This window comes from Catellatospora vulcania, assembly GCF_009720385.1.
GTDB lineage: Bacteria > Actinomycetota > Actinomycetes > Mycobacteriales > Micromonosporaceae > Catellatospora > Catellatospora vulcania.
Window position 1 is genome coordinate 1 of the sequence record NZ_WARX01000037.1, and the last position, 55,951, is coordinate 55,951.

General features: G+C 71.5%; 53 protein-coding genes and 1 pseudogene (1 of these 54 cut by a window edge). 28 read left to right on the top strand and 26 right to left on the bottom strand.

Translation table 11 applies throughout. The features are described from left to right. Positions 1–72: 72 nt before the first annotated feature. The 3 genes from F6W97_RS38755 (at position 73) to F6W97_RS38765 (ending at position 3,278) form a co-directional block, all read left to right on the top strand. Entirely contained in the window at positions 73–894 is an 822-nt protein-coding gene (locus F6W97_RS38755; protein WP_155375586.1) for a carbohydrate ABC transporter permease, read from the top strand. After that, complete coding sequence (locus F6W97_RS38760) at positions 891–2,288, top strand: GH1 family beta-glucosidase (RefSeq protein ID WP_155375587.1); 1,398 nt, start codon at positions 891–893, stop codon at positions 2,286–2,288. Before F6W97_RS38755 ends, F6W97_RS38760 begins: the two co-directional genes overlap by 4 nt. Positions 2,289–2,468: 180 nt before the next feature. After that, positions 2,469–3,278, top strand: a complete 810-nt coding sequence (locus F6W97_RS38765; RefSeq protein WP_155375588.1) for a hypothetical protein — start codon at positions 2,469–2,471, stop codon at positions 3,276–3,278. 143 nt (positions 3,279–3,421) lie between these two features. On the opposite strand, the gene F6W97_RS38770 is transcribed toward F6W97_RS38765, so the two are convergent. The 3 genes from F6W97_RS38770 to F6W97_RS38780 all read right to left on the bottom strand — a co-directional run bounded on the left by F6W97_RS38770 (position 3,422) and on the right by F6W97_RS38780 (position 5,967). Continuing rightward, on the bottom strand, positions 3,422–4,147 hold the full coding sequence (locus F6W97_RS38770) for a PIG-L deacetylase family protein (protein WP_155375589.1): 726 nt from the start codon (positions 4,145–4,147) through the stop codon (positions 3,422–3,424). Between the two features lie 10 nt (positions 4,148–4,157). After that, positions 4,158–5,537 carry a serine hydrolase domain-containing protein gene (locus F6W97_RS38775; protein WP_155375590.1) on the bottom strand — a complete coding sequence of 460 codons (1,380 nt, stop codon included), beginning with the start codon at positions 5,535–5,537 and terminating at the stop codon, positions 4,158–4,160. An 82-nt stretch (positions 5,538–5,619) separates the two neighbouring features. Continuing rightward, entirely contained in the window at positions 5,620–5,967 is a 348-nt protein-coding gene (locus F6W97_RS38780; RefSeq protein ID WP_155375591.1) for a hypothetical protein, read from the bottom strand. 420 nt (positions 5,968–6,387) lie between these two features. On the opposite strand from F6W97_RS38780, the gene F6W97_RS38785 reads away from it, so the two are divergent. From F6W97_RS38785 to F6W97_RS38800, 4 genes are all read left to right on the top strand, one after another. Beyond that, positions 6,388–7,953, top strand: a complete 1,566-nt coding sequence (locus tag F6W97_RS38785) for a Na+/H+ antiporter (RefSeq protein WP_155375592.1) — start codon at positions 6,388–6,390, stop codon at positions 7,951–7,953. A gap of 3 nt (positions 7,954–7,956) precedes the next feature. Beyond that, complete coding sequence (locus F6W97_RS38790) at positions 7,957–8,208, top strand: UBP-type zinc finger domain-containing protein (RefSeq protein ID WP_155375593.1); 252 nt, start codon at positions 7,957–7,959, stop codon at positions 8,206–8,208. 74 nt (positions 8,209–8,282) lie between these two features. Then, positions 8,283–9,920 carry an ABC-F family ATP-binding cassette domain-containing protein gene (locus tag F6W97_RS38795; RefSeq protein ID WP_155375594.1) on the top strand — a complete coding sequence of 546 codons (1,638 nt, stop codon included), beginning with the start codon at positions 8,283–8,285 and terminating at the stop codon, positions 9,918–9,920. A 202-nt stretch (positions 9,921–10,122) separates the two neighbouring features. Next, positions 10,123–11,412: a cellulose-binding domain-containing protein gene (locus F6W97_RS38800; RefSeq protein ID WP_155375595.1), complete on the top strand. Its 1,290-nt coding sequence runs from the start codon at positions 10,123–10,125 to the stop codon at positions 11,410–11,412. A gap of 366 nt (positions 11,413–11,778) precedes the next feature. On the opposite strand, the gene F6W97_RS38805 is transcribed toward F6W97_RS38800, so the two are convergent. Next, positions 11,779–12,414 (bottom strand): MBL fold metallo-hydrolase, encoded by a 636-nt coding sequence (locus F6W97_RS38805; RefSeq protein WP_155375596.1) that lies wholly within the window; start codon positions 12,412–12,414, stop codon positions 11,779–11,781. After that, positions 12,411–13,496, bottom strand: a complete 1,086-nt coding sequence (locus F6W97_RS38810) for an S-(hydroxymethyl)mycothiol dehydrogenase (RefSeq protein ID WP_155375597.1) — start codon at positions 13,494–13,496, stop codon at positions 12,411–12,413. The genes F6W97_RS38805 and F6W97_RS38810 overlap by 4 nt, the downstream gene beginning before the upstream one ends. Positions 13,497–13,638: 142 nt before the next feature. Here F6W97_RS38810 and F6W97_RS41155 point away from each other — a divergent pair, with 142 nt between their 5' ends. Next, entirely contained in the window at positions 13,639–13,905 is a 267-nt protein-coding gene (locus tag F6W97_RS41155) for a hypothetical protein (RefSeq protein WP_230687337.1), read from the top strand. On the opposite strand, the gene F6W97_RS38820 is transcribed toward F6W97_RS41155, so the two are convergent. Further along, positions 13,860–14,180, bottom strand: coding sequence for a hypothetical protein (locus F6W97_RS38820; protein WP_155375598.1), 321 nt, complete (start codon positions 14,178–14,180; stop codon positions 13,860–13,862). The two genes, F6W97_RS41155 and F6W97_RS38820, sit on opposite strands and share 46 nt — an antisense overlap. A 272-nt stretch (positions 14,181–14,452) precedes the next feature. Here F6W97_RS38820 and F6W97_RS38825 point away from each other — a divergent pair, with 272 nt between their 5' ends. Next, positions 14,453–15,892 (top strand): pectate lyase family protein, encoded by a 1,440-nt coding sequence (locus F6W97_RS38825; RefSeq protein WP_155375599.1) that lies wholly within the window; start codon positions 14,453–14,455, stop codon positions 15,890–15,892. Positions 15,893–16,049: 157 nt separating this feature from the next. Here the strand turns inward: F6W97_RS38825 and F6W97_RS38830 are convergent, their stop codons facing one another. Then, complete coding sequence (locus F6W97_RS38830) at positions 16,050–16,433, bottom strand: YunG family protein (protein WP_155375600.1); 384 nt, start codon at positions 16,431–16,433, stop codon at positions 16,050–16,052. A gap of 65 nt (positions 16,434–16,498) precedes the next feature. Between F6W97_RS38830 and F6W97_RS38835 the strand changes: the two genes are divergently transcribed. From F6W97_RS38835 to F6W97_RS38840, 3 genes are all read left to right on the top strand, one after another. Continuing rightward, complete coding sequence (locus F6W97_RS38835; protein WP_155375601.1) at positions 16,499–17,680, top strand: GNAT family N-acetyltransferase; 1,182 nt, start codon at positions 16,499–16,501, stop codon at positions 17,678–17,680. A gap of 217 nt (positions 17,681–17,897) precedes the next feature. Continuing rightward, positions 17,898–18,056, top strand: a complete 159-nt coding sequence (locus tag F6W97_RS40330; protein ID WP_196279525.1) for a hypothetical protein — start codon at positions 17,898–17,900, stop codon at positions 18,054–18,056. After that, positions 18,056–19,021: a golvesin C-terminal-like domain-containing protein gene (locus tag F6W97_RS38840; RefSeq protein ID WP_155375602.1), complete on the top strand. Its 966-nt coding sequence runs from the start codon at positions 18,056–18,058 to the stop codon at positions 19,019–19,021. The genes F6W97_RS40330 and F6W97_RS38840 overlap by 1 nt, the downstream gene beginning before the upstream one ends. A gap of 73 nt (positions 19,022–19,094) precedes the next feature. Here F6W97_RS38840 and F6W97_RS38845 read toward each other — a convergent pair whose 3' ends face one another. Beyond that, entirely contained in the window at positions 19,095–19,481 is a 387-nt protein-coding gene (locus F6W97_RS38845; protein ID WP_155375603.1) for a ribosomal maturation YjgA family protein, read from the bottom strand. Between the two features lie 156 nt (positions 19,482–19,637). Then, positions 19,638–21,062, bottom strand: a complete 1,425-nt coding sequence (locus F6W97_RS38850; RefSeq protein ID WP_155375604.1) for a WGR domain-containing protein — start codon at positions 21,060–21,062, stop codon at positions 19,638–19,640. A 167-nt stretch (positions 21,063–21,229) separates the two neighbouring features. Between F6W97_RS38850 and F6W97_RS38855 the strand changes: the two genes are divergently transcribed. The 3 genes from F6W97_RS38855 (at position 21,230) to F6W97_RS38865 (ending at position 23,527) form a co-directional block, all read left to right on the top strand. Further along, positions 21,230–22,108 carry a septum formation family protein gene (locus F6W97_RS38855; RefSeq protein WP_155375605.1) on the top strand — a complete coding sequence of 293 codons (879 nt, stop codon included), beginning with the start codon at positions 21,230–21,232 and terminating at the stop codon, positions 22,106–22,108. A gap of 84 nt (positions 22,109–22,192) precedes the next feature. Then, positions 22,193–22,828, top strand: coding sequence for an HAD family hydrolase (locus tag F6W97_RS38860; RefSeq protein WP_155375664.1), 636 nt, complete (start codon positions 22,193–22,195; stop codon positions 22,826–22,828). Positions 22,829–22,894: 66 nt separating this feature from the next. Further along, positions 22,895–23,527, top strand: a complete 633-nt coding sequence (locus tag F6W97_RS38865) for a class I SAM-dependent methyltransferase (RefSeq protein ID WP_155375606.1) — start codon at positions 22,895–22,897, stop codon at positions 23,525–23,527. Positions 23,528–23,707: 180 nt separating this feature from the next. Here F6W97_RS38865 and F6W97_RS38870 read toward each other — a convergent pair whose 3' ends face one another. Continuing rightward, the gene (locus F6W97_RS38870; RefSeq protein WP_155375607.1) at positions 23,708–24,712 is read right to left on the bottom strand and encodes a glycine betaine ABC transporter substrate-binding protein; all 1,005 of its coding nucleotides are present in this window, start codon (positions 24,710–24,712) and stop codon (positions 23,708–23,710) included. A 217-nt stretch (positions 24,713–24,929) separates the two neighbouring features. Here F6W97_RS38870 and F6W97_RS38875 point away from each other — a divergent pair, with 217 nt between their 5' ends. Then, entirely contained in the window at positions 24,930–25,334 is a 405-nt protein-coding gene (locus tag F6W97_RS38875) for an HAD family hydrolase (RefSeq protein ID WP_155375608.1), read from the top strand. A gap of 9 nt (positions 25,335–25,343) precedes the next feature. On the opposite strand, the gene F6W97_RS38880 is transcribed toward F6W97_RS38875, so the two are convergent. The 3 genes from F6W97_RS38880 to F6W97_RS38890 are packed head-to-tail and all read right to left on the bottom strand — an operon-like array spanning position 25,344 to position 26,919. Continuing rightward, positions 25,344–26,069, bottom strand: a complete 726-nt coding sequence (locus tag F6W97_RS38880) for an ABC transporter permease (RefSeq protein ID WP_155375609.1) — start codon at positions 26,067–26,069, stop codon at positions 25,344–25,346. After that, on the bottom strand, positions 26,066–26,209 hold the full coding sequence (locus F6W97_RS38885; RefSeq protein WP_155375610.1) for a hypothetical protein: 144 nt from the start codon (positions 26,207–26,209) through the stop codon (positions 26,066–26,068). Before F6W97_RS38885 ends, F6W97_RS38880 begins: the two co-directional genes overlap by 4 nt. Beyond that, positions 26,206–26,919, bottom strand: coding sequence for an ABC transporter permease (locus F6W97_RS38890; RefSeq protein WP_155375611.1), 714 nt, complete (start codon positions 26,917–26,919; stop codon positions 26,206–26,208). The genes F6W97_RS38885 and F6W97_RS38890 overlap by 4 nt, the downstream gene beginning before the upstream one ends. Before the next feature lie 2 nt (positions 26,920–26,921). On the opposite strand from F6W97_RS38890, the gene F6W97_RS38895 reads away from it, so the two are divergent. Beyond that, positions 26,922–27,887: an ABC transporter ATP-binding protein gene (locus F6W97_RS38895; protein ID WP_155375612.1), complete on the top strand. Its 966-nt coding sequence runs from the start codon at positions 26,922–26,924 to the stop codon at positions 27,885–27,887. Positions 27,888–28,080: 193 nt separating this feature from the next. On the opposite strand, the gene F6W97_RS38900 is transcribed toward F6W97_RS38895, so the two are convergent. Continuing rightward, the gene (locus F6W97_RS38900) at positions 28,081–29,673 is read right to left on the bottom strand and encodes an FAD-dependent monooxygenase (protein WP_155375613.1); all 1,593 of its coding nucleotides are present in this window, start codon (positions 29,671–29,673) and stop codon (positions 28,081–28,083) included. Positions 29,674–29,950: 277 nt separating this feature from the next. On the opposite strand from F6W97_RS38900, the gene F6W97_RS38905 reads away from it, so the two are divergent. Beyond that, a complete protein-coding gene (locus F6W97_RS38905) occupies positions 29,951–31,186 on the top strand; it encodes an MFS transporter (protein WP_155375614.1) in 1,236 nt (411 codons plus the stop codon). 61 nt (positions 31,187–31,247) lie between these two features. Here the strand turns inward: F6W97_RS38905 and F6W97_RS38910 are convergent, their stop codons facing one another. From F6W97_RS38910 to F6W97_RS38950, 9 genes and pseudogenes are all read right to left on the bottom strand, one after another. Continuing rightward, entirely contained in the window at positions 31,248–32,567 is a 1,320-nt protein-coding gene (locus F6W97_RS38910; protein ID WP_155375615.1) for an MFS transporter, read from the bottom strand. Continuing rightward, on the bottom strand, positions 32,564–33,133 hold the full coding sequence (locus tag F6W97_RS38915) for a helix-turn-helix domain-containing protein (RefSeq protein WP_155375616.1): 570 nt from the start codon (positions 33,131–33,133) through the stop codon (positions 32,564–32,566). Before F6W97_RS38915 ends, F6W97_RS38910 begins: the two co-directional genes overlap by 4 nt. A gap of 285 nt (positions 33,134–33,418) precedes the next feature. Then, positions 33,419–35,962, bottom strand: coding sequence for an ABC transporter permease (locus tag F6W97_RS38920; protein ID WP_155375617.1), 2,544 nt, complete (start codon positions 35,960–35,962; stop codon positions 33,419–33,421). Then, on the bottom strand, positions 35,962–36,750 hold the full coding sequence (locus tag F6W97_RS38925; protein ID WP_155375618.1) for an ABC transporter ATP-binding protein: 789 nt from the start codon (positions 36,748–36,750) through the stop codon (positions 35,962–35,964). Before F6W97_RS38925 ends, F6W97_RS38920 begins: the two co-directional genes overlap by 1 nt. A 198-nt stretch (positions 36,751–36,948) precedes the next feature. Beyond that, positions 36,949–39,501, bottom strand: coding sequence for an ABC transporter permease (locus tag F6W97_RS38930; RefSeq protein WP_155375619.1), 2,553 nt, complete (start codon positions 39,499–39,501; stop codon positions 36,949–36,951). Positions 39,502–39,593: 92 nt separating this feature from the next. After that, positions 39,594–40,349, bottom strand: a pseudogene (locus F6W97_RS38935) (ABC transporter ATP-binding protein); the annotation flags it as partial. Positions 40,350–40,422: 73 nt separating this feature from the next. Continuing rightward, positions 40,423–41,094, bottom strand: coding sequence for a response regulator (locus F6W97_RS38940; protein WP_269059733.1), 672 nt, complete (start codon positions 41,092–41,094; stop codon positions 40,423–40,425). Between the two features lie 13 nt (positions 41,095–41,107). Continuing rightward, a complete protein-coding gene (locus tag F6W97_RS38945) occupies positions 41,108–42,406 on the bottom strand; it encodes a sensor histidine kinase (protein WP_230687338.1) in 1,299 nt (432 codons plus the stop codon). A gap of 22 nt (positions 42,407–42,428) precedes the next feature. Further along, entirely contained in the window at positions 42,429–43,313 is an 885-nt protein-coding gene (locus tag F6W97_RS38950; RefSeq protein ID WP_155375621.1) for a RecB family exonuclease, read from the bottom strand. Positions 43,314–43,500: 187 nt separating this feature from the next. Between F6W97_RS38950 and F6W97_RS38955 the strand changes: the two genes are divergently transcribed. From F6W97_RS38955 to F6W97_RS38965, 3 genes are read left to right on the top strand one after another with little or no spacing between them, the layout of a single operon-like run. Beyond that, positions 43,501–44,553: a M50 family metallopeptidase gene (locus F6W97_RS38955; RefSeq protein ID WP_155375622.1), complete on the top strand. Its 1,053-nt coding sequence runs from the start codon at positions 43,501–43,503 to the stop codon at positions 44,551–44,553. A gap of 24 nt (positions 44,554–44,577) precedes the next feature. Further along, positions 44,578–45,537: a tRNA (adenine-N1)-methyltransferase gene (locus F6W97_RS38960; protein ID WP_155375623.1), complete on the top strand. Its 960-nt coding sequence runs from the start codon at positions 44,578–44,580 to the stop codon at positions 45,535–45,537. A 16-nt stretch (positions 45,538–45,553) separates the two neighbouring features. Beyond that, positions 45,554–46,108: a hypothetical protein gene (locus F6W97_RS38965; protein ID WP_196279528.1), complete on the top strand. Its 555-nt coding sequence runs from the start codon at positions 45,554–45,556 to the stop codon at positions 46,106–46,108. Positions 46,109–46,280: 172 nt separating this feature from the next. On the opposite strand, the gene F6W97_RS38970 is transcribed toward F6W97_RS38965, so the two are convergent. Next, the gene (locus tag F6W97_RS38970) at positions 46,281–46,565 is read right to left on the bottom strand and encodes a ferredoxin (RefSeq protein ID WP_230687339.1); all 285 of its coding nucleotides are present in this window, start codon (positions 46,563–46,565) and stop codon (positions 46,281–46,283) included. Positions 46,566–46,759: 194 nt separating this feature from the next. Between F6W97_RS38970 and arc the strand changes: the two genes are divergently transcribed. Then, positions 46,760–48,526 carry a proteasome ATPase gene (gene arc / locus F6W97_RS38975; RefSeq protein WP_155375625.1) on the top strand — a complete coding sequence of 589 codons (1,767 nt, stop codon included), beginning with the start codon at positions 46,760–46,762 and terminating at the stop codon, positions 48,524–48,526. Between the two features lie 60 nt (positions 48,527–48,586). On the opposite strand, the gene F6W97_RS38980 is transcribed toward arc, so the two are convergent. After that, positions 48,587–49,549, bottom strand: a complete 963-nt coding sequence (locus F6W97_RS38980; RefSeq protein ID WP_155375626.1) for a glycosyltransferase family 2 protein — start codon at positions 49,547–49,549, stop codon at positions 48,587–48,589. A 181-nt stretch (positions 49,550–49,730) separates the two neighbouring features. On the opposite strand from F6W97_RS38980, the gene dop reads away from it, so the two are divergent. The 5 genes from dop to prcA all read left to right on the top strand — a co-directional run bounded on the left by dop (position 49,731) and on the right by prcA (position 53,855). Continuing rightward, positions 49,731–51,248, top strand: coding sequence for a depupylase/deamidase Dop (dop, locus tag F6W97_RS38985; RefSeq protein ID WP_155375627.1), 1,518 nt, complete (start codon positions 49,731–49,733; stop codon positions 51,246–51,248). A gap of 61 nt (positions 51,249–51,309) precedes the next feature. Further along, a complete protein-coding gene (locus tag F6W97_RS38990; protein WP_155375628.1) occupies positions 51,310–51,522 on the top strand; it encodes a ubiquitin-like protein Pup in 213 nt (70 codons plus the stop codon). Positions 51,523–51,544: 22 nt separating this feature from the next. Next, on the top strand, positions 51,545–52,231 hold the full coding sequence (locus F6W97_RS38995) for an endonuclease VII domain-containing protein (RefSeq protein ID WP_155375629.1): 687 nt from the start codon (positions 51,545–51,547) through the stop codon (positions 52,229–52,231). Next, complete coding sequence (gene prcB, locus F6W97_RS39000; protein WP_155375630.1) at positions 52,150–52,992, top strand: proteasome subunit beta; 843 nt, start codon at positions 52,150–52,152, stop codon at positions 52,990–52,992. Before F6W97_RS38995 ends, prcB begins: the two co-directional genes overlap by 82 nt. Positions 52,993–53,036: 44 nt before the next feature. Then, complete coding sequence (gene prcA, locus F6W97_RS39005; protein ID WP_155375631.1) at positions 53,037–53,855, top strand: proteasome subunit alpha; 819 nt, start codon at positions 53,037–53,039, stop codon at positions 53,853–53,855. A 111-nt stretch (positions 53,856–53,966) separates the two neighbouring features. On the opposite strand, the gene rfbB is transcribed toward prcA, so the two are convergent. Beyond that, the gene (gene rfbB, locus F6W97_RS39010; protein ID WP_155375632.1) at positions 53,967–54,956 is read right to left on the bottom strand and encodes a dTDP-glucose 4,6-dehydratase; all 990 of its coding nucleotides are present in this window, start codon (positions 54,954–54,956) and stop codon (positions 53,967–53,969) included. A gap of 144 nt (positions 54,957–55,100) precedes the next feature. On the opposite strand from rfbB, the gene pafA reads away from it, so the two are divergent. Then, a protein-coding gene (gene pafA / locus F6W97_RS39015; RefSeq protein WP_155375633.1) for a Pup--protein ligase crosses the window boundary here: on the top strand, positions 55,101–55,951 show its 5' portion. The gene runs 508 nt beyond the window's last position; 851 of the gene's 1,359 nt are visible here — the first part of the coding sequence; its start codon is at positions 55,101–55,103; its stop codon lies beyond the right edge, outside the window.

Genomic DNA, 55,951 nt, shown 5'->3' on the forward strand with positions numbered 1-55,951 from the left:
TCTGCGCCTGCTCGCACAGCCGCCGCCGTGGCGGCCGAGCCGCAGGTGCACCGGCGTCGTAGGCGGTCGTTCATGGCTGACCGCCGTCCCGGCAAGCTCACCTACCTCGCGTTGGCCGGGCTCGCGCTGTTCTCCGGGTTCCCGCTGTACTGGTCGCTGGTCGTCGCCTCGCACGACAACGGCATCCTCGGGCAGGTCCCGCCGCCGCTGGGCATCGGCCCGAACCTGTTCGCCAACCTCGAACGCGCCTTCGGGACCGTCGACTTCGCCAAGGCGCTGACCAACTCGTTCGTCGTGTCGATCGCGATCACGATCAGCGTGGTGCTGTTCTCGACCCTGGCCGGGTTCTCGTTCGCGAAGCTGAACTTCAAGGGCCGCAACGCGATGCTGGTCATGCTCATCGCGACCATGATGGTCCCGACGCAGCTGGGCATCATCCCGCTGTACATGCTCATGGCCAAGATCGAGTGGACCGGCACCATGTACGCCGTCGTCGCACCCGGCCTGGTCACCGCGTTCGGCGTGTTCTTCATGACCCAGTTCCTGCGCGAAGCCGTGCCCAGCGAGCTGATCGAGGCGGCCCGGGTCGACGGCTGCCACACCTTCCGCATCTTCTGGCACGTGGTCCTGCCCGCTTCTAAGCCGGCCGCCGCCGTGCTGGGCATGCTGACGTTCATGACGGCCTGGAACGACTTCTTCTGGCCACTGGTCGTGCTGACCCCCGAGGACCCGACGGTGCAGACCGCGCTGTCGACACTGGCCAGCGGCTACATCCAGGACTACTCACTGTCGCTGACCGGCACGGCGATCGCGACCATCCCGCTGCTGATCGTGTTCGCGCTGCTCGGCAAGTACATCATCGGCGGCATCATGCAGGGAGCGGTGAAGTCATGACGCTGGCCACCACAGAGGAGCAGCTGACCGGCAACGCGCCGGTGAGCTTCCCGGCCGGGTTCCGCTGGGGTGCGGCCACCGCCTCCTACCAGATCGAGGGGGCCGCGGCCGAGGACGGGCGTACCCCGTCGATCTGGGACACCTTCGCGCGTACGCCGGGCAAGGTCTTCGAGGGCCACTCCGGTGACGTCGCCTGCGAGCACTACCACCGCTACCGCGACGACGTCGCGCTGATGAAGCGGCTGGGCCTCGGGACCTACCGGTTCTCGGTGGCGTGGCCGCGCATCAAGCCCGACGGCTCCGGCCCCGCCAACACCCGCGGCCTGGACTTCTACGACCGCCTCGTCGACGAACTGCTCGACCAGGGCATCGACCCCATGGTCACCCTCTACCACTGGGACCTGCCCCAGGTCCTCGAAGACCGCGGCGGCTGGACCAACCGCGACACCGCCTACTACCTCGCCGACCTCGCCACCGCCACCATCGCGCGGCTCGGGGACCGGGTGCGCACCTGGACCACCCTCAACGAGCCGTGGTGCTCGGCGTTCCTGGGCTACGGCAGCGGCGTGCACGCGCCCGGCCGGCAGGACCCCCGCGCCACGTTCGAGGCGGTGCACCACCTGATGCTCGGGCACGGGCTCGCGGCACGGGCGCTGCGGGCGGGCGGGGCGCGCGAGGTGTCGCTGACGCTGAACCTCACCGACGTGCGGCCGTTCACCCCGGCCGACCCGCACGACCAGGCCGCGGCCCGGCTCATCGACGGGCTGCAGAACCGGCTGTTCCTGGACCCGGCGCTGCGCGGGCAGTACCCGCAGGACATGCTCGCGCTGTTCGAGCGGTTCGGCGCGGCGGGGGTGATCCAAGCCGGGGACGAGGCGCTCATCGGCGCCCCGATCGACCTGCTGGGCGTGAACTACTACCAGCCCGCGCTGGTGCGGGCCCAGGTCGGTGTGCACAGCGGCGAGGCGCATCCCGGCAGCGAGGGCGTCGAGTTCGTGACGCAGAGCGCGCCGGTGACCGCGATGGACTGGCCCGTGGACCCGACCGGCCTGTCCCAGCTGCTGCTGCGCCTGGCGGCGGACTATCCGGGCGTGCCGCTGATGATCACCGAGAACGGCGCGGCCTACGACGACGTGGTGGAAGGCGGCCGGGTGGCCGACGACGAGCGCATCGCGTACCTGGACGGGCACCTGCGGGCCGCGCATGCCGCCATCGAGGGCGGGGCCGACCTGCGCGGATACCTGGCCTGGTCGCTGCTGGACAACTACGAGTGGGGGTACGGCTACGGCAAGCGCTTCGGGCTGGTGCACGTCGACTACGACACCCAGCGCCGCCTGCCCAAGGACAGCGCTCTCTGGTACGCCGAGGTCATCGGACGCAACGGCCTGAGCTGACGGCCTGATCACGGGCCATCCGGGGCGCGGTCACGGCGGAAGCCGGGCCGCGCCCCGCCGTCGTGGGGGACCCGCGGCATGAATTCTGCAAAGTCAAGAGTCGTTTGGGTGATTTCGACCGTTATATTCGGCAACCACGCCTCCCGGTCGCACCGGGTGGTCCGCCGTCGAATAGGGCCCGTGATGAGAATCAACCTGCCGACTCCCCGCACGCTGGTGCGCTTCCTGCTGTGCTTCGTCGCCGGCCTGCACGTGCTCAGCCTCGGCGGCAACTACCTCTACCACGGGCTGGGCCACCACAACGTGATCCCCGCGTTCGCCTGGTGGACCACGTTCTTCAACGTGGACAAGGAGAAGAACCTCCCCACCTGGTTCTCCGGGGCCCTGCTGCTGCTCGCCGCGTACGTGCTGTGGGAGATCGCGAACAACGTCAGCGCCCGCGGGGAGAAGTACGCCAAGCACTGGCGCATCCTGTCGGTCGTGTTCGCGGCGCTGTCGATGGACGAGATCACGCAGATGCACGAGATGAGCCGCAAGATGGGCCTGGTGAACCTGGGCAAGGCGTCATACCTGTCCTGGATCGTGGTCGCCGCTCCGTTCGTGCTGGTCTTCTGCGTGTCGTATCTGAAGTTCCTGTTCCACCTGCCGGTGCGCACCCGGCTGCTGGTGTCGGGCGGCGGAGTGCTGTTCGTGCTCGGCGCGGTCGGCATGGAGATCGTCGGGGCGTTCGTCGGCCGGGACGTCAGCGGCAACGTCGCGCCCGGGGCCGGGTACATGGAATACCTGCTCGCGGCATCCGTCGAGGAACTGTGCGAGATGCTCGGCGTGATCACCTTCTTCTACGCGATGTCGTCCTACCTGTACGAGCGCCAGCAGCAGGACCTGCTCGGGGCCGCGCCCGGTGCGCCGGTGCAGCTCGCCGCCGCGCGCTCCCGGCGTAAGCCGATGCCCGCGAACGTCGGCCGGCACAGCGACACCGCCGCCCGCTGACCCGTCGGCCCGTCGGCCCGCGCCTGCCGGCACCTGCCTCCTGATAGACGTTGGCCTATCTGAATGAGTTCGATCGTCGAATTCTCATCCAGATAGGCCAACGTCTATAAAAGGTGGGCCGCGTGGTCACCGCGGGTGGGCGGTCACATGCGGTAGAGCTCGAAGGCCGCGGCGCGGCGGCCGCCGAAGCGCGGGGCGGTCAGGTCGGCCATCCATTCCAGGAAGTCGCGGGTGGCGGCCATCGGGTGGTCGCCGAGCGCGGCCAGGTAGGCGTGGTGCGCGTCGAGGGAGGCGACGGCCCGGTCCAGCGTGTCGGTGATGTCGACGGCGTGGGTGGCCTGCGGGGAGCCGCCGACGGCGACGTAACGCACGCCGCCCCACGGAGCCAGGCCCTGCGCCACCAGTTCCGGGAAGATCCAGCGGTTGCCCGCGTCGCCGACGGCGTCCATGACCGCCCGGCCCACGTTGCGGTGGTCGGGGGAGTTCCAGCCGCCGCCGGGCCAGCTGTCGTGGAAGTTCGCGGTGACCACCAGGTCGGGCGTGTGGCGGCGGATCGCCGCGGCCAGATCCCGGCGCAGGGCCAGGCCGTACTCCACGACGCCGTCGGCGTGGCCGAGGAACTCCAGCTCGGACACGCCGACCTCGGCGCACGCCGCGCGCTGCTCGGCCTCGCGCAGTGGACCGCACTCGTCCGGCGGGAGGGTGTCGATGCCGGCCTCGCCGCGCGTGACCAGGGTGTAGCGCACGTCCTTGCCCGCCGCGGTCCACGCGGCCACCGCCCCGGACACGCCGTATTCGAGGTCGTCCGGGTGGGCGGCGATGGCCAGGGCCCGGGTCCAGTCCGACGGCATCGGCTCCAGTTGATCCATGCCCCCGACCCTACGCGGGCCCGCCGCGCCAACCCAGCGGGTCGACGCCGCCCGGGACCGTGTCCGAACCGTACGGCTGCCGGGTGAGCACGAAACTGCCCAGGTCCAGATGGGTCACCGCGCCGGCGGCGTCGCGCACCACGCGCAGCGTCTCGCCCGTGTAGTAGCCCTCCAGGCCGAGCCAGGTGCCGTCGGCCTGCGCCTTCAGTCGGGAGCTGCGGCCGCTGCCGGTCAGCGGCCCGAGGTTCAGCTCGCCCTCGGCGCCCAGCCGGATCGCTATCCCACCCGGCCCCCAGTACCAGGGCCCGGTGAGTTCCAGCAGCGCCGGGTCGTAGGTCTCCAGCGGGGCCCACGCGTCCGGGATGCGCGGCTCGTGTTCGGCGGTGATGCGTACCAGGTCGGCGCCGAGCGCGCCGATGGGGATCCCCGAGGTGGTGTTGGCCAGCACGACGCCGCCGAGGCCCTCGGCGGGGCAGACCCACAGCGTGCACAGGAATCCGGGCATGGAACCGGTGTGCCCGGCCAGCAGCCGACCGTGGTCGTTCTTGAGCTGCATGCCCAGGCCGTAGGTCAGGTCCCAGACGGGTCCGTCCATCGGGGCGGCGGGCGTGCGCATCTGCGCGAGAGTCGCCTCCGGTAGGACCGCCGGGTCGCCCTTGGCCAGGAACGCGGCGAAGCGGCACAGGTCGTCGACGGTGGACCAGAGCTGCCCGGCCGGGGCCATCCGGCCGGTGTCGGTGGCGGGTTCGGGCAGCAGCACGTCGGCCCACGGGTGTACGGCCCAGCCGTCGGCGTGCGGCGCCTGCGGCAGCAGCGAGGTGCGGGTCATGCCCAGCGGCCCGGTGATCTCCTCGGCGAGCACCTGCTCCAGCGGCTTGCCGCGCAACTGCTCCACGAGCGCGCCGAGCAGCGCGAAGCCCGGGTTCGAGTAGTGGAACACGCGCCCGGCGGGGTGCTTGACCCCGTCCGCGTCGAGGACGTCGGCAAGCTCGGGGCGGCAGCCGCCGTCGGTACGCTCCCACCACGGGGCGGGGGTCTCCGAGGCCAGGCCCGCGGTGTGCGCGAGCAGCTGGGCGACGGTCAGCGCGGCGGTGTCCGGGGGAGCCGCGGGCAGGTGCGTGCCGAGCGGGTCGGCCAGGTCGAGCCGGCCCTCGTCGCGCAGGCGCAGCACCAGTACGGCGACGAAGGTCTTGGTCAGCGAGCCGATGCGGTACTGGGTGTCGGTGGTCGGGGGTTGCCCTCCGACGAGGCCGCGGCCGTGGGTCCACACCGGCAAGCCGTCGCGGACGACGGCGCCGACCAGGGACGGCGCGCGGCCCTCGGCCTGGGCGGTGGCGATGCGGTGCAGCAGGGCGCGGCGGGTGGCCGGCAACAGGTCCATCTCAGGCATCCGGCCATCGTGCCATCGGGACGGGCTCCGTGGGGCCCGGGTGGGCCGGCGGTCGGGGCCGCCGGCCCGGGACGGGCGTACCTCAACGGTGGTTGCTGTACCCATGGTGGTTGTTGCCGTGGTTGTCGTACTTCTTGTGGTGGTGGTTCTTCTTGTAGTGCCGCTTGTAGTGGTGGTCGTACTTGCACACCCACTTCTTGTACGTGCGGTGGTGCCAGCGGTAGGTCTGCTTCCAGCAGCGCTTCCCGCCGTCGACTGCGGACGTGGTCGATTCCTGCACGGACACCGAAACCGGTTCGGTGAGCTGCGCGGCCGACGCCCGCTGCGGTTGCGCCATGACGGTGAGCCCGGCGACGAGGAACAGCATCAGGCTGAACATCGTGGTGGTGATCCGCAGCCGGTGGCCGATGGCACGAGCGGTCTCCTGCATCGAACACCCTCCTCCCAAAAGATGGCTGATCAAGCGGAACCAATCGATCAAACATCCGGCCCGGGACCTGGTCAACGTCGTGTACTGGGCAAATGCCTTGCCGGGCGGCAGGTCAGGGGTGCTTTCACGGGGAGTTCATTTAGCCTGCCTACCGACCGGCAGGTAGAACGCCCATCGGGGGCGGTAACCGGGCGGTGGGCGGGGTTGCCTGACCGGTCGGCAGGGAAGGGTGAACATCAGGTGAACCCATGCGCTTCAACGCATGTTTCCCATCACTTGGGAGGGATATCTTACCTACCGGCCGGTCAGTGGCAGCCGTACGCCCGTCAGCAGCGGAGATTCGTGCCCGGCTGCACCGGATGGGCGCGGTGACCGTAGACATGTACACCGAGGGCCGCGCCACACCATAGGCTCTGACACGTGAATGCCCTCGTGGTGGCGGTCGTGCTGACCGTGATCGTCGTCGCGGTGTCCGCGCTGTCGCGCCGGTACAACCTGCTCAACCCGATCGTGCTGGTCGTGGTCGGGCTGGCGCTGGCCCTGGTGCCCGGATTCCCGGTCATCGTGCTGGAGCCGGAGATCGTGCTCATCGGCGTCCTGCCGCCGCTGCTGTACGTCGCCGCGCTGGAGACCTCCGTGCCGGCGTTCCGGCACAACATCCGCTCGATCCTGCTGCTCGCCGTCGGGCTGACCCTGTTCACCGCGGTCGCGGTCGGCCTGCTCGTGCACGCGCTGCTGCCACAGGTGCCGCTCGCCGCCTGCCTCGCGCTCGGCGCGGTGGTCGCGCCGCCCGACGCCGTCGCGGCCACCGCCATCGCCAAACGCATCGGGCTGCCCCGTCGGCTGGTGACCATCCTCGAAGGCGAGAGCCTGCTCAACGACGCCACCGCGCTGGTGACCTTCCGGGTCGCGGTCGTGGTCGCGGTCGGCACGGCGGTCGGGCCGATGGGCGTGGCCCAGCAGGTGGTGCTCGCGGCCGGCGGCGGCATCCTGGTCGGCGCGCTGGGCGCGCTCACCGCGGCGTTCCTGCACCGGCGCACCCGCGACCCGCTGATCGACAACTCGATCTCGCTGCTCACCCCGTTCGCAGTGACCGTGATCGCCGAAGTCATCCACGCGTCGGCCGTGGTCGCGGTGGTGGTGGCCGGTCTGTACCTGGGCCACCGGATGCCGACCCTGATGTCGGCCGCCTCGCGCCTGCAGATGGGCGCGTTCTGGCGCATGGTCACCTTCATGCTGGAAGGCCTGGTGTTCCTGCTGGTCGGCCTGCAACTGCGCGAGGTGCTGACCGACCTGAACACTCCCGTGGCCGAGGTGGCCGGGCTGACCCTCGCCGTGCTCGCCACCGTGATCATCGCTCGGTTCGTCTGGATGTACCCGGTCACCTACCTGGTCCGGCTGGTGCCGGTGGTGCGCCGCCACGGCACCGGCATCGACTTCACCGGGGCCACCGTGATCTCCTGGGCCGGCATGCGCGGCGTGGTCACCCTGGCCACCGCGCTGGCGCTGCCGACCGCGCTCGCCGGCGGCATGCCCTACCCCCGGGCGCTGTTCGTGTGGTTCGCCTTCGCCGTCATCGTCGGCACCCTCGTGCTGCAGGGCATGACCCTGCCGATGGTGGTCCGGATGCTGAAGGTCCAGGCCGACGACCGGACCGGGGACATCCTCGCCGAGGCGCAGGCGCAGCAGCAGGCCAGCAAGGCCGCCCGCGAGCGGTTGGAGAGCCTCGCCCACACCGCCCCGCCCGACGTCGTGGAGAAGCTGCGCGGGCTCACCGAACGGCGCTCCAACGCGGTGTGGGAGCGGCTGGGGGCCGACCGGGAAACGCCAACCGCCGTCTACGTACGGTTGCGCCGAGAGATGCTGGAGGCCGAGCGGGCGGTGTTCCGCTCGGCTCGCGACGCGGGCCGGATCCCGGAGGACGTGCTCGTCCGGGCGCAACGCGACATGGACCTGGAAGAGTCGATGCTGGAACGGATGGACTGACGTATGAGCTGTGAGGACCTGAAGAACGCCGACGACCCGTCGGCCCGCGCCGACGGCTGCGAGGAGTGCCTGCGCGACGGCACCACCTGGGTGCACCTGCGCCGCTGCCTGACCTGCGGCCACATCGGCTGCTGCGACTCCTCCGCGCACAAACACGCCACCGCCCACTTCCACGAGATCGGGCACCCGGTCATCCAGTCGTTCGAACCGGGCGAGGACTGGCGCTGGTGCTACCTGCACGAGGTCGTGGGCTGAGGTCCGCGCCCGGTCGGGGCCGCTGAACGGGGCGGCGGATAGGCTTCGCGGGTGAGCGGCAGCGAGGAGCGGGCATGAGCGCGACGATGGTGGCCCGTGGCCTCGCCGCCGGGCACGGCGAGCGGACGCTGTTCAGCGACCTCGACCTGGTCGTCGCGCCCGGCGAGGTCGTCGGCCTGGTCGGCGTGAACGGGGCCGGCAAGTCCACGCTGCTGCGCCTGCTCGCCGGTCTGGCCACACCCGAGCAGGGCACCGTAACCCTCAACCCGCCCACGGCCAACGTCGGGCTGCTGCCGCAGGAGCCCGAGCGGCGGCCCGCCGAGAACGTGCGCGACTTCCTGGCCCGGCGCACCGGCGTGGCGCGGGCCCAGCAGGAGATGGACGACGCGGCCATGGCGCTGGCCGAAGGCGCGGACGGCGCCGACGACCGCTACGGCGAGGCCCTGGAGCGCTGGCTCGAACTCGGCGGGGCCGACCTGCCCGAGCGGGCCGCCGCGGTCGCCGCGGAGCTGGGCCTCGACGTCGACCTCGACCATCCGATGACCGCCCTGTCCGGCGGCCAGGCCGCCCGCGCGGGCATGGCGTCACTGCTGCTCAGCCGGTACGACATCTTCCTGCTGGACGAGCCGACCAACGACCTCGACCTGGCCGGGCTGGACCGGCTGGAACGCTTCCTCGGCGAGCTGCGCGCGGGCACCGTGCTGGTCAGCCACGACCGCGAGTTCCTGACCCGCACCGTGACCAGGGTCGTCGAACTCGACCTGGTCCAGCAGCAGGTGCGCCAGTACGGCGGCGGCTACCAGGCCTACCTGGCCGAGCGCGAGGTCGCCCGCCAGCACGCCCGCGAGGCCTACGACGAGTACGCCGACAAGAAGGACGACCTGCTGGCACGGGCCCGCATGCAGCGCTCCTGGATGGAGAAGGGCGTCAAGAACGCCCGCCGCAAGTCGCCCGACAACGACAAGATGGGCCGGGCGTTCCGCACCGAGGCCACCGAGAAGCAGGCCGCCAAGGCCCGCCAGACCGAGCGCCTGATCGAGCGCATGGACGAGGTCGAGGAGCCGCGCAAGGAGTGGGAGCTGCGCATGCAGATCGCCGCCGCCCCGCGCGCCGGGGCGGTCGTGGCCACCCTCAACAACGCCGTCGTACGCCAGGGCGACTTCACGCTCGGGCCGGTGGACCTGCGCATCGACTGGGCCGATCGGGTCGCGGTGACCGGCCCCAACGGCTCCGGCAAGTCGACCCTGCTGCGGGCCATGCTCGGCCGGGCCGTGCTCGCCGCGGGCACCGCCTCGCTCGGCCCCGGCGTCGTCGTCGGCGAGATCGACCAGGCCCGCGGCCGCTTCCTCGGCCACCAGCCGCTGGTCGACGCGTTCCAGTCCGCGGCGCCAGCGCTGGCCCCGGGTGACGTGCGCACCCTGCTGGCCAAGTTCGGGCTGCGCGCGGCGCACGTGCTGCGCCCGGCGGCCACCCTGTCGCCGGGCGAGCGCACGCGGGCCGCGCTGGCGCTGCTGCAGGCCTCGGGTGTGAACCTGCTGGTGCTCGACGAGCCCACCAACCACCTCGACCTGGCCGCCATCGAGCAGCTGGAACAGGCCCTGGAGTCGTACACGGGCACGCTGCTGCTGGTCACCCACGACCGGCAGATGCTGCAGGCCGTGCAGACCAACCGGATGCTGTCCGTCGAGGCCGGACGGGTCACCGCGAGCTGACCGGGGCCGGACACGGCGGCCATGCCGTCCTGATCGGTCGGCGCAGCGGGTTGCCGAAAAGGTTTTCGGCCTGCATCGTGGTCTCCTGGAGCCGGACGCGGACTCGATCCGCGTCCATGCGTGGCCTCGACACCGGGCGGTCGTGCCACGTGCCTCGCACTCGCATGGCGCGTCACGCGCGCCCACATCCCCGGAGTCCTCCATGCTCAACACCAGACATCGTCGTGCCCTGACCTCGGCGGTCGCCGTGACCGTGGCGTCCGCCGTGACCGCTTGGTGCTTCGTGGCCACCGCGGCGCAGGCCGCCGTCACCGGCTGCCAGGTCACTTACACCGTCCCGTCGCAATGGTCCGGTGGTTTCACCGGCGACATCGTGATCAAGAACCTCGGCGACCCGCTCACCGCCTGGACCCTGCGGTGGACGTTCCCGGCCGCCGGCCAGGCCGTCACCCAGGGCTGGAGCGCCACCTACACACAGAGCGGCAGCCAGGTCACCGCCGTCAACATGGGCTACAACGGCAGCCTCGGCACGAACGCGAGCACCACGATCGGCTTCAACGGAGCCTGGACCACCGCCAATCCGATCCCGACCGCGTTCACCCTGAACAACGTCGCCTGCACAGGCACGCCGTCCAGCGCGTCGCCCACGCCGCCGTCCTCACCCTCGGCGTCCCCACGGCCATCCGCGTCGCCCTCGGTGTCACCTTCGGCGTCGCCGCGGCCCTCGGCGTCCCCGTCGAGCCCGCCCACCAGCGGCTGGAATCCGCCGAGCAATCTGGTCACGCCGCTCAACGAGGTGTGGTCGCACTACCAGTCCACGTATCCGCAACTACTCACCTTCCGCAACTACGGCTGGGACCAGGTCATGGCCGGCGGCGGGCGGATCAACTACTGCGTGCGCTGGGACTCCAGCGCCCGGGTGAGCGCGACGCTGCGCGACCAGATCCACGCGGCGCTGCAACGCCAGTTCAAGAAGTGGATGGACGTGATGGCCGGGCACAACGGCTGGCCGTACGCCGAGGTGCCGGTGAAGGTCGTCGGCTGGGCCGTGCGCGATCGCGCGACCCTGGAGTGGACCGACAACTCGGTCGACATCTACGTGAACAACATCCGGGAGAACGCGCCGCAGTGCGCGGAGCCGTGCGGCAGGTTCTTCCACATCGACGGCAACTACAGCGGCTGCCCCGGCGGCGCGTCGCATCACTACGATCAGTCGCTGTGGCTGACCTCGGGCTTCAGCGGCGGGGCCGGTGGCGACTGGGGCCAGCGGGTGAGCAGCGAGTACTTCACCGGGGCGCTCAACTCCGAGAACATCCACATCTACCTGCACGAGGTCGGGCACACCTTCGGCCTCGACGACTTCTACGACTGGACGCCCACCGGCCAGTGCTGCTTCATCATGAAGGCGGGCAGCGCCACCAGCATCACCGAGTTCGACCGGTGGATGCTGCGCGACTTCTGGCGACACTTGAAGAACCGCTGGGGTTACTGATCGGACACGGGGCCCGGCAGGTGTGCTGCCGGGCCCTGCGAACCTCCTTGCGCGAGACTGCCGGCGACTTCCAGCGCAGCGGACCACGGGAAGGCGCCCTGGCGCGCGTGTCCCGTCCCGGGTTCGTGCGGCTCCCAGGCGTCGCGTTTTCCGAGCAGTACGTACACGCCCTCCTCACGTAGGGCGTCGATCGACCGCCGAAAGGGTGTCCGTGCTGCGAGCGCAGCATTGACGAAGGGCACGACCACAGGTGAGAGCCGGCCGGTAAGAAGCCATCTCCCGCTCGTCTTGCCGGCCGTCGTTGATGGGGCGGCGTTCTGTAGACCGCCGCCCCATCCCACAACTTCACTGCAGAGCGGGCCGTGCTCAGTGGCCGCGGGCCAGCCATTCGTCCAGGTGCGGGGCCTCCGCGCCGATGGTGGTGGTGTCGCCGTGCCCGGTGTAGACCACGGTGTCCGGCGGCAGGGTGAGCAGCCGGTCGCGGATCGAGCCGATGATCGTGTCGAAGTCGCTGTAGGACCGGCCGGTCGCGCCCGGCCCGCCCTGGAACAGCGTGTCCCCGGAGAACAGGGCCGCCAGCGACGGCGCGTACAGGCACACCGCGCCCGGCGAGTGCCCCGGCGTGTGGTGCACCCACAGCTCGACCCCGGCCACGGACAGGCAGTCGCCGTCGGTCAGGTCCCGGTCGGGCGCCACGTCCGGGTGGGTCATGTCCCACAGCATCCGGTCGTCGGGGTGCAGCATGATCGGGGCGCCGGTCAGCCGTGCCAGCTCCGGCGCGGCGTCGACGTGGTCGTTGTGCGCGTGTGTGCAGACGATCGCCACGACGCGCCGCTGCCCGGCCGCCACCATGATCGCGGCCGCGTCGTGTGCCGCGTCGACGACGAGCACGTCGCTGTCGTTGCCGACGAGCCAGACGTTGTTGTCGACCTCCCAGGTGCCGCCGTCCAGGCTGAACGTGCCGGAGGTGACCACCCGCTCGATGCGCGCCGAGCCCGTCACAGCATCACCACCGAGCGCAGCACCTCGCCGCGGCCCATCCTGGCGAACGCCTCCTCGACGTCGTCGAGCCCGATCCGCTCGGACACGAACGCGTCCAGGTCGAGCCGTCCCTGCAGGTACAGCGCGAGCAGGGTGGGGAAGTCGCGGGAGGGCAGGCAGTCGCCGTACCAGGAGGACTTGAGCGCGCCGCCGCGGCCGAACACGTCCAGCAGTGGCAGTTCGAGCTTCATCTCCGGGGTGGGCACGCCCACCAGCACCACCGTGCCCGCCAGGTCCCGGGCGTAGAAGGCCTGCCGGTAGGTCTCCGGGCGGCCGACCGCGTCGACCACCACATCCGCGCCGAAGCCCCCGGTCAGTTCCCGGATGGCCTCGACCACGTCGGCCTGGCCGCCGTTGACGGTGTGCGTCGCGCCGAGCTGCTTGGCCCAGGCGAGCTTTCGCTCGTCGAGGTCGACGCCGATGATCGTGGTCGCGCCGGCCAGCCTGGCCCCGGCGATGGCCGCGTTGCCCACGCCGCCGCAGCCGATCACCGCGACGGTGTCGCCGCGGGTCACCGCGCCGGTGTTCAGCACCGCGCCCAGCCCGGCCATCACACCGCAGCCGAGCAGGCCCGCGACCTCCGGCGGCGCGGCCGGGTCCACCTTGGTGCACTGCCCGGCGGCGACCAGCGTCTTCTCGATGAACGCGCCGATGCCCAGCGCGGGCGACAGCGGGGTGCCGTCGGCCAGCGTCATCTTCTGCTTGGCGTTGTGCGTGGCGAAGCAGTACCACGGCTTGCCCTTGGCACAGGCGCGGCACTGGCCGCACACGGCCCGCCAGTTCAGCACCACGTAGTCGCCCGGGGCGACGTCGGTGACGCCCGCGCCGACCGCTTCCACCACTCCGGCGGCCTCGTGGCCGAGCAGGAACGGGAAGTCGTCGTTGATGCCGCCCTCCCGGTAGTGCAGGTCGGTGTGGCAGACCCCGCAGGCCTGCACTTTCACCAGCGCTTCACCGGGCCCAGGGTCGGGCACCAGCACCGTTTCGATGCTCACCGGGGCGTTCTTGGAGCGGGCGACGACTCCGCGGACCTCGTGCACCACCGTGGCCTCCTTGCGCACGTTGGACGGACGCAAGGATGTTACCCGTGCGCCACCCGCACGCCAGGCACATCGTGCCCGGCCTGGGCGTTCGGAAACCCGTTGCGGTCCGGTGCGCCCGGTCCCAGATTCGCGATCATGGACTGTGCGATCCGGGCCGGGACCGTCGCCGACCACGCCGTGGTGGGCCGTGCACAGCCTGGCCGTCGGCGACGCCGAGCGGGTCCCGGCTCTGGCCGACGTGTGGCACGGTTTCGGCCGGGCGGGTGGCCTGGGCCCGCGCTCGCCGTCGCTGCGCATCCCCGACCCGGCGTTCCAGGTGTATCCGCTGGCGGCCTACGAGCCGTGGATGACCGGCACCTTCGCCTACTCGGAGCCCCGCTGGGCCAGGGACTGCGTGGGTTTGCGCTGAACGAGGGCGTCCCACCCGCTCGGCCGCTGGTGCCCGCCTGCGAGCGGCGCGCCGTGCACGTCCTCGACCCAGGCGCCGACGCCGTCGAAGTGCACGACGATCCGCCCCGGCGCGCAGTACACGTCGAACGCCTCGGCGGCTGACGCCGTCACCACGACGGCCTGCTCGCCGGGGCGCAGCCAGTAGTCCTGCTCGTCCCCCTCCAGGACCAGTTCGAGCAGGCCGTCGCCGTCGTTGCCGACCCGCGTCCGGTCCCGTGCGGGCGGCGTGGTCATGGCGCGTCCCGGGTCAGGCCGCGGTCGATCCCCGTGTCATTCATGCGGCGCAGCCTACGCCGCCTACGCCACCGGTCAATAGTGAACGGCGTCGATGCGTAGGCATCGGAGAAGTCCGATGTGATCCACCAGCCTGGCATGCCATATCGATTGACATAGTTTGACGTCACGACTAATGTTCGAGAGTGGAAAGCGCTTTCCACATCCGCTCACCGAAGCCGCGGACCGGCGCGCCCACGCTGACCGCGGTCCAACACTCGGAGGTTCATCCGATGTCTCAACCCACTCCACGGACGTCGCCCCGCCGCTTATGGCGCCTGCGCACCGCCGTCGTCGCGGCGCTGACCCTCGCACTCGGCGCGGTCGGCGCGGTCGTCGCGGCGCCCGCCCAGGCCGTCACCATCGACACCGGCGCCTGGTACGTCATCGTGTCCCGGCACAGCGGCAAGGCCGTCGACCTGTACAACTTCAGCACCGCCGACGGCGCCCCGATCGTCCAGTGGGCCCGCAACGACGGCTACCAGCAGCAGTGGCAGTTCGTCGACGCCGGCAGCGGCTACTACAAGCTGCGTTCGCGGCAGAGCGGCAAGTTCCTGGAGCTGCCGAACGCCAACGACGGCACCGGCCTGGTGCAGAACCCGGACAACGGCACCACCCGCCAGCACTTCGCGGTGCGCGACACCGACAGCGGCTACGTGAAGTTCCTCAACCGGCACAGCGGCAAGGCCCTCGACCTGTGGGAGTGGTCCACGGTCGACGGCGGCATCATCAGCCAGTTCGCCGACCTCGGCGGCTGGAACCAGCAGTGGCAGCTCGTCGCGGTCGGCTCCGGCGGCGGCGGGGGCGGCGGCGGTTCGCAGACCGGGCTCGTCGGCTGGGCGACCCAGGGCGGCGGCACCACCGGCGGCGGCAGCGCCTCGGCCACCACGGTGACCAGCTCCTCGGCCCTGGCCAGCGCCGTGTCCGGCAGCACCGCGCGGGTCGTCCGGATCTCCGGCACCATCTCGTGCTCCGGCATGATCACCGTCGGGTCGAACAAGTCCATCCTCGGCAACTCCGGCGCGGCGATCGCAGGCTGCGGCCTGAACGTCTCCAACGCCAGCAACGTCATCATCCGCAACATCTCGTTCCGCGACTGGGACGACGACGCGATCAACGTGCAGTACTCCACCCGGGTCTGGGTCGACCACAACAGCTTCACCAACGGGTACGACGGCGCGGTCGACGTCAAGCGGGCCTCGGACTACGTGACGATCTCGTGGAACCGCACCTACGGCCACGACAAGACCATGCTGCTCGGCCACAGCGACGACAACGCCAGTGAGGACCGCGGCCACCTGCGGGTGACCTACCACCACAACTGGTTCGACGGCTCCGGCACCCGCCACCCGCGGGTCCGCTTCGGCAACCCGGTGCACGTGTACAACAACTACTACCGGGCCAACGACTACGGCGTCGCGTCCACCATGGGCGCGGGCGTGCTCGTCGAGGGCAACTACTTCGAGAGCGTCGACGAGCCGACCCTGGTCGGTTACGCCGACTCCGCCGACGGCGCGATCGTGCAGCGCAACAACTACTTCACCGGCTCCGGGACCCCGGAGAGCGGTGGAGGCAGCGTGTCGAGCATCCCGTACTCGTACACCCTGGACAGCGCCAGCGGCGTCAAGGCCAGCGTGAGCGCGGGCGCGGGCGCGGGCCGGATCACGGTCTGACACCCGTCCGGGCGGGCCGGCCCTACACCGGCCCGCCCGGTCCCGACGCCGCGGCGCGCCGCGCCGCGCCGCGGGCGAGGATCGCCGTTTCTGGTCGAGAACTGTGGTGTGACCGCGGTTTCTGACCCGAAACGGCGATCTTCGTTACGGCCCCGCGTCAGGGGTGGCGCAGGGCGTTGAGGACGCGGGTACGGAGGAGTTCGTACTCGTCGTGGAGGCGGGTGATCGACGGTGGTCGCACGACGACCGTGCCGGGGGTGACGATCTCCTCGGGGCTGAACTGCTCGCGGGTGAGGTCGAGCTCCAGGCCGCCGGACAGGCGGTTCCACCAGTGGTGGTCGGTGCGCACGCCGCCGACGTGCACCTCGCCGCACATCAGGTCGCCGCCGAGCAGGTCGTGCACCACCAGGGCGGTGACGCCGCACTGACCGCGTGCGGGATTGCCGGGATGCCAGTCGGGCACGTCCTCGGGTGCGCACGTGTCGACGCCCCAGCCGGCACGGATCGCCTGTTCCAGCCGCGTCAGGGTGAGTACCGCCATGGGGCACAGCCTCGCACACCGACGGCGGCCCGGAACGGCCGTGGACGCGTACCTAGGATGGCCGGATGGGTCATGAGGTACGGCAGCTCACGGAGCAGGACGGGCCCGCCGCCTGGCGGCTGGGCAGCATCGCGTTCGGATTCCACGCGTCCCCGGCGCCGGAGGACTTCAGCCTCGTGCCGGGGCGGGTGGCCTGGGGCGTGCTCGACGGCGACCGGCTGATCGCCAAGGCGGTGGACCGGGAGCAGGGGCAGTGGTTCGGCGGCCGGATCGTGCCCACGGCCGGGATCGCGGGCGTCGCGGTCGCCCCCGAGGTGCGCCGCGGCGGGCTGGGCCGCGAGGTGCTCACCCGGCTGCTGGCCGGGGCCCGCGAGCGCGGAGCGGCGATCAGCACGCTGTTCCCGTCGACGCCGCACCCGTACCGCAGGCTGGGCTGGGAGGAGGTCGGCGCGCTGACCTACCTCGCCATCCCGACGTCGGCGCTGGCGGCGATCCGGCCCGGGTCCGGGGTCGCACTGCGCCCGGCGACCGTCGACGACGTGCGCGCCGTGCAGGGGCTGTACCGGGACTGGGCCCGGGCCGGCAACGGCATGATGGAGCGCTCCGGCCTGCTGTACGACACCACGCCCGAGAAGCTGCTGGCCGCTTTCGACGGCGTCACCGTCGCGGTCGGGGCGGACGGCGTCATCGAGGGCTACGCGAGCTGGGTACGCGGTCCGCACACCGATCCGGTCGCCCGGGTGACCGCGCACGACCTGGTCGCCACGACGCCGGAGGCGCTGACCGCGCTGCTGGCCATGTTCGGCGGCTGGGCGAGCGTCGCGCCGACGACCGTGCTGCGGCTCGGCGCGGGCGACCCGGCCCTGCTGGAGATCCCGACCACGCTGGTCACCGTGGACAGCCGCCAGCCGTGGATGCTGCGCCTGGTCGACGCGCCCGCCGCGGTCGCGGCCCGGGGCTGGCCGGGACACCTGACCGGCGCGGTGGACCTGGCGCTGACCGACCCCGAGTGCCCGTGGAACGCGGGGGCCTGGCGGCTGGTGCTCGACGGCGGCATCGGGCGGCTGGAGCGCGGCGGCTCCGGCGGCGTGCGGTTCACGCCGCGCGGGCTGGCCGCCTGGTACGCGGGCGCGGCCACCCCCGCGGTGCTGCGCCGGGCGGGCCTGCTGGCAGGTGACGCGGTCAGCGATGCGCTGCTGGCCGCCGCGACCGCCGGCCCGACCCCCGTCCTGCACGACTTCTTCTGATTCGGTGCGGCTTCCGTCAGTCCTTTGTGGGCCGGTGGCTGCCGCACGGCTTGACTGTGAAGGAAAATTTCGCAAGCAATTGGCACGTCGCAAGGTATCGACATAGACAGTGGTGCCGATATATGGTGCCGTCACGCCGCCTGGGCAGGCATGACGCAGGTCTGATCAGGCGCGCGCGAGCTTGGGCTCGTGTCCCTCCATACCCCCGAGGAGTGCCGTGACCACAATCCGATCCCTGCGTGCCCGACGCCGACGGCTGCTCGGCGTGCCCGCGCTCGTCGCCGCCGCCGTCGCGCTGGTGTCCCGTCCCGCCCACGCCGCGCAGGCGCCCGCCCCGGAGCCCGAGTGCGCCGCCGACCTCGTTGCGGGGGCGTGATGGCTACCGTTCCCTGGCTGGCCGACGTGCTGCGCGCGGCGGGTGTGCAGGTCGTCGAGGAGGGCGACTGGCGCAACCGGATGCGCCCGGGTTCCTTCGACCCGATCGGCGTGCTGTGGCACCACACCGCCTCCACGTCGAGCCCGAGCAACCCGCACCCGGCGCTGAACATCTGCATCAACGGCCGCCCCGACCTGGCCGGGCCGCTGTGCCAGGCGCTGGTGGACTACAACGGCGTTTTCCACATCATCTCGGCAGGGCGCTGCAACCACGCGGGGGCTTCGCGGGGCAGCGGCCCCATCCCGGCCGGTGACGGCAACACCCTGATGATCGGCTGGGAGATCGACTACAACGGCGTCAACCAGCAGATGACCACCGCGCAGTACAACGCCTCGATCGCGGCGACCGCGGCGGTGCTCAAGCGGCTGGGCCGCGACTCCAGCTACGCCCGCGGGCACCGGGAGACCAGCACCACCGGCAAGATCGACCCGTATGCCATCGACCTCAACGTGATGCGTGCCGACGTGGCGCGGGCGATGAACCCGCCGACCGGCGGCTGGACGTCCACCGTGGACAACACCACCGCGGGCCGCTTCACCGCCAGCACCAACTGGGGCACCTCGGCGTTCTCCGGGCAGCGGTTCGGGGAGAACTACCGGTTCGCCAACCCGGTCGCCGCCAGCGACGCCGCCTGGTACAAGTTCGCCATCCCGGAGACGGGCAACTACCGCGTCGAGGCGTGGTGGCCGGCCGACCCGGGCTACAACAACGCCGCGCCGTACATCGTCGTCACCAGCGGCGGCAACCAGACCGTCAACGTCGACCAGCGGGTGACCGGTGGCCAGTGGCGCGTCCTGGGCACCTTCAACCTCACCGCGGGCGACGCCAACAAGGTCGGTGTCAGCCGCTGGACCAGCGGCACCGGCTACGTCATCGCCGACGCGATCCGGGTGACGCGAGTCTGACCGCCGGTGCTTGATCACTGTTTCAGGTCGAGATCTGCGGTTGGACCGCACAGGTTCCGACCTGAAACAGTGATCAAGCCCGGCCGCGCCGCAGCGCCAGGTGGAGTGCCACCAGGGGCAGCACGCCGACCGGATACCAGAGCATGTCCAGCGGGTCGTACGCGACGCCGAGCGCCAGTCGGGCCAGCAGGCTCCGCTCCGACAGGTATGCGGGCACCCCGGTCAGCTGCGACAGCTCGACCAGCCAGCAGAACGCGATCGCCGCCGCCCCCGCGACCAGGGGAGCCGTGCGCGGCCGCAGCACGAACACCCCGGCGTAGATCAGTGAGGCGTACAGGGCCGTGCCCGAGTGCTGCTCCAGCGGCCCGTCCGCGACGGCCCGGATGAGCAGGGCGATCGCCAGGACGGCGACGGCCGCGGCGAGCGCGGCCAGGCGGCGGGACCAGTCGGTGCGGAGCATCCGCCGATGGTACGGAGCCGGCCCGGCCCGGCCGGTGGTGAACCTGTGAAGATCCGGGGCCCAACCGCCGGGGCCCGCCTGTCCCTGGAACGACGCCGGAGACGGGCCCGCCGCCGCGGACCGGTGGCACCCGGACGCGGCGGCGGGAGAATCGGCTCACGCCAGGCGGCGGATCTCGCCGAAGGCGCGGTAGAAGCCGCCCCGGCTGGCCTGGCGCACCTCGGATACGACATAACGCGCACCGGCCTCGCGGATGCCCTTCGGGAACTGCACCTGCCACGACTGCTGGAAGCCCTCGGAGACCACGCGCACCCGCAGCCGGCCGCCCTCCTCGTAGCACTCCAGCACGATGCCATCGCCGCCCGCCTCGGCGGAGACGACCTCGACCGTGCTGGACGCGGCGACCGCCTCGATGTGCGAGGCCTTGACGTCGACGACCACGGGCACGGTGCCGTTCTCGGCCGCGCGGATCGCCGACTCGGTGGCGTCGATGCAGGCCAGCGAGCCGTCCGTGGTCACGATGTAGAGCCGCTCGTCGTGGTACTGCATCGAGTACGCCGAGCCGCAGCCGGTGCCGAGCTTCCACAGCCGGGTGCCGGCGCTGTCGAAGCAGTACACCGACGAGCTGTTGTCGCCGGCGAAGACGAAGCCGCCGTCGGGGCTGGTCGCGCAGGAGAACACGGGCGCGTCGCACTGGTACTCCCGCCGCGGTGAGCCGTCCTTGCCCAGCTCGACGACCTTGCGGGTGGAGGTGCCCGCGTACAGCGCGTGCTGCTCCTGCCAGCCGAACAGCACCGCCCCGGTGCTCCGGGTCCACAGCTGCTCGCCGGTGCGCCAGTCGTAGCTGGTCACGCCGCCCGAGTGGCCGTGGTGCACGGCGTCGGCGTCGCAGCGAACCATCCAGCCCGAGGAGCCCTGGCTCTTGCGCCGCCACAGAAACTCGTCCTCGTGGTCGATCGCGGCCACGCCGCCGCCCGCGTCGGACACGCCCAGCACGCCGTCGTGGATGTCGAGCCAGTAGATGTCGATGTCAGGCGCGATCCGGTACGCCAGCCGGGGCACCTTGCCGGACAGGTCGTACACGTTGCCGTCGTCGCAGCCCGCGTAGAGCCACGCGTCGTCGGCGACGATGCACTTGACCCCGTCGGGCAGCTTGAACTGCTGCACCACCTCGGCCTCGTGGGTCAGCGTGGTGATCACGCCGTCCTCGTTGCCGACCATGCAGACCTTGCTGTCGACGAAGACGCCGAACGCGGACGTGCCCGAGCGGTAGCGCCACAGCACCGGCGCGGTCTTCGCGGTCGAGCGGGTGCTGACGATGGTGCGCCGCGACACCGCGCGCTTGCCCCGCGCGCCCGGCACCGCCGGGGCGTACCCCTTGCGTACCTTCTCGCCGATCTTCTTCGCCGCGGCGGCGCGCGCCTTGGCGTTGTCGGCGAACGTGCTCTTCGTCGCGGCTCCGGCGTCGCCGATCCGGCCATAGCGGATGGTCAGCTCGGTGTCGTCGACGACGACCTCGTAGAACTTGTGCGAGCCGCCGTCGGCTTCGGACAGTTCGAGGTAGGTGGTCTCAGCGGCCATGGGGAAGGGGCCTTCTCTCGCGGGAGGGGAACGCTTCGGCGACACCGTATCCACCGCCCCCGACACCGCGACACGCGGCAAACCAAGATCGGCTGTTAGGCCGATCCGCCGCCGGGCTCGCTTGTCTACGCTGCGACCTTGTCGATCCACGGGGGAAGGAACGGGCGATGCGGGCACGCCTGAGGGCCGGCCTGGTGCTGGCCGCGCTGCTGACGAACGTCGGGCTCACGGGCTGCGGCCCCGGGCTGCCGGCCGGAGCCGACGGGCGGCTCACCGACGATTGGGGGCCGGTCGCGCAGGTGGCGGGATACGTGCCGACGGTGGGCACGTGCCTCAGTGGCCTCCCGAACAGGACCGACGGCCACACGGCCCCCGTCATCGCGTGCACCGACATCCACTACACCGAGGTGGTGCACGTCGGCGCGTTCCCGGGCGACGCGCCGCCCGGACCCGTGCAGCTGTCGATCGCGTACGCCGAATGCGACGCCAAGGCGGCCGCGTACCTGGGCCGCCCGTGGTGGCAGGGCCGCCTCCAACTGCACCTGACCCTGCCCAGGGACCGGGCCTGGGACGGCGGCGCCCGCTGGTTCCGCTGCGACCTCGTCGCGGTCTCCCGCGCGGACACCGACTCGTCCTTCGTCACCCGCGCCGGCAGCTTCAAGGGCAGCGGCTTCACGGACGCGCTCACGGTGGGCTGCGCCACGGCGGTGGCCGACGACTGGCGCATCAAGTCCATGACCGAGGTGCCCTGCGCCGCCGCGCACAACGCCGAGTACGCCGGATTCCTGCGGGCCGCGGCCGGGGTGCCCTACCCGGAGTCGGACCGGCAGTGGAGCACGCTGTTCCGGCAGTGCCGGGACGCGATCGCCCCGTACCTCGGCATGAGCCGGGCGGCGGCCGCCGACCTGGGTGTCATCGCGTGGCCGGCCTCGAAGAAGTCCTGGGACGCCGGAGACCACCGGGTGCGCTGCGCGTACTGGAGCGGCGCCAAGACGCTGAAGAAGTCCGTCAAGGGCAGCAAGGGCAAGGGCCTGCCGAGCTGGTGAGCGCACCTGCGGGCGTGATGTCAGCCACGGTCGGCGGCGGTCCCGGCCGTGGCCGGGGATGATCGTGGCATGACTCCGGCGGCAGTGCTCTTCGACATGGACGGGACCCTGTTCGACAGCGAGCCGCTGTGGGACATCGCCATCGAGGAGCTGGCGGCCGAGTACGGCGCGCAGATCTCGGCCGAGGTCCGGCTGAACATGGTCGGCCGGTCCGTCGACGAGTCGATGCTGCTGTTCCACGACGGCATCGGCCAGCCCTGGCGCGACGCCGCCGTCAGCGCGGCCTGGATCTACGACCGGGTCGCCGGGCTGTTCGCCACCGACCTGGTGTGGCGGCCGGGCGCGCAGGAACTGCTGCACGAGGTACGTGCCGCGGGCCTGCCCACGGCCCTGGTGACCTCCACCAACCGGCGGTGCGTGGAGGTGGCCCTCGACACGCTCGGCAGGCACAACTTCGACGCCGTGGTCTGCGGGGACGAGGTCGCGTTCACCAAGCCGCACCCGGACCCGTACCTGCGCGCGGCGAAGCTGCTCAACGTCGAGCCCGCCGACTGCCTGGTGATCGAGGACTCGCCCACCGGCGTGGCCAGCGCCCTGGCCGCCGGGACCCGGGTGGTCGGCGTGCCCAACGCGGTCGCCCTGAAGCCGATGACCGGACTGACCCTGTTCACCACCCTGGTCGGCGTCACGCTCGCCGCGCTGGCCGCCGCGACGGTCTGACCCCGGGGGGCCGGTGGCGGCCGCCGCGGGGTCCCGTACGGCTGCCGGTCATGGCAGATTGGTCCCGTGCGCGACGCGAAGGACTGGTATGACTGGCACGGGCCGTACGCCGACCCTGATTCGCCGCTGTCGCGCCGGTTGCGGCTGGTCCAGGAGCATGTGGACGGGTGGCTGGACGAGCGCCCGGAGCCGGTGCTGAGGGTGGTCAGCGCCTGCGCGGGACAGGGACGCGACCTGCTCGGGGTGCTGGCGCGGCGGCCCGACGCGGCCCGGGTGCGCGCGACGCTGATCGAGTACGACCCCCGCAATGTCGAGGCGGCGCGGGCGGAAGCCGACTGCCTCGGCTCGACCGTCACGGTGCGCTGCGCGGACGCCGGACTCGTCGAGTCCTATGCCGACGCGGTCCCGGCCGACCTGGTGCTGTTCGCCGGGGTCTTCGGCAACATCGGCGACGACGAAGTCCGGGGGACCGTCGCCGCGCTGCCGCGGCTGTGCGCCCCTGCCGCGACGGTGATCTGGACCCGGACCCGGCGCGCTCCCGACCTGACCCCGTCGATCCGGACCTGGTTCGCCGCGGCCGGCTTCACCGAGACCGCCTTCCACGCCCCGGCCGACGTGCTGTTCTCGGTCGGCGTGCACCGCCTCACCGCCGCACCGCATCCGCTCGGCCCGCGCGGCCGCCTGTTCCGGTTCACCTGACCCGATCCGCCCACCCGCCCACCCACCGCCCGCCCGCCCGCCCACCGGGCACGTGTTGATCATGAAGTTGTGGCCAGGACACGCCGTCGAGCCGTGCCATAAGTTCATGATCAACGGGGAAAGAGGGCGGCGGCCCGGTCTGGTGGACCGGGCCGCCGTTGCGTGGTGTGGTGGGGTGGGTCAGTTGGTGGCGAGGCTGCCGTCGGACGAGAAGACCATGCCGAGGGTGGCCTTGCCGGTGCTCAGCGCGGTCTTGGTCTGCGGTCCGCCGGCGTCGGCCTGCTGGAACGAGCCGAACGTGATGGCGTAGGTCTTCTCCAGGCCCGGCTGGCAGAACGCGCGCTGCGGGCACTCCGGCGGACCGGCCAGCACGGACGCCTGGCCGGAGCACTTGGCCGCGAAGTCCGACAGGGTCTTCAGCTGGTGCTGGTCGGCGAACGCCTTGGTAACCGCGAACGCGTTCTGGTCCGCGGCGGCCGACGGCGCGCCCACGGTCAGCCCGGCCTTGGTGGCCAGCTCCTTCAGCGCTGCCACGGTGGCGGTGACGTCACCGCTGGCCTTGGCCGCGGCGTCCTTGCCGTTCTGCTTCTGGTTCAGGAACTCGGTGAGCGTCGCGGCGTACTCCGGGAAGACCGTCAGCTCGCCCTTCTCCAGGGCCGCCTCGTAGAGCTCCCGGTTGCCCGCGACCTGCACGGTGGCCTGGAAGCCCGCCGCGTTGAGCGCGAGCTTGTAGAGCTCGGCGAGGGTCTTGCTCTCCGGGAAGTTCGCCGCGCCGACCACGACCGGGCCGGAACCGCCGGACAGGCCGGTGGTCAGACCCGCCTGCGCCGCGAATTCGCTCGCCGCGACCTCGGACGTCTTGCGGTCGACCTCGACCGCCTTGTTCAGCGCGACCAGCTTCGTGGTGTCCAGCGCGGCCCCGACCTTGTCCACGGCGGCCAGCAGCGCGGGGGTGGCCCGCTTGGCGTTGGCGACCGCGATCACGTTGTCGGCGTTCTGCAGGTGCTTGTCGTCGTCGAGGACCACGAGCTGGTCGCCGGCGACCGGCGCGCAGCCGGCGCCCGAGGCGGTCGCCGGGGCGTCGGTGCCCGAGGATCCCGCCTGCCCGCAGCCGGTCAGCGCGAACGCCGCCGCGGTGACACCGGCCAGCAGGAGGACGGACGCCCTCCGGGTGTGCGTTGCCATGTAAAAGCCTTCCGTCGTCCCACTACCGAATGATGTGCAAAGGTCTTTCTTACCGCGTACCTGAGACATCCTTGCGATGAATTCGTGAACCGCGCTCGATCTACCCGGGTCAGACAATTCGCAAACTGTTCACCTTCGCAGCTCAGCGCCCTGTGCCGGGAACGCAGAGTGACCGACGTCATGCGGAGCGGGGTGGGTGCGGGCCTAGGCTGGTGCGGTGCTGACGACGCTGCTGCTCGACGTGGACGGCGTGCTGCTCGTGCCCGCGGGCAGCCTGCGGCCCAACGAGGAGCTGCTGGCCGCGCTGCCGCGGCTCGCGGTCGACGGGGTGTACCTGGTCACCAACCAGAACCCGCAGCGCGCGGCCGTGATCCGCGAGCTGCTCGGCGACCGGCCGGGGATCAGCGGGGTGCTGGTGTCGTACGAGCTGGGTTTCCTGAAGCCGCAGCCGGAGTTCTTCGCGCGGGCCCTGGCACAGATCGGGCGTACGCCCGGTGAGTGCCTGTTCGTCGACGACAAGCCCGGCTACGTCGCGGGCGGCACGGCCGCCGGGATCGACAGCGTGCTGTTCCGCGACAACGCCCAGCTGTTCGACCTGCTGCGGGAGCGCGGCCTGCGCTGACGCCCGCGCTCAGGACCCGGCGGGCAGTGCGTCGGCGGCGGAGGCGGGCGGCCGGTGCTTGACGCGGCGTAGTGACTTGGGCAGCAGCGCCTTCTCGACGAGGGCGAGGATGCCCTCCACGGCCAGGCAGAGCAGCGCCACCAGCGCGCCGCCGGCCAGCACCTGCCCGCCGCCGGCGGTCAGCCCCAGCCCGAAGCCCCGGCTGATGATCATGCCGAGGCCGCCGCCGTTGACGTACGCGGCCAGCGTCGCGGTCGCCACCACCTGCACCGCGGCGACCCGGAACCCGTTGGCCAGGTACGGCACCGCCAGCGGCAGTTCGACCTTGCGCAGCAGCTGCCAGCCGGACAGCCCCATGCCCCGGCCCGCGTCGCGCACCTCCGGATCGACCTCGCGCAGGCCCAGGTAGGCGTTGGCCAGCAGGGGCGGGATCGCGAACAGGGACAGCGCCAGGATGATCGCCGGCGGGCCGAAGCCGACCACGGTGAGCGGGAAGATGGTGAGCAGGGCCACCGTGGGCACGGCGCGGCTGAGGTTGGTCACCGTCACCACCGCGGGCCCGCCCCGCCCGACGTGGCCCATCCAGATGCCCAGCGGCCACGCCACCGCGCAGCCCAGCGCCACCGCCGCCGCGGAGATCCACAGGTGCTCGGTGGTACGCGCGATGATGCCGTCAGGGTTGGTCCAGTTCAGCGGGTCGTTCAGCCAGAGGATCGCATCCTCGATCACGCTCATGCCTTCTCCTCGCTGCGCTCGTCGGCGGCATGGGCGGCAGGCCCCTGATTCGCTCGCTGACGCTCGCTTGCCTTCTCCTCGCTGCGCTCGTCGGCGGCAAGGGCGGCAGCCCCCTGATTCGCTCGCTGACGCTCGCTCATGCGGCCCTCCGGCGGGTCCACGGCATGATGACCCGGCCGACGGCGAGCAGCACCAGGTCGAGCGCCAGCGCGAGCGCCACGCAGAGCAGCGTCGCGGTCATGATCTGCGGGCGGTAGAAGTTGCTGTTGAAGCCGCCGATGATCAGCTCGCCCAGGCCGCCCCAGCCGGCGATCTCGCCCACTGTGACCAGCGCCACCGTGGAGACCGTGGCGATGCGCAGGCCGGTCATGATGCCGGGCAGGGCCAGCGGCAGCTCGATGCGCCACAGCATGGCGCGCTTGCCGTAGCCCATGCCGCGGGCGCTGTCGAGCACGTCGGCGGGCACCTGCCGCAGTGCGGTCAGCGTGTTGCGCACGATGGTGAGCAGCGCGTACATCGTCAGTCCGATCAGCACGGTGGTCGGCGCGACGATGCCGGTGAACGGCGCGAGGAACGCGAACAGCGCCAGCGACGGGATGGTGTAGAGCACACCGGTGAAGCCGAGGATCGGCCCGGACAGCGAGCCGACGCGGTACGCCAGGATCGCCAGCGGGATCGCGATCGCCGTCGCCAGCGCCACAGCGACTAAGGTCAGGAAGAGATGTTCGCGCAGCGCGGCGAGCAGGGTGTCGGTGTTCTGGCTGACGTAGCTCCAGGAGAACCAGGGGTTGCGCGGATCGTCGCCCGGTGCGCCCCAGGCGAGCACGGCGTCGTGGACCTTGGAGGGCATAGGTGAACCGTACCGCTGCGGTGTCGATCAGGTTGGACGGCGTACGGAAGCAGTACGACGACGGCACGGTCGCGGTCCGCGAACTGAGCCTCGAACTGCCCGCCGGCGAGCTGACCGTGCTGGTCGGGCCGTCGGGCTGCGGCAAGTCCACCATCCTGCGGATGGTCAACCGGCTGATCGAGCCGACGGGCGGGCGGATGTGGCTCGGCGACCAGGAGATCACCGCGGTGGACCCGATCGCGCTGCGGCGGCGCATCGGCTACGTCATCCAGAACGTGGGCCTGTTCCCGCACCAGACCGTACGCGACAACGTCGGCACGGTGCCCAAGCTGCTCGGCTGGCCCCGGGCGCAGGTCGCCGACCGTACCGCCGAGCTGCTCGACCTGGTCGGCCTCGACCCGGCCCGCTACGCCGACCGCTACCCGAACGAGCTGTCCGGCGGGCAGCGACAGCGCGTCGGGGTGGCCCGGGCGCTGGCCGCCGACCCGGTGGTGCTGCTGATGGACGAGCCGTTCTCGGCCGTCGACCCGATCGTGCGAGGGCGGCTGCAGGACGAGTTCCTGCGCCTGCAGCAGACGGTCCGCAAGACCATCGTCTTCGTCACACACGACGTGGACGAGGCGGTGCGACTGGGCGACCGGATCGCGGTGCTGTCCGAGGGCGGCAAGCTGGAGCAGTTCGCGCCCCCGGCGGAACTGCTGGCCAAACCCGCGAACACGTTCGTCGCCGAGTTCGTCGGCGCGGACCGCGGCATCAAGCTGCTGGCGGTGACGCCGATCCCGCGCGAGGGCCTGCGCCCGATGCCGGACGGCAAGCATGAGGCACCGTCGGTGCCGGCGGACGGCTCGCTGCGCGACGCGCTCGCCGCGCTGCTGGAGGGCGACACCGGCTGGGTCGTCGTCCGCGACGGCGACGATGTCCTCGGCATCCTGACCCCCGCGGACGTCTACGCCGTCCTGCGCCGCTGACCGCACCTCACCCGCGGTCCGTGCTGCGGCGAGCGCGGCCCGACGCCGTCAGCCGTCCCCGTCGAGAGCGGGGCTGCCTGACGCGGCCGAGCCCGTGCGCGGCCGGCCGTCCGCCGTCAAGGTCGTCGGACTTGCCTGGCACCTGTGGGAAAGCGGGCTCAAGATACGCACAGGTGCCGGGCAAGCCGAGCGGTCATGGTGTGGCCGGCGGGCCGAACCAGGTGGTGAGGGCGGCCGGGAGGCCGGTGGGGTCGTCGGGGGCGAGCGAGACCCAGGCGACGTAGCCGTCGGGGCGGATCAGCAGGGCCGGGGGAGTGCCAGGGTCGCGGGGCGTCGCCCGGACCAGATCGACGCGGTCGCGCCAGGGGGCGGCCACCGCGGCCAGGTCCGGGCCGCCGGTGAGGTCGAGCAGGAGCGGCCGTGCGCCGCATTGCAGCGAGGCGAGCCGGATACGCCGGCCGTCGTGGGTCAGCCGCAGGTCGGGTGACATCCGGCCGAGCAGGGGACCGCCATCAGCCATCGGGTACGGCAGATCGAGACCCGCCACGGCACCGGCGACCTCGTGCAGGAAGCCGGGTTCGCGCAGGCGGGCCGCGTAGCGCTCGCGCCGGGCGGTGACCTCGTCGCCGGGTGCCATCAGCTCGGCCTGCTCGCGGGTGCGGTCCAGGGCGCGACGGGCCTGCGGCATCCGCTCCGACTGGTAGGTGTCCAGCAGCGCGTCCGGCGCCTGGCCGCGCGCCACCAGCGCCAGCTTCCAGGCCAGGTTGACCACGTCCTGCAGGCCGAGGTTGAGATTGGACCCGCCGAAGCCCGCGAAGACGTGGGCCGCGTCGCCCGCCACGAACACCCGGCCCGCGCGGTACGGGTCGGCCAGCCGGTTGTTGCGGTCGGTGAGCCGCCGCAGGATCCACCGCCGGCCGTCGGCGGGCGGCTGCGCGACCGGCACGTCCGCCCCGACCACCCGGGACAGGCTGGCCAGCGCCTCGGCGACGGACATCGGCACGTGCTCGCCCGGTGCCTCGGTGTCCCATTCGTGGGTGCTGAGCACGTGCACGCCGGGGATGAACGAGGCGAACGAGAACGCCCCGTGCGCGGTGCGGTGCAGCTGGTAGGGCCGGTACGCGCCGCCGTCGGCGGCGCGAAGCGCTCCGGCGGCGGTCAGGGCGGCCCGGGGCAGCACCACGTGCGCCATGCGGATGACGACCTCCCGGCTGGTCTCGCCGGGGAACCCGATCCCGGCGGCTTTGCGTACGGCGCTGTGCGACCCGTCGCAGCCCACCAGGTACGCCGCCCGCAGCCGGTACGGGCCGTCCGGGCCGTCGACCTCGACGGTGACGCCGTCGGCGTCCTGGGCCAGGCCGGTGAACACGTGTCCACGCCGGATCTCCGCGCCCAGCGCGAGGGCATGCCGCTCGAACGTCCGCTCCATCCGGAGCTGCGGCACCGCGAGCACGTGCAGCGGGTTGGCGTCGCGCAGGCGGCGCAGGTCGAGGCGGAACCCGGCGTGCGAGAAGGCCCGTACGGGGCGGGGGCGGTCCCCGTACGCCCCGGTGAACCAGCGCTGGACCAGGGCCTTGGGCCCGCGGCTGTGCCGGGCCAGGGTGCGGTACAGACCGCGCCGGTACAGCACGGTGACCACCTGGCCGACCAGCCCGTTGGCGCGTGGCACCGGGTCGGGCTCGGTCCGGCGTTCCAGCACCACCGCGCGTACCCCGGCCAGGCGCAGCTCGGCGGCGAGCAGCAGCCCGGTCGGGCCGCCTCCGGAGATCACCACGTCGGCGTCCATCGCTGCCTCCCCTCGAACGTTGTTGTCAACCGTAGTTGACACCAGGGGCGAGCGTCAACCTGGGTTGACAGGCGGAGTCGGCCCATCGCCGTGCGCCGATGCCTTCTGCTACCGTGCGACGGGTGACCACACTGGACGCGCTCGCGGCCGCGTACACCCAGTGGGTCATGCCTGATCTTCCGCTCTACGGCGACGACCACGAACGTGGTGACCTCGCTCCCTGACGGTTCGTGCCCTTCTGCGAACCCGTCCGCCTCGTCTCAGGGGAGCCCTCACCATGTCCGTCGAACCGACCACCGTCACCGTGCCCGAAAACCCGTCCGCCGTCCGCGAGCCCGGCACGGCCTCATCCGCGTTCCTGTCCGTCCTGCGCTCCGCCCAGGTGCCCCGCATCCTCGTCGCGAGCCTCGTCGGGCGGCTGCCGCTCGGGGCCGCGCCGCTGGCCCTGCTGCTGGCCGCCCGCGAATCGATGTCCCTGGGCTGGGCCGGGGTGCTCGTCGGCGCGTACACCGCCGGCAGCGCCGTGGGCCAGCCCGTCGTCGGCCGCCTCGCCGACCGCGGCCGGCAGGGGCCGCCGCTGTGGGGTGCGGTAGCCGTGTCCACCGTCGCGTTCGCCGTGCTCGCCCTGCGTCCCGATCCGCCCGTCGCGGTCGTGGCGGCCGCCCTCGCCGGGCTCGGCACGCCGCCGTTCGAGGCGTGCCTGCGCGCGCTGTGGCGTGACGTCGTCGACGAGCGGCTGGTGCCGACGGCGTACACCCTCGACGTCACCGCGCAGGAACTCATCTTCGTGGTCGGGCCGCTGCTGGCGACGGCTGCCGTGGCCCTCGGCGGGCCGTCGGCCGGACTGCTGGCCATCGCGGCCGTGCAGTTGGCGGGTACCGCGCTGTACACCACCGCGCCCGCGGTGCGCCGCCTGCGGTCGGTGCCGGTGGCCCGGCACTGGAGCGGGCCGCTGCGCTCCGGTCGCCTGCTCCGGATCCTGGCCGCCACCGTGCTCATCGGGTTCGGCATCGGCGCGACGACCGTCGCCGTCACCGATCATGCGGCCGCGGCGGGTCGCCCGTCCTGGGGCGGCTGGCTGCTGGCCGCCCAGGCGGCCGGGGCGCTGGCGGGCGGCCTGGCCTTCGCGCGGCTGGTCTCCGCGAACCCCGCACGGCGGCTGGCAGGTGTCGCGGTCCTGCTGGGCGCGAGCTACCTGCCGTTGGCGCTCACCCTGTCGCTGCCGCTGACCGGGCTGGCCCTGGTCGTCACCGGGCTGTGGCTGCCACCCGTGCTCACCGGCGTCTTCCTCGTAGTCGACCGGATCGCGCCGGAGGGGACCGCGGTGGAGGCGTTCGCCTGGGTCGCGACGGCGTTCGCGGTGGGCAGCGCCGCGGGTGCGGCCGTGGCCGGTACGGTCACCGAGGGCTCGGGCGCGGCGGCCGGGTTCCTGCTCGCGCCGCCGGCCATCCTGTGCGGGGCCGGGTTGCTCGCGCGGCTCATCCCCGCGCGCGGCGGACGAGCCCTGAGCTGACCTGGGGGAAGCCGGGGTGGGGGTGCATCGAGGCGCGGCGCGCGCCCACCCCGGTCTGCCCTCATGCCCGGCCGCTGCTGCTGAGCGTGTGCCGTGCGGAGGCCGCAGCCGCTGTATTCGCGTCGGGGCCGCCGTCATGGGTCGGCGTCGCGTCAGGCGTGCCCGGCGCGCCGGTAGGCGTCGGACGGCGGTCCATCTCCCGCCAGATGCCGGGCGAGAGCACAGGCAGCAGTGTCGCGCCGAGGTAGCACGCGCCGAAGATCAGCAGCGCCGGGGTGAGGCCGAGGTGCTGCACCGCCCAGCCGCCGAGCAGGCTGCCCAGCGGGATGCCCGCGAACCCGATCGCGTTGGACAGGCTGAGCACCCGGGCCTGCAGGTGCGCGGGCACCCGCTCGAACATGGTCGCCGCCAGGATCGGGTTGACCGCGGCCATCGCCAGCCCGGAGGCGAAGCCCGCGACCAGCACCAGCGTCAGGTCGTCGGCCAGCGCCATCACGGCCAGCCGGGGCGAGCCGCCGATCAGGAAGCCGATGGTGAACACGGCGTAGCGCGGCGCACGTGGCGCGAGCGCGGTGAAGACCACGTTGCCCAGCACCGCGCCCAGCCCGAAGGCTGCGCTCACCCAGCCCAGCGCCTCCGGCGAGCCGAGCACCCGGTCGACCCAGACCGGCACGAACACGGCGGCGTTGGCCTGGTCGGCCAGGTTGGTGACGAACAGCATGGCCAGGATGCCCGTCATCAGCCGGCTGCCGCGCAGGAAGTCCACGCCGCCGCGCAGCGCCGTCAGGTAGGGCTCCGGCGGCGGCGCGTCGTCGTCGGTGTCCCGAGTGCCGGCCGGGACCAGTGCGGCCACCAGCATCGCGCAGGCCACGAATGAGACGCCGTCGAGCAGCAGCGCGCCCGGTGCTTCGAGCCACGCGATCAACACCCCGCCCGCCGCTGCGCCGAGCAGCCCGGCCAGCCGGTTAACGCCGTCGTACACGGTGGTGGCACGGGTCATGTCCACCCCGGACGCGGCGATGGTCGAGGGCAGCAGCACCCGCTTGGCGCAGTCGCCGAGCCCGCGCAGCGCCCCGGCGAGCACGAGCAGCACCAGCAGCAGGCCGAACCCGCCGCGCTGCCCCAACGCCACCGCCGCCATCACGACGGCACTGCCCAGGTCGGCGACGATGGACACGCGACGCGGCCCGATCCGGTCGACCAGGGGCGCGCCGAGCGGTCCGATCAGGACGTACGGCAGCAGCTCGGCCGCCGCGGCCAGGCCCATCAGGGACGGGCTGCCCGTGGTGACCAGCACCAGCCACGGGACGGCCAGGAACGTCAGCACGCTGCCGACCTTCGACACGGTGCCCGCGATCAGCAGGCCCACCAGGCCTTTCATGCCGGCTCCTCGGGAAACGGCAGCACCTGGAACTGCACGTGGACCCGGGCGGTGCCCTCGGGCGCGGCGGCGTCGAGGTCGAAGCGCCGGTAGCGCTCGAACACGGCGAACAGCTCGGCCTGCAGTTCGTGTGTCTCCTCGGGTGTGAGCTGCCCGGTCCAGTCGCTGATCGTGCCGACGCCCTGCCACTGCGGGGGACGGGTGGCGTACTCGTCGAGGGCTCGGTCGACGCGGGCGGCGTACTGGGCGGCCACGGCGCGCAGGTAGGCCTCGAAGTCGCCGAAGGACTCGGGATCGACATTCTCGACGGTGGTGCCGCGGTGGGCGGCGCGCCACCAGCGTTCGCGGTTGTTGCCGCGGGCCGGTTCGTCGGTCACGAAGCCGTACAGGGCGAGCTGGCGCAGGTGGTAGCTGGTGGCGGCGCTGGACTGGCCCAGCTGGGCGGCGAGCAGGGTGGCGGTGGAGGGGCCCCGCTCGCGCAGCAGGCCGAGCAGGCGTACGCGCAGGGGGTGGGCGAGGCCCCGCAGGGTCCGCGGGTCGAGGGTGATCCGGTCGGCGGCGCTCATAACCGCCAAGATATCTTTGCAAAGACATCTTGGCAATCGGCCCCTCCCTCGCCGGCGACGCCCGCCAGGCTTGCCTCTCACCGCGAACCGGCGGGCGGAGATCGCTGTTTGTGTTCAGAATCCGAGCTCTGGGCACACTCCTGACCGCAACAGCGATCCCCACCTCCAGCGCGGAGCCACCGCCCGGCTCGGCCCAGCGAGGATCGCTGGGGACGTTAAGAAGGGCACCTTCTACATCGCATAGCGATGTGAAGGTGCCCTTCCTTTCATCCCCCCGGGGGTTGGCTACTCGTGGGCGATGGCGGTGAGGACGTTGATGCGGGCGGCGCGGATGGCGGGCAGGACGGCGGCCAGGACGCCGAGGGCGGCACCGGCGGCCAGGTAGAGGCCGATGGCGGGCCAGGGGACGGCGAGGGTGTTCAGGCCCTCGTCGGCCAGGCCCTGGACCACGGCCGCGCCGAGTCCGATGCCGACGGCCACGCCCAGCAGCACGCCGAACACCGTGATCACCACAGCCTCGACGGTGATCATGCGCATGGTCGCCGCCCGGCTGAGCCCGATGGCGCGCAGCAGGCCCAGCTCGCGGGTGCGCTCCAGCACCGACAGCGCCAGGGTGTTGATGACGCCCAGCACCGCGATGACGATGGCCAGGCCCAGCAGGATCTGGATCATGAGGAGCAGCTGGGCGCCCTCGCCCAGTTCCCGGTCCAGGTACTGCTGCTTGTCCTCGACCAGCATCTCCGGGCTGTCGACCAGCAGCGCCTCCAGGCCCGTACGGGCCGCCGCGGCGTCCGCGCCGTCGGCGAGCCGGACGTACGCGAACGACGGCTGCGGGAAGCGCATCCCCGGCACCACGTCCGTGCCGAAGATGAAGCCGCCGTAGAACGGCGCCCGCTCGTAGACGCCGCTGATCCGGTACGTCGTCGGCTCGCCCTTGGGCAGCTTCACGGTGACCGTGCTGCCGACGGCCAGCCCGGCCTCGGTGGCGTTCTCGTTGTCGACGACGACCTCGCCCGGCCCCGGCTGGGCCAGCGAACCCGCGACCTTCACCAGCGACAGGTCCCGGACGACGGCCGGCAGGTCGGTGACCGCGGCCGCCCAGCTCGGCTCCTCGTTGATGAGGGCCTGGTCGTTGTACTCGGCGGTGACCGTGCCGATACCGGGCACCGCCCGCATCCGCGGCAGCAGCGCCTCGTCGAACGTCGGCAGCACGCCCGGCGACTCCTGGCCCGAGATGATCAGGTCGGCCTGGAAGCCGGTCTCGGCGTCGCCGCGCAGGCTCTTGTCGGCCGAGGAGATCGTGGTGTTCACGCCGGTGATCAGGGCGACCCCGACCATCAGCGCGGCCGCGGTGATCGCGGTACGGCGCGGGTTGCGGCCGGAGTTGAGCCGCCCCAGCCGTCCCGGCACCGACCAGGAGAACAGCCGGCCGAGCACGGACACCACCGGGCGGGCCAGCACCGGGCTCAGCAGCGACACCCCGATGAAGGTGGCGAGCACCCCGCCCAGCAGCAGCCACATCACCGCGTCGCCGCTGCTGGCGAGCCCGAACGCGATAGCGCCGGCGCCCAGCGCGCCGATCACGGCGCCGCTGATCGTCAGCCTGGTGAGCGGGCGGTCCGGGGTGGCGACCTCCTGCAGCGCGGCGACCGGGGGCACCCGGGAGGCGCGCACCGCGGGCAGCAGCGCCGCGATCACGGTGACGCCGATGCCGACGGCGAACGCGCTGATCACGGCGGCGAGCGGTACGCCGATGGAGGCCAGCACGATGCTGGTGAAGTCGGCGGCGAGTTTCGCCAGCAGCGCGCCGACGCCGACGCCCGCGGCCAGGCCGAGCACCGAGGCGAGCAGGCCGATGGCCAGCGCCTCGACCATGACCGAGCCGATGACCTGGCGGCGGCTCGCGCCCAGCGCCCGGCTGAGCGCGAGTTCCCTGGTCCGCTGCGCCACGATGATCGAGAACGTGTTGAGGATGAGGAAGGTGCCGACGAACAGCGCCACCCCGGCGAAGCCGAGCAGGATGTTGTTGAACAGCGACAGGAACGACTTGAAGCCGCCGGCGATGGCCGCGGCTGCCTCCTGCCCGGTCTGCACGACGTACTTGTCGCCGAGCCGCGACTTGATCGCGTCGCGCAGGGCGGCGGGATCGGTGCCGGGCGCGGCGGTCACGCTCAGGCTGGTGTACGCGCCGGGCGCGCCCAGCATCAGCTCCTGGGCCACCGGCTCGGTGAACCGGACCTCGTGCACCGGTCCCTGGCCGGGCAGCCCGCCCTCGTAGCCGAAGACGCCGACGAGCGTGAACATCTGCTTGGGTTTGGTGGTCAGCACGCCGACTCGGTCGCCGACCTTGAGCTTGCTCAGCTCGGCCAGGGTCACGTTGACCGCGATCTCGTCGGCCGCGGTCGGCCCGCGGCCCTCACGCAGTTCCAGGCCGCCGGTCTCGCCGGTCCAGTTCGCGCCGAAGCGCGGCGGGCCGAACGAGGCGACGACCTTGCCGTCCGTGCCGATCACGCGGGCGCCGTCGGCCTGCACCACGCCGACGGCCTCGGCGACGCCGGGCACGGCGGCCACCGCGTCGCGGTCGGCGGCGGCGAGCATGCCGGGCACCGACTCGCCCTCCAGCTCGGACACGTCGATGGCCGGGCGGGCGGTGACCAGCACATCGGTCTCGGCCATGGCCGAGGAGAACATGTTGTCGAACGAGCGGCCCAGCGCGTCGGTCAGCACGAACGAGCCGGACACGAACATCACGCCCAGCAGCACGGCCAGGCCCGACAGGACCAGGCGCAGCTTGCGGGCGAGCAGGCTCTTCAGGGTGGCGCGCAGCATCAGAGGTCGGTCCCCAGCGGCGCGGGGCGGTCCAGGCTCTTCAGGGTGTCCAGCACCCGCTCCGGGGTGGGCGCGGTCAGCTCGGCGACGATCTGGCCGTCGGCGAGGAAGATGACCCGGTCGGCGTACGAGGCGGCGACGGCGTCGTGGGTGACCATGACGATCGTCTGGCCGTACTCGGTGACGCTGCGGCGCAGGAAGCCCAGCACCTCGGCGCCGGAGCGGCTGTCCAGGTTGCCCGTCGGCTCGTCGGCGAAGACGACCTCCGGCCGGGACACGAGCGCGCGGGCGCAGGCGACGCGCTGCTGCTGGCCGCCGGAGAGCTGGCTCGGGCGGTGGCCGAGCCGGTCGCCCAGGCCCACCGTCTCGATGACCGTCTTGAACCACTGCGGGTCCGCCTTGCGCCCGGCGATCGCGAGCGGGAGCAGGATGTTCTCCTCGGCGGTCAGCGTCGGCAGCAGGTTGAACTGCTGGAAGATGAAACCGATCTTCTCGCGGCGCAGCCGGGTCAGCCCGGCGTCGGACAGGCCGGTGACCTCGGTGTCGCCGACGAAGACCTGGCCGCGGCTGACCGAGTCCAGGCCCGCGAGGCAGTGCATGAGGGTGGACTTGCCGGAGCCGGACGGGCCCATGATGGCGGTGAAGCGGCCGCGCTCGAGCTCGACGTCGACCCCGCGCAGGGCGACCACCTGTGCCTCGCCGGTGCCGTACACCTTCCACACCTGGGACGCGCGGGCGGCGGAGGTCTCCGCGCGCTGGCGGGTCAGGGGCGGGGCTGCTGTTGTCATGAGTTCTTCCCTCGGCGGGTCGGCGACATGGACCGGCCGGCCGCGTAGCCAAGGCGGGGGCACGCGACCGGCCGGTGTACTCATCGTCGGCGGGGAAAGCGCCGCGGACCTCGGCCCGCGGGGTGAGCGTCCCCGGGCTTCCGCACGCGGGGAAGGCCCCACGCCCGGGTCAGGGGCGACCCTGACCCGGGCGGGCGGCTACTCGTAGGAGATGGCGTCCAGCACGTTGAGCCGGGCCGCCATGCGCGCCGGGATGACCGCCGCGAGCACGCCGGCCACGACCGCGGCCAGGAGGTACTGCCCCAGCTCCAGCCACGGGATCGCGATGACCGTCGCGAACTCCAGCGTCATCAGCGCCTTGGTGAACGCGGCCCCGAGACCGACCCCGAGAGCCAACCCGAGGAAGACCCCGAACACCGTGATCAGCACCGACTCGACGGTGACCATCCAGACCAGGCCCGACCGGCTCAGCCCGACCGCGCGGACCAGGCCCAGCTCGCGGGTGCGCTCGACGATGCTGAGCACCAGCGTGTTCAGGATGCCCAGCAGCGCGATGACCAGGGCCACCAGCAGCAGGATCTGCACCGCGATCAGCAGGAAGTCGTAGCTGGCGGTGGCCTGGTCGACGTAGGACTGCCGATCGCCGACCTGCACGCCCGGGTAGTCCTTCATGATCGTCTCGATCTTCTCGACCACGGGGGCCGCGTCGACGCCGTCGTTCAGCGAGACGAAGCCCTGGAACGCCAGCGGCCCGGGGAAGTCCGCGACCGCGGCCTCGCCGACCAGGATGCCCTGGATGATCGGCGTCGCCTGGTACACGCCGACCACGGTGTAGTCGCGGGTCACCCCGCCGATCACCACCGGGGTCCGGTCGCCCGCCTTGAGCTTGAGCGTCTCGGCGATGTTGTCGTCGAGCACCAGCTCCTGCGCGGCCAGGGTGCGGATCTGGCCGTCGGTCGCGTCGAACGGGAACATGCGCGAGGCCTGGCCGACGTCGGTGGCGAAGATGCCGAACGCCTGCGGCTGCCCGGCGACGCTCACCCCGAGCGCGTCGAAGTGCCAGGCCGCGGCCTCCTTCACGCCCGGTATGGCGCGTACCTGGTCCAGCGCCTTCGGGTTGAAGCCCTGCCGGCCGTCGGGGGCGGCGGTGACGTTCGCCTGGATCATCACCTCGACGCCGATGTTGTCGCCCATGATGTCCTCAAGACTGGTCTTGAAGGACTGGACCACGGTCGCGGTCATGCCGATCACGGTGACGCCGATGATGATCGCGGCGGCGGTGACGGCGGTGCGGCGCGGGTTGCGCGCCGCGTTGCGCACCCCGAGGTTGCCGGCCGAGCCCCGGCCGATCAGCGCCCCCAGCCCGCGCACGATGGGGCGGGCCAGCAGCGGCGACAGCAGCAGCGCCCCGATGAACACCAGCACCGCGCCGCCGAGCAGCACCAGGAACGCGGTGCCGCCCAGGTCGGCGAACGCGCCGAGCAGCACCAGGCCGATGCCGGGCAGCGCGAACACCGCCCCGACGATCGACAGCGCGGTCAGCGACTTGTCCGGGCGCACCACGTCGCGCATCGCGGCCACCGGCGGCACCGACGAAGCCCGCACCGCGGGCACGAACGCGGCGATCAGCGTCACCACGACACCCAGCAGGTAGGCCAGGATCACCGTGAGCGGCGCGATCACCAGCCCGGCCGCGGGCAGCTCCACCTGGCTGGTGATCGCCGCCTCGCCCGCCGCGGCGACGCCGATGCCGGCCGCGAGTCCGACGGTCGCGCCGACCAGGCTGACGATCAGCGCCTCCAGCAGCACCGATCCAGCGACCTGACCCCACCCGGCGCCCAGCGCCCGCAGCAGCGCCAGCTCACGGGTGCGCTGCGCGACGATGATGTTGAAGGTGTTGAAGATCAGGAAGATGCCGACCACGCCCGCGACCACCGCGAACCCGATCAGGATGTACTTGAACACGTCGAACAGCACGCCGACCTGCGCCGACTGCTCCTCGCTGCTCTCCTGCCCGGTCAGCGCCTTGAACCCGGCCGGCAGCTTCTCGACGATCCGCTGCTTGAGCGTGTCGTCGCTGACACCGTCCTCGGCGGCGAACGACGCGCCACCGTACAGGCCGGTGCCGCCGTAGAAGGTCTGCTGCGCGAACGCCTGCTGGAACATGACCACGACCTCGCCGGCGAGGCTGTCCCGGCCGCCGGAGTAGCCGGCCACGCCGACGACGGTGAACGAGCGCGGCTCGTTGAGCACCGGCAGGTACACCTTCAGCTGCTCGCCGCGCTTGACCTTGGCCAGCTCGGCGGTGTGCGCGGTGATCGTCACCTCGCCCTCGGCGGTGGGCCAGCGACCCTCGCGCAGCTCGACCAGGCCCAGCGGGTCGTCGTTGCCGTCCACGCCGAAGCCGAGCGCCGCGTCGGCGCTGACCGGCTCGCCGTCGGTGGCCCGGAACGGGATCACGCCCTGGGCGCTGACGTCCGGCGAGACGGCCTTGACGCCGTCGACCTCGGACAGGGCGCGCAGCTGCGCGTCGGTCAGCCGGGCGGGCTCGACCGCCTGCGGGTCCTTGGCAGCCACCACCACCGACACGTTCTGGTTGATGGTGCTGAACAGGGCGGTGAACCGCGCGTTCAGGGTGTCCGACAGCACCAGGCTGCCGGCCAGGAACGCCACCGACAGCACGATGGCGAAGACGGCCAGCGACAGGCGCAGTTTGCGCTGCAGCAGGCCGCGGAGGCTGGCCTTGATCATTCGGAGGCTCCCGTGGCGGTCGCCGCCGGGGAGTCCTCGGCGGTGCGCTGTCCGGGCGGGCCGTCGGGGCCGCCCGTCGGCGAGGACACGACGTCCAGACGCTTGATCCGGTCGAGCACCGCGTCCGCGGTCGGCTCGCGCAGCTCGTCGACGATCTGCCCGTCGGCGAGGAAGATGACCCGGTCGGCGTAGCTGGCCGCGTTCGCGTCGTGGGTGACCATGACGATGGTCTGGCCGTGCTCGGTGACGCTGCGGCGCAGGAAGCTCAGGATCTCCGCGCCGGAGCGGCTGTCCAGGTTGCCGGTCGGCTCGTCGGCGAAGATGACCTCGGGCTGCGACACCAGCGCCCGCGCGCACGCGACGCGCTGCTGCTGGCCGCCGGAGAGCTGGTTCGGGCGGTGGTGCAGCCGGTCGCCCAGGCCCACCGTCTCGATGACCGTCTTGAACCACTGCGGGTCGGGCTTGCGCCCGGCGATGGCCAGCGGGAGCAGGATGTTCTCCTCCGCGGTCAGCGTCGGCAGCAGGTTGAACTGCTGGAAGATGAAGCCGACCTTCTCGCGGCGCAGCCGGGTCAGACCCGCGTCGCCCAGGCCGTTCAGGGCCGTGTCGCCGATGGCGAGCTGACCGCGGGTGGCCGAGTCCAGGCCCGCCATGCAGTGCATCAGGGTGGACTTGCCGCTGCCGGACGGGCCCATGATGGCCGTGAACCGGCCGCGTTCGAGCTCGACGCTCACCCCGCGCAGGGCGATCACCTGCGCCTCGCCCGAGCCGTACACCTTCCAAAGATCAGCCGCGCGGGCCGCGGCGCCGGCGCCGGCGGCGGGTGTGTCGATTACCGGAGAAGTCATGCCCACAGGCTGTCAGCGCCTGTCCACCCCTCCCTCAGACCTCGGGACGGTCTTGCGGGCGGCCGGCTCCTCCTTAAGTAGTAGAGCCGGGTCGTACCAGGCCCGTCTCGTAGGCCAGCACCACGGCCTGCACCCGGTCGCGCAGCCCCAGCTTGGTCAGCATGTGCCCGACGTGCGTCTTCACTGTGGTCTCGCTCACCGTCAGCGCCCGCGCGATCTCCGCATTGGACAGTCCCCGGGCCACCTGGACCAGCACCTCGCGTTCCCGCTCGGTCAGCGTGCTCAGCGAGTGCGGCACGGTCACGTCCGGGTCGGGCAGCAGGCTCGCGAAGCGGTCCAGCAGCCGGCGCAGGATGCGCGGCGCGACCACCGCCTCGCCCGCGGCGACGGTGCGGATCGCGGCCACCAGCTCGTCGGCCGGCACGTCCTTGGCCAGGAAGCCGCTGGCCCCGGCGCGCAGCGCGCCGACCACGTAGTCGTCGAGGTCGAACGTGGTCAGGATGAGCACCCGCACCGGCAGCTTCGCCGCGGTGATGTCGCGGGTCGCGGCCACCCCGTCGCGGCGCGGCATGCGCACGTCCATCAGCACCACGTCCGGCAGCAGCCGCCGGGCCAGGTCCACGGCCTCCACGCCGTCGGCGGCCTCGCCGACGATGTCCAGATCGGGCTCCGCGCCCAGCACCATGCGGAAGCCGCTGCGCAGCAGCGGCTGGTCGTCGGCGAGCAGCACCCGGATCGGTTTCACCGCGAAACCACCGTCACCCTGCGACCTCCGCTTCCGCCTCGGGGGCCGCCGCAGCCGCCCCTGCCTGTTCGATGGGTATCCGCGCGTGCACCCGGAACCCGCCGCCCGGACGGGGACCGGTGCGCAGGGCGCCGCCGTACACCGCGACGCGCTCGCGCATGCCGAGCAGGCCGTGGCCGGTGACCGAGCCGATCGAGATCCCGTCTGCGGAGAGGGTACGCGCGTACGGTCCCCGGCCGGTGTCGAACACCTCGATCGTCAGCAGCCGCCCGTCGACGGCCAGCCGCACCTCGGCCCGCGCCGGCCCGGCGTGTTTGAGCGCGTTGGTCAGCGCCTCCTGCACGATCCGGTACGCCGTCAGGGCCACCCCCGGGTCGACCTCGCCCAGCTCGCCGTCCACCCGCAGCGACGTGGACAGTCCCGCCTCGCACACCTGCTCCACCAGCGACCGCAGCGCGGACAGGCCCGGCTGCGGGCTGCGGTCCGCGTCGTCGTCGCGGGCGCTCTCCGAACGCAGCACGAACAGCAGCCGGCGCAGCTCGCGCAGGGTGGTGCGGCTGGTCTGCTCGATGGTCGCCAGGGCCTCGTCGGCGGCGGCCGGGTCGCGGTGCAGCATGCGCCGCGCGCCGGTGGACATCACGCCGATCACGCTGACGTGGTGGGCGACCACGTCGTGCAGCTCCCGGGCGATGCGGCGGCGCTCCTCGGCGACCGCCTGCTCGGTCAGCGCCTGCTGATTGGCCTCGGCCGCCTGGGCCCGCTCGGCCAGCGCCACGGACGCCTCGCGCCGGGCCCGCACGGTGCGTCCGATCAAGAAGGTGATCACCATCACCACGAGGTTGACGACCATCCCCGCCGACATGGTGATCAGCTCCGTGCCGGCGGCGGCGGCCATCACGTCGTTGTGGTAAGCCCAGACCCACATCAGGTCGTTGACCAGCCACAGCGCCAGGGTGGCCAGCACGGCCCGCCACCACCGCTCGTACGCGGCCGCCGTGTACGCCAGCACCCACAGCGCGACGCCCTGCCCGCCCATCAGCGACTCCGGCCACAGCAGGCCGATCGCGGTGAACGCCGCCGTCGCCGCGACGCCCAGCCACAGGTGGGTGCGGCGGAGCATCACGGGCAGCAGCGTCACCGCGCACCACAGCACGGTGGCCGCGCTGGTCCGCAGGCCCCAGCCCGGCTCGGCGTACGCCAGGCTGATCTGCACCACGAACAGCCCGGCGGCCAGCGCCGCGTCCGCGCGCAGCGGCGTCCACCAGGCAGGCTTCCACCAGGTCAGGCGCTGCGTCAGCGGGGTCAGGGGCACGCGGGCAGGCTACCTGGTCGGGTCACCCCTCGGGCTGGGCCGCAGTCAGCCGGGCCTGCCTGCTGTCCACCGTGCGCGCCGTCACCTGCTGCGGGAACGGCGGCAGGGTGCCCCCGAACTCCGGGCAGCGCTGCTGGTGGCTGCACCACGCGCACAGCTTGCTCGGCTTGGGCCGGAAGTCCTGGGCCGCGGTCGCGGACTCGATCGCCTTCCACAGCGCGAACAGGGTCTTCTCGAACCGGGTCAGCTCCTCGGCGTCCGGGGTGTAGTCGCACACCTCGGCGTCCTTGAGGTAGAGCAGCCGCAGCACCCGCGGCACCACGCCCCGGGTGCGCCACAGCACCAGCGCGTAGAACTTGAGCTGGAACAGCGCCCGCGACTCGAACGCCTCCCGGGGCGCGCCGCCGGTCTTGTAGTCGACCACCCGGATCGCGCCGTCGGGGGACACGTCGAGCCGGTCGATGTAGCCGCGGATCAGCAGCTGCTGCTCGCCCTGCGCCCCCAGGACGGCCTCGATGAGCTGCTCGCGCTCGGCCGGTTCCAGCCGCCGCGGATCCTCCACCGCGAAGTAGCCGCCGAGCAGCTCGGTGGCCGAGGACAGGAACTCCTCGCGGCTCATCGACTCCTCGGCGTCGAACAGGGTCGCCAGCTCGGGCTGCTCCTCGACCAGGCGCTCCCACTGCGGCGTCACCATCTCGTCCGCGACCGGGCGGGTGCGCTCGGCGGCGGGGGAGTCGAACAGCTTCTCCAGCACCGCGTGCACGAGCGTGCCGCGCACCTGCTCGGGGGTGGGCTGCTCGGGGATGCGGTCGATGCTGCGGAACCGGTAGAGCAGGGGACAGGTCTTGAAGTCGGCCGCCCGGGACGGCGACAGCGAGGGGAGGGGGACGGACGCCTGCTCGGTCATGACCCACAGGTTAGGCGAGCGGTACGACGGGGTCCCGCACGCCGCCACGACATAGCATGGTCACGATGGAGACGACGCTGTGACCGAATCGACACCAAAGTCCGCTCCGCGTGGCGAGCGGAGATCCGGCTTCCAAGTCGGCCGCATTCTCGGGTTTCCGCTGCGTCTGAGCGTCTCCTGGGTGATCATGTCGCTGCTGATCACCGTCCTTTACGCCGACCGCCTCGGCAACACCCTGCACCTCGACGGCGCGGCGCGCTACCTGGCCGGGCTCGGCTTCGTCGCCTGCCTGCTGCTGTCGGTGTTGCTACACGAACTCGGCCACGCCGTCACGGCCCGCCATTACGGCATCGGCGTCAAGGGCATCACGCTGGACCTGCTCGGCGGCTACACCGAGTTCGAGCACGACTCGCCGCGCCCCGGCGTCGAGCTGGCCACCGCACTGGCCGGACCCGCGGTGTCCGCACTGCTCGGCATCGGCTCGGTGATCGCCACGGTGCTGCTGCCCGACGGCACCCTCGTCGACCAGATCGCCTTCCAGCTCGCGCTGTGCAACATCATCGTCGCGATCTACAACGCGCTGCCCGGCTGGCCACTGGACGGCGGGCGCGCGCTGCGCGCCGTGGTCTGGGGCATCAAGGACGACAAGGACGCGGGCCTGCTGTTCGCGGGCTGGTCCGGCCGGGTCGTCGCGGTGGCCACCGCGCTGGTCTCGGTGTGGCTCTACTTCACCGGCCTGTACGAGCTGGTCGGGGTCGTGTTCGGCATGTTCGTCGCGTTCAGCATCTGGCAGGGTGCGGCGGGCGCGGTGATGACCGCCCGGGTGCGCTCGCGCTACCCGCTGGTCGACCCGGTGCGCCTGGCCCGGCCGCTGTTCACGGTGCCGTCCGGCACCTCGCTGGCCGAGGCGACCCGGCGCGCCGCGCAGGCCGGGCACACCGCCGCGGTGCTGGGCGTGGCCGACCCGGACGGCCGGCTGATCGCGCTGGTCGTGCCGGAGGCGGCGGCGGCCGTGCCGGAGCAGCGCCGGCCCTGGGTGACCGTGGAGACGCTGGCCCGCGCCATCGACGCGGTGGCCGTCATCCCGTCCGGGACCCGCGGCGCCGACGTGATCAAGCTCCTCCGGGGGGACCCGGCCACTCCTTACCTCGTGGTCGACGGGGACAATGTGGTGGGCGTGCTCACCGTCATGGACGTGGTGCAGGTGCTCGACCCCGCGGCGCTCAAAGCCGCAAACTGACGTGAGACAGGAACCTGACGGATCATGACCGAACCGACGCCGCCCGCGCGACGTGGCAACTTCGTCGCCGGCGACCGGGTGCAGCTGACCGACCCGAAGAACCGGATGCACACCATCGTGCTGGAGCCCGGGAAGGCCTTCCACACCCACCGCGGCATCCTCGCCCACGACGACCTCATCGGCCTGCCCGACGGCAGCGTGGTGACCTCCTCGGGCAACACCGCCTACCTGGCGCTGCGCCCGCTGCTGGCCGACTACGTGCTGTCCATGCCGCGCGGCGCCCAGGTGATCTACCCCAAGGACGCGGCGCAGATCGTGGCCATGGGCGACGTCTTCCCCGGCGCGAAGGTGCTGGAGGCGGGCGTCGGCTCGGGCGCGCTGTCCTGCTCGCTGCTGCGCGCCGTGGGGTCGCAGGGGCAGCTGTGGTCGTACGAGCTGCGCGACGACTTCGCGGCGGTGGCCCGCAAGAACGTGCAGAACTGGTTCGGCAGCACCTGGGCCGACGACGGCAAGCCCGCCGACCCGCTGCAGCCGTCGTGGCACCTGAACGTCGGCGACGTCGCCGACAACACCGAGACCGGGTTCGACCGGATCATCCTGGACATGCTGACCCCATGGGCGGCCCTCGACATGGTCGAGCGGTGCCTGCTGCCCGGTGGCGTGTTCATCGGCTACGTGGCCACCACCCCGCAGCTGTCCGAGCTGGTCGAGGCCCTGCGCGAGCGCGGCTTCACCGAGCCGCTGGCCTGGGAGTCGCTGGTGCGCGACTGGCACGCCGACGGCCTGGCCGTCCGGCCGGACCACCGCATGATCGCGCACACCGCGTTCCTGGTGCGCGCCCGCAAGCTGGCCCCCGGGGTCACCGCGCCGCCGCGCCGCCGCAAGCCGAGCAAGGGCCGTGAGGCGTACGAGCTGCGCAAGAAGGCCGCCGCCCCCACCGAGGCCCCCGACGCCGGAGCCGTCGCCGACGAGGTCTGGGAGTAGGAGTACACCCGTGAACGTGCCCCCGGCCGTGTTCCCCGACTGGTCGCCCTACCCGGACCTGGACAGCGCCGCCCGCGCCTACCTGCGTGATCCGGAGGTCGCGCTGGACGCCCTGGAGGGCGTCCTGCGCGGCACCCAGGTGCTCGGATTCACGCTGGAGCGTTTCGTCAACGAGTTCAACGGCGTGTGGCAGGAGGTCGTCGTCTGCGACGGCTCCCGGCTGCTGCTGTGGCACGGCGAGGACACCGCCCCGGGGGACGGCCCGGCGGGCTCGATGGTCTCGTCGCTGCGGGTGGTGCCGCTGTCGGTCATCACCGAGGTGGGCTGCCGCCGCCGGCTGAGCCGCACCGCCGGCAACCACCTGCGGGTCGACAGCGTCGACGTGTACCTGCTGCTCAGCTCGTTGGACGAGTCCAGCAACGGCCACCCGCTCGACGACCCGCACCACGTGGTCCGCCAGGACGCGCTCCGCTTCGGCAAGACCCTGGAGGACGGCGGCTCCGGCCAGATCGCCCGCCTGGAGGAGTTCGCCCAGCTCGTGGCGTCTCTTGCCGGCCGCCCGATGCTCTGACGCCGCCTCGCCGCTCCCGCGCTGCGGGTGAAGATCGCTGTTTCGTGTCAGAAGGTGTGGTCAGACCGCACTTTGTGACACGAAACGCCGATCACGGCCGGCGACGGCCGATCATGGCCGGGCGGCGGCGACGGCGGGGGGCCGGGTGTCCGGATGGTGGGACCCGGGAAGGTCAGCGGAGGGTGGCGCGTTCTTCCTCGGACAGGGGTTCCCCGTCATGGGTGCGCTGGATGTGGATGCACTCGCCGGGGCACTCCTGGGCGGCATCGATGACCTCCAGGCGCAGATGCGCCGGGATCTCGACGGTCGCACCCGGGTTGAGCAGCAGTTCCCCGTCGTCACCCTTGACGTACGCGAGGCCGTCGACGTCGAACTCGAACACCTCGGGGGCGTACTGCACGCACAGGCCGTCGCCCGTGCAGAGGTCCTGATCCACTCGCACCCGTAGCTCACTCACGCCTCCGACCCTAGCGTCCCGCTCCGCGCGGGCCCGGGGGAGGTCGGCCGACAGGGCAGATTCTCGATCCAGTTCTGGGTACGGGGGTGTCGGGAGGGTTCAACTGAGGCGATCAGCCGCTAGTGTTAGGAGCACCCTAAACGTCGGCCGAACGAGGTAGGACCGGCGGGAGGACACCCCCGGGGAGGTGGGACGTGGCAAAGAGCGACGACGCGGATGCGCGCGCCGCGCGGTGGGAGAAGGAAGCCAACGATCTCTCCACTCAGGTCGCGTTCCTGCAAGAGGAGCTCGCCCTGTTGCGGCGCAAGTTGAGTGAGAGCCCGCGGCACGTGAGGCAACTGGAGGAGCGGCTCGCCGCGACCCAGGCCCAGCTGTCGCGGCTCACGGAGAACAACGAGCGATTGGTGGCCACGCTCAAGGAGGCGCGCGCCCAGATCGTGACGCTCAAGGAGGAGATCGACCGGCTGGCGCAACCGCCCAGCGGGTACGGCGTCTTCCTCACGCGGCACGAGGACGGCACGGTGGACGTCTTCACGGGCGGTCGCAAGCTGAGAGTGGCAGTGTCGCCGTCGTTGGACGTCGACGCGCTGCAACGGGGACAGGAGGTGCTTCTCAACGACGCCCTCAACATCGTCGACGCGCTCGGTTTCGAGCGGGCCGGCGAGGTGGTGACCCTCAAGGAGATCCTCGACGGCGGCGACCGCGCACTGGTGGTCTCGCACGCCGACGAGGAGCGGATCGTGTTCCTCGCGGAGGGGCTGATCGGCGGGCTGCTCAGGTCCGGCGACTCCCTCATGATCGAACCCCGGTCCGCGTACGCCTACGAGCGCATCCCCAAGAGCGAGGTCGAGGACCTGGTTCTGGAGGAGGTGCCCGACGTCGACTACCACGACATCGGTGGCCTGGTGTCCCAGATCGAGCAGATCCGCGACGCCGTGGAGCTGCCCTTCCTGCACGCGGACCTGTTCCGCGAGCACCAGCTGCGCCCGCCGAAGGGCGTGCTGCTCTACGGTCCTCCCGGCTGCGGCAAGACGCTGATCGCCAAGGCGGTCGCGAACTCCCTGGCCAAGAAGATCGCCGAGCGGCGCGGCGAGGAGAAGAAGACCAGCTACTTCCTCAACATCAAGGGTCCGGAGCTGCTCAACAAGTACGTCGGTGAGACGGAGCGGCACATCCGGCTGATCTTCCAGCGGGCCCGTGAGAAGGCCTCGGAAGGCACGCCGGTGATCGTGTTCTTCGACGAGATGGACTCGATCTTCCGTACCCGCGGCTCCGGTGTGTCTTCCGACGTGGAGAACACCATCGTTCCCCAGCTGCTCAGCGAGATCGACGGTGTCGAGGGCCTGGAGAACGTCATCATCATCGGCGCCTCGAACCGCGAGGACATGATCGACCCGGCGATCCTGCGTCCGGGCCGGCTCGACGTCAAAATCAAGATCGAGCGTCCGGACGCCGAAGCGGCCAAGGACATCTTCAGCAAGTACATCCTGACCGGTCTGCCGTTGTCCCCGGACGACCTGGCCGAGCACGGTGGCTCCGCCGAGGCGTGCGTGCACGCGATGATCAATTCGGTGGTGCTGCGGATGTACTCGGAGACCGAGGAGAACCGCTTCCTGGAGGTCACCTACGCCAACGGTGACAAGGAGGTCCTGTACTTCAAGGACTTCAACTCCGGCGCCATGATCCAGAACATCGTGGACCGCGGCAAGAAGATGGCGATCAAGGAGTTCCTGTCCTCGGGCAAGAAGGGGCTGCGCCTGCAGCACCTGCTCGACGCCTGCCTCGACGAGTTCCGCGAGAACGAGGACCTGCCCAACACCACCAACCCCGACGACTGGGCCCGCATCTCCGGCAAGAAGGGCGAGCGGATCGTGTACATCCGCACCCTGGTCTCCGGCGGCAAGGGCACCGAGTCGGGCCGGTCGATCGAGACGGCCAGCAACACCGGCCAGTACCTCTGACCGCAGGCACGAAAACGGCGCCCGTCCCCTGCTTCCAGGGGGCGGGCGCCGTCCCTCGTCTCAGCGCACCGAGGCGAACGCCTGCTCGCCGGCCTCGGCCGAGTCGTACCCGACGATGTACGTCGGGCGGCCCTTGACCTCCGCGTACAACCGGCCCAGGTACTCGCCCAGCAGGCCCAGGCACAGCAGCTGCACCCCGCCCAGGAACAGGATCGCGGTGAACAGCGACGTCCAGCCGCTGACCGTCTCGCCCATCACGAACCGCACCACGCTGTAGCAGCCCAGCACGAAGCACACCACGAAGCTCAGCAGCCCCGACCAGGTCGCCAGGCGCAGCGGCGCGGCCGAGAAGTCCGTGACGCTGTCGACCGCCAGCTTGACCATCCTGCTCAGCGGGTACTTCGTGCTGCCCGCCGCGCGCACCTCCCGGCGGTAGCGCACCTCGCCGCTCGGGAAGCCCAGCCACGGCACCAGTAGCCGGTACACCGGCCGGCGCTCCGGCATCGCCCGCAGCGCCTCCACCGCGTCCCGGCTCAGCAGCCGGAAGTCGCCCGCGTTGTGCGGCACCTTCTTGCCGACCAGCCGCCGCATCACCCGGTAGTACGCCTGCGCGGTATGCCGCTTGAAGAACGTGTCCGCGGTCCGGTCGTCGCGCACGCCGTACACGATGTCCAGCGACTCTGCCCGCGCCAGCGCCAGCATCTCCAGGATCTTCTCCGGCGGGTCCTGCAGGTCCGCGTCGATGCTCGCCACGAACTCGCCCCGGGCCCGGTGCAGGCCCGCGGTCAGCGCCGCCTGGTGGCCGCTGTTGCGCCGCAGCCGGACCACCCGCAACCGCGCCCACTGGCGGCAGGCCAGCAGCAGCATCGGCGCGGTCGCGTCCACGCTGCCGTCGTCGACCGCGACCACCTCGTAATCCAGCCCGGCACCGTCCAGCAGCGGCCGCAGCCGCGCGATCAGCAGCGGCAGCACCTCCTGCTCGTTGTACATGGGGATGACGACAGACAGCGCCGGAGCAGTCATCTCGCAGGATCCTTCATCGGAGGAGCGCAGGTCCAGAACGGGGATGGTATCCCGGCCGGCGTCCCGCGCGGGGTGGAGCATCCGCGCAGGCACGTGTACCAACTGCGTTGAACCTCCCAGACTGGCCCGAACACGGATGCTCTCCTCGTCTCTACGCTCCGTGTGTGAGAGGCTTCGTTGCATGAGCGTGCGGCGGATCATGGGTACCGAAGTCGAGTACGGGATCTCCGTGCCGGGACAGCCCGGGGCCAACCCGATGGTTACCTCGTCCCAGGTCGTGAACGCCTACGGCGCCCGCCCCGAGCTGGCCCGCGGCGGTCGCGCCCGCTGGGACTACGAGGAGGAGTCGCCGCTGCGCGACGCGCGGGGCTTCAGCTACACCGGCGCGGCCTACGACCCGGCGGAGGCGCTCGCCGACGAGGACCTGGGGCTGGCCAACGTCATCCTGACCAACGGCGCCCGGCTCTACGTCGACCACGCCCACCCGGAGTACTCCACCCCCGAGGTGACCAACCCGCTGGACGTGGTCCGCTGGGACAAGGCCGGCGAGCAGGTGATGGCCGAGGGCGCGCGCCGCGCGGCGACCATCCCGGGCAGCCACCAGATCCACCTCTACAAGAACAACACCGACAACAAGGGCGCTTCGTACGGCGCGCACGAGAACTACCTGATGCGCCGACAGACCCCGTTCGCGGACATCGTCACCTATCTGACCCCGTTCTTCGTGACGCGGCAGATCTTCTGCGGCGCCGGACGGGTCGGCATCGGCCAGGACGGCAGCCAGGCCGGCTTCCAGATCACCCAGCGCGCCGACTTCTTCGAGGTCGAGGTCGGCCTGGAGACCACGCTCAAGCGGCCGATCATCAACACCCGTGACGAGCCGCACGCCGACGCGGACAAGTACCGCCGCCTGCACGTGATCATCGGTGACGCGAACCTGTCCGAGATCTCGACCTACCTCAAGGTCGGCACCAGCGCGCTCATCCTCACCATGATCGAGGAGAAGGCGCTCACCGCCGACCTCGGCATCGCCGACCCCGTCGCCGAGCTGCGGGCCGTCAGCCACGACCCGACCCTCAAGCACACCATGCGGCTGCGCGACGGCCGCCGGCTCACCGCGCTCGACCTGCAGTGGGCGTTCTTCGAACGTGCGCATGCCTTCGTCGAGTCGCGCACCGGCGCCGACACCGACGCGCAGACCCGCGACGTGCTCGACCGCTGGGAGAGCGTGCTGAGCCGGCTCGGCGACGACCCGATGCAGCTCGCCGACGAGCTGGACTGGGTGGCCAAGCTGCGCCTGCTGGAGGGCTACCGCGAGCGGGAGAACCTGGGCTGGGCGTCGTCCAAGCTCCAGCTGGTCGACCTGCAGTACAGCGACGTGCGCCCGGAGAAGGGCCTCTACCACCGCCTGGTCGCCCGCGGCGCGATGAAGACGCTGCTGGACCCCGAGTCGACCCGCGCCGCGATGACCGAGCCGCCGGACGACACGCGGGCGTACTTCCGCGGCCGGTGCCTGGGCAAGTACGCGTCCGAAGTGGTCGCCGCGAGCTGGGACTCGGTCATCTTCGACGTGGGCCGCGAAGCCCTGGTCAGGGTGCCCATGATGGAGCCCGAGCGCGGCACGAAGAAACACGTCGGCGCGCTCTTCGACCGTTGCCCCAGCGCAAAGGATCTTCTTGAAGTGATCACCGCCGGGTGATCGCTTTAGTCGGTCCCGCGCGCTACGTTTAAGGCCCACAGGCGACGTCAGGGAGGCGCAGATGGCCACGCAGGACGGTGGACAGTCACAGTCGGGCCGCTCTCGGAACGAGGAAGAAGCCGAGTCGGTCGCGCCCGAGGTGAACCCCGAGGTTGCCGAGCGCGTCGAGAAGATCGGCGAGGACGTCGACGACATCCTCGACGAGATCGACGCCGTCCTCGAGGAGAACGCCGAGGAATTTATCCGGGGTTACGTGCAAAAAGGGGGCCAATAGGGCATATCGGGGGAAATCGGACATGGCAATCGGGTCGCGAGATCGCGACGGGCAGCGCCAGTGCCGTGACTGCGGCGAGTGGAAGGCGCTAGCGGAATTCCACGCCAATCCCCGACGGCCCGGCGGTCGCGGAAGCTATTGCAAGCCCTGCTTCAACGAGCGCGCGAAGGCCAGCTACGCACGCCGAATCGCGGCGAAGGAAGGCCGAGCGGTTCGGCAGACAGTTCTTGTGCCCGAGGGGCACAAGAACTGCGCCGATTGTGGAGAGACAAAGCCGCTGGCGGAGTTCCCTCGCAATCGCTCGGACACGACCGGATACGCGACCTACTGCAAGCCGTGCCACAACGCCCGTGGACGCGAGAGCAAGACGCGCCTCTACGGCGGAACTCGCGAGTATCACCTGCGACGTCGTTACGGCATGCGTCAGGAGGACTTCGAGGCGCGGCTCGCGTGGCAGGGCGGCGTGTGCGCCATCTGCGGCGCACCGGACCCCGAGCACGTTGACCATGACCATGAATTCGGTAACGTACGTGGCATCCTGTGTTTCAACTGCAACGGCGGTCTTGGACAGTTCAAGGACAACGAGCAGTCCCTTGCCAGGGCGATCGAGTATCTGAAGGAGACAGCGTGTCAGCTGGTCTTGGTTCACCCGGGCGTCTACCAGCTAGTTTCACCACGCCGGGAACGTCGTCTTTCACGGACTTCCTGACCCAGGTCGCGCCGGAGCTGCTGCCCGGCCGACGGACTCTGCCCGCGGGCATGAACGCCGACCTGGCCCCGCACGCCACCACGATCGTCGCGATCAGCACGAACGAGGGTGTGGTGATGGCCGGTGACCGCCGCGCCACCATGGGCAATCTCATCGCGAGCCGAGACATCGAGAAGGTGCACCCCGCCGACCCGTACTCGCTGATCGGCATCGCGGGCACGGCCGGCGTCGGCATCGAGCTGATGCGACTGTTCCAGGTGGAGCTGCAGCACTACGAGAAGATCGAGGGCGCGATGCTCTCGCTCGACGGCAAGGCCAACCGGCTGGCCACGATGATCCGGCAGAACCTCGGCGCGGCCATGCAGGGGCTGGCCGTGATCCCGCTGTTCGCCGGGTTCGATCTCGACGCGAAGACGCCCGGCAAGGTGGGGCGCATCTTCAGCTTCGACATCGCCGGCGGCCTGTACGAGGAGCACGGCGGCTACGACGCGATCGGCTCCGGTTCGCTGTTCGCGAAGTCGTCGCTGAAGAAGCGCTACAAGCAGGGGCTGGGCATCGCCGAGGCGGCACAGCTCGCGGTCGAGGCGCTGTTCGACGCGGCCGACGACGACACCGCCACCGGCGGCCCCGACGTCATCCGCAAGATCTTCCCCGTGGTCATGACCGCGACGGCAGAGGGCACGCAGCGCCTGACCGACGACGAGACGGCGGCCATGGCCCAGACCGTCATCGCGGCCCGGGCTCTGCAGCCGGGCGCCTGACCCCTCATCCGCTCTCCCGAAACTCCATAAGGAGAAGACACGCCGTGGCCATGCAGTTCTACGCCTCGCCTGAGCAGATCATGCGGGACCGCTCGGAGTACGCCCGCAAGGGCATCGCCCGCGGACGCAGCGTGGTCGTGCTGACGTACGCCGGTGGTGTGCTGTTCGTGGCGGAGAACCTCTCCACCACGCTGCACAAGGTGAGCGAGATCTACGACAAGATCGGGTTCGCGGCCGTGGGCCGCTACAACGAGTTCGAGAACCTCCGCAACGCCGGCGTGCGCATGGCCGACCTGCGGGGCTACTCCTACGACCGCCGGGATGTCACCGGGCGGGCGCTGGCCAGCGCGTACGCGCAGACCCTGGGTTCGATCTTCAGCGAGCAGGGCAAGCCGTACGAGGTGGAGATCTGCGTCGCCGAGGTGGGCGCCGCGCCGGAGCACGACGAGCTGTACCGGCTGACCTATGACGGTTCGGTGCAGGACGAGCCGGGCTTCATGGCGATGGGCGGGCAGGCCGAGGCGATCGGCAACATCCTGCGCGCCGAGCACAGCGAGTCGCACACCCTGGGCGAGGCGCTGAAGCTGGCGACCAAGGCGCTGAGCAACGTCGGCGGCGAGGGCGGCGCGGCGCGCACGCTGGCCCCCGAGCAGCTCGAGGTCGCAGTGCTGGAGCGGGCCCGGCCGGGCCGCAAGTTCCGGCGCGTGACCGGGGCGGCGCTGGCCGCGCTGGTCACCCCGGCGAAGGCCGACCCGCCGGCCGCGGAGACGCCCAAGGCCGACCCGCCCAAGCCTGGCGTCTCCAAGCCCGCCGCCACGACCAAGCCGGATGTGCCGAAGCCGGAGACGCCTTCGGCGGAGTAAGCCACCACGCGTCAAGATCGCTGTTTCGTGTCGTGATCTGCGGTTCGACCGCAGGTTCTGACACGAAACAGCGATCTTCGCGTTTACAGCCCGGCTCGGCAGGCGCGGGAGTCAGGGGGTGGGTGGTCGGCGGTGGCGGGTGATCAGTGGTTCCCACCAGGGGCGGTTGTCGCGGTACCAGGTGACGGTGGCGGTCAGGCCGTCGGTGAGTGGGACGGTGGGGCGGTAGCCGAGTTCGGTGGCGGCCTTCGTGCTGTCGAGGGCGTAGCGGTGGTCGTGGCCGGGGCGGTCGGCTACGTGGTGGACCAGTTCGGGGCCGCGGCCGGTGAGCTTCAGCAGCAGGGCGGTGAGGTCGCGGTTGGCGAGTTCGTCGCGTCCGCCGAGGTGGTAGACCTCTCCGGCGCGCCCGTGGCGCAGCGCCAGGTCGACGCCCGCGCAGTGGTCGGCGACGTGCAGCCATTCGCGGCGGTGTGAGCCGTCGCCGTAGAGCGGCACGGGCAGCCCGTCGAGCAGGTTCGTGGTGAACAGCGGGATGATCTTCTCGGGGTACTGGTACGGCCCGTAGGTGTTGCTCGAACGGGTGACCACGACATCGAGCCCGTGGGTGGTGTACGCGGCCAGCGCGAGCAGGTCGGAGCCGGCCTTCGAGGCGGCGTAGGGCGAGCGCGGGGCGAGCGGCTGGCGCTCGGTCCAGCGGCCGGTGTCGGCGGAGCCGTAGACCTCGTCGGTGGAGACGTGCACGAAGCGGCCGGTGCGGTGGCGTACGGCGGCGTCGAGCAGGAGCTGGGTGCCGAGCAGGTTGGTGCGCGCGAAGTCGGCCGCGGCGGTGATGGACCGGTCGACGTGGGACTCGGCGGCGAAGTGGACGACCGCGTCGTGCCCGGCGACGAGGTCGTCGACCAGGTGCGGGTCGCCGATGTCGCCTTCGACGAAGGTGAGCCGTGGGTCGGCGGCGACGGGGGCGAGGTTGTCGCGGTTGCCGGCGTAGGTGAGCCGGTCGAGCACGGTGATCCGGGGGGCGTGGTCGTCCGGTGCGGCGAGCAGGGTGCGTACGTAGTGGGAGCCGATGAAGCCCGCTCCGCCGGTGACCAGAAGTTTCATGACAACGGAAGTTTATGTCACGTTCCGTGTCGACCCGTGCGCGACCTGCGGTTGCGGCGCTCGGCGCGAATCCGTCGCGATTGCATCGGCGGCGTCAGGTCGTACGAGAGTGACCTTGGGCGTTCGGGCGGCTAGTGTCTGTGTATGGACCGACGAATCTTCGGACTCGAGACCGAGTACGGCGTCACCTGCACCTATCGGGGACAGCGACGGCTGTCGCCCGACGAGGTGGCGCGCTACCTCTTCCGTCGGGTCGTCTCATGGGGACGGTCCAGCAATGTCTTCCTGCGCAACGGCGCACGCCTCTATCTGGACGTCGGTTCCCACCCGGAGTATGCGACCCCCGAGTGTGATTCGGTGGTCGATCTGGTGGCGCACGACCGGGCGGGTGAGCGGATCCTGGAGGGTCTGCTCGTCGACGCCGAGAAGCGGCTGCACGACGAGGGCATCGCGGGGGAGATCTACCTCTTCAAGAACAACACCGACTCGGCGGGCAACTCCTACGGCTGCCACGAGAACTACCTGGTGTCCCGGCACGGGGAGTTCGGCCGGCTGGCCGACGTCCTGATCCCGTTCCTGGTGACCAGGCAGCTGATCTGCGGCGCCGGCAAGGTGCTGCAGACGCCGCGGGGGGCGGTCTACTGCCTGTCGCAGCGGGCCGAGCACATCTGGGAGGGCGTCTCCTCGGCGACGACCCGGTCCCGGCCGATCATCAACACCCGGGACGAGCCGCACGCCGACGCCGAGCGCTACCGGCGCCTGCACGTGATCGTCGGCGACTCGAACATGAACGAGGTCACCACGCTGCTGAAGGTCGGCAGCGCGGACCTGGTGCTCCGGATGATCGAGACCGGGGTGGCCATGCCCGACCTGGCGCTGGAGAACCCGATCCGGGCCATCCGGGAGGTGTCGCACGACATCACCGGGCGGCGCAAGGTGCGGCTGGCCAGTGGCAAGGAGGCCAGCGCGCTGGAGATCCAGCGGATCTACCACGA

Excerpts from the sequence above, each read along its gene's own strand:
- F6W97_RS38755 (WP_155375586.1), top strand. The coding sequence starts at position 73 with ATGGCTGACCGCCGTCCCGGCAAGCTCACCTACCTCGCGTTGGCCGGG.
- F6W97_RS38760 (WP_155375587.1), top strand. The coding sequence starts at position 891 with ATGACGCTGGCCACCACAGAGGAGCAGCTGACCGGCAACGCGCCGGTG.
- F6W97_RS38770 (WP_155375589.1), bottom strand. The coding sequence starts at position 4,147 with ATGGATCAACTGGAGCCGATGCCGTCGGACTGGACCCGGGCCCTGGCC.
- F6W97_RS38775 (WP_155375590.1), bottom strand. The coding sequence starts at position 5,537 with ATGCCTGAGATGGACCTGTTGCCGGCCACCCGCCGCGCCCTGCTGCAC.
- F6W97_RS38780 (WP_155375591.1), bottom strand. The coding sequence starts at position 5,967 with ATGCAGGAGACCGCTCGTGCCATCGGCCACCGGCTGCGGATCACCACC.
- F6W97_RS38790 (WP_155375593.1), top strand. The coding sequence starts at position 7,957 with ATGAGCTGTGAGGACCTGAAGAACGCCGACGACCCGTCGGCCCGCGCC.
- F6W97_RS38795 (WP_155375594.1), top strand. The coding sequence starts at position 8,283 with ATGAGCGCGACGATGGTGGCCCGTGGCCTCGCCGCCGGGCACGGCGAG.
- F6W97_RS38800 (WP_155375595.1), top strand. The coding sequence starts at position 10,123 with ATGCTCAACACCAGACATCGTCGTGCCCTGACCTCGGCGGTCGCCGTG.
- F6W97_RS38820 (WP_155375598.1), bottom strand. The coding sequence starts at position 14,180 with ATGACCACGCCGCCCGCACGGGACCGGACGCGGGTCGGCAACGACGGC.
- F6W97_RS38825 (WP_155375599.1), top strand. The coding sequence starts at position 14,453 with ATGTCTCAACCCACTCCACGGACGTCGCCCCGCCGCTTATGGCGCCTG.
- F6W97_RS38830 (WP_155375600.1), bottom strand. The coding sequence starts at position 16,433 with ATGGCGGTACTCACCCTGACGCGGCTGGAACAGGCGATCCGTGCCGGC.
- F6W97_RS38835 (WP_155375601.1), top strand. The coding sequence starts at position 16,499 with ATGGGTCATGAGGTACGGCAGCTCACGGAGCAGGACGGGCCCGCCGCC.
- F6W97_RS38840 (WP_155375602.1), top strand. The coding sequence starts at position 18,056 with ATGGCTACCGTTCCCTGGCTGGCCGACGTGCTGCGCGCGGCGGGTGTG.
- F6W97_RS38845 (WP_155375603.1), bottom strand. The coding sequence starts at position 19,481 with ATGCTCCGCACCGACTGGTCCCGCCGCCTGGCCGCGCTCGCCGCGGCC.
- F6W97_RS38850 (WP_155375604.1), bottom strand. The coding sequence starts at position 21,062 with ATGGCCGCTGAGACCACCTACCTCGAACTGTCCGAAGCCGACGGCGGC.
- F6W97_RS38855 (WP_155375605.1), top strand. The coding sequence starts at position 21,230 with ATGCGGGCACGCCTGAGGGCCGGCCTGGTGCTGGCCGCGCTGCTGACG.
- F6W97_RS38870 (WP_155375607.1), bottom strand. The coding sequence starts at position 24,712 with ATGGCAACGCACACCCGGAGGGCGTCCGTCCTCCTGCTGGCCGGTGTC.
- F6W97_RS38880 (WP_155375609.1), bottom strand. The coding sequence starts at position 26,069 with ATGAGCGTGATCGAGGATGCGATCCTCTGGCTGAACGACCCGCTGAAC.
- F6W97_RS38885 (WP_155375610.1), bottom strand. The coding sequence starts at position 26,209 with ATGAGCGAGCGTCAGCGAGCGAATCAGGGGGCTGCCGCCCTTGCCGCC.
- F6W97_RS38890 (WP_155375611.1), bottom strand. The coding sequence starts at position 26,919 with ATGCCCTCCAAGGTCCACGACGCCGTGCTCGCCTGGGGCGCACCGGGC.
- F6W97_RS38900 (WP_155375613.1), bottom strand. The coding sequence starts at position 29,673 with ATGGACGCCGACGTGGTGATCTCCGGAGGCGGCCCGACCGGGCTGCTG.
- F6W97_RS38905 (WP_155375614.1), top strand. The coding sequence starts at position 29,951 with ATGTCCGTCGAACCGACCACCGTCACCGTGCCCGAAAACCCGTCCGCC.
- F6W97_RS38910 (WP_155375615.1), bottom strand. The coding sequence starts at position 32,567 with ATGAAAGGCCTGGTGGGCCTGCTGATCGCGGGCACCGTGTCGAAGGTC.
- F6W97_RS38915 (WP_155375616.1), bottom strand. The coding sequence starts at position 33,133 with ATGAGCGCCGCCGACCGGATCACCCTCGACCCGCGGACCCTGCGGGGC.
- F6W97_RS38920 (WP_155375617.1), bottom strand. The coding sequence starts at position 35,962 with ATGCTGCGCGCCACCCTGAAGAGCCTGCTCGCCCGCAAGCTGCGCCTG.
- F6W97_RS38925 (WP_155375618.1), bottom strand. The coding sequence starts at position 36,750 with ATGACAACAGCAGCCCCGCCCCTGACCCGCCAGCGCGCGGAGACCTCC.
- F6W97_RS38930 (WP_155375619.1), bottom strand. The coding sequence starts at position 39,501 with ATGATCAAGGCCAGCCTCCGCGGCCTGCTGCAGCGCAAACTGCGCCTG.
- F6W97_RS38950 (WP_155375621.1), bottom strand. The coding sequence starts at position 43,313 with ATGACCGAGCAGGCGTCCGTCCCCCTCCCCTCGCTGTCGCCGTCCCGG.
- F6W97_RS38955 (WP_155375622.1), top strand. The coding sequence starts at position 43,501 with ATGTCGCTGCTGATCACCGTCCTTTACGCCGACCGCCTCGGCAACACC.
- F6W97_RS38960 (WP_155375623.1), top strand. The coding sequence starts at position 44,578 with ATGACCGAACCGACGCCGCCCGCGCGACGTGGCAACTTCGTCGCCGGC.
- F6W97_RS38980 (WP_155375626.1), bottom strand. The coding sequence starts at position 49,549 with ATGACTGCTCCGGCGCTGTCTGTCGTCATCCCCATGTACAACGAGCAG.
- dop (WP_155375627.1), top strand. The coding sequence starts at position 49,731 with ATGAGCGTGCGGCGGATCATGGGTACCGAAGTCGAGTACGGGATCTCC.
- F6W97_RS38990 (WP_155375628.1), top strand. The coding sequence starts at position 51,310 with ATGGCCACGCAGGACGGTGGACAGTCACAGTCGGGCCGCTCTCGGAAC.
- F6W97_RS38995 (WP_155375629.1), top strand. The coding sequence starts at position 51,545 with ATGGCAATCGGGTCGCGAGATCGCGACGGGCAGCGCCAGTGCCGTGAC.
- rfbB (WP_155375632.1), bottom strand. The coding sequence starts at position 54,956 with ATGAAACTTCTGGTCACCGGCGGAGCGGGCTTCATCGGCTCCCACTAC.